This window comes from Pseudomonas sp. HD57-3 (assembly GCF_056113135.1).
Genome location: NZ_CM148568.1, coordinates 3,757,747 through 3,814,728, shown reverse-complemented (window position 1 = coordinate 3,814,728; position 56,982 = coordinate 3,757,747). Strand labels below are relative to the sequence as shown.

The 56,982-nt window shown below is 60.9% G+C and carries 52 protein-coding genes (1 of these 52 only partly in view); 24 read left to right on the top strand and 28 right to left on the bottom strand.

The window, feature by feature from the left end:
* Positions 1-44: 44 nt before the first annotated feature.
* A complete protein-coding gene (gene ahpF, locus AC0R79_RS17020; protein ID WP_474730755.1) occupies positions 45-1,607 on the top strand; it encodes an alkyl hydroperoxide reductase subunit F in 1,563 nt (520 codons plus the stop codon).
* An 82-nt stretch (positions 1,608-1,689) separates the two neighbouring features.
* Here the strand turns inward: ahpF and gloA are convergent, their stop codons facing one another.
* Complete coding sequence (gene gloA / locus AC0R79_RS17015) at positions 1,690-2,211, bottom strand: lactoylglutathione lyase (RefSeq protein WP_065260490.1); 522 nt, start codon at positions 2,209-2,211, stop codon at positions 1,690-1,692.
* A gap of 142 nt (positions 2,212-2,353) precedes the next feature.
* On the opposite strand from gloA, the gene AC0R79_RS17010 reads away from it, so the two are divergent.
* On the top strand, positions 2,354-2,872 hold the full coding sequence (locus AC0R79_RS17010; RefSeq protein ID WP_007958947.1) for a DUF4946 domain-containing protein: 519 nt from the start codon (positions 2,354-2,356) through the stop codon (positions 2,870-2,872).
* 207 nt (positions 2,873-3,079) lie between these two features.
* Here the strand turns inward: AC0R79_RS17010 and AC0R79_RS17005 are convergent, their stop codons facing one another.
* From AC0R79_RS17005 to AC0R79_RS16995, 3 genes are all read right to left on the bottom strand, one after another.
* Positions 3,080-3,445 (bottom strand): histone-like nucleoid-structuring protein, MvaT/MvaU family, encoded by a 366-nt coding sequence (locus AC0R79_RS17005; RefSeq protein WP_011334329.1) that lies wholly within the window; start codon positions 3,443-3,445, stop codon positions 3,080-3,082.
* Between the two features lie 234 nt (positions 3,446-3,679).
* The gene (locus tag AC0R79_RS17000) at positions 3,680-5,215 is read right to left on the bottom strand and encodes an EAL domain-containing protein (RefSeq protein WP_474730750.1); all 1,536 of its coding nucleotides are present in this window, start codon (positions 5,213-5,215) and stop codon (positions 3,680-3,682) included.
* 106 nt (positions 5,216-5,321) lie between these two features.
* Positions 5,322-6,194: a LysR family transcriptional regulator gene (locus AC0R79_RS16995; protein ID WP_474730747.1), complete on the bottom strand. Its 873-nt coding sequence runs from the start codon at positions 6,192-6,194 to the stop codon at positions 5,322-5,324.
* A 77-nt stretch (positions 6,195-6,271) separates the two neighbouring features.
* On the opposite strand from AC0R79_RS16995, the gene AC0R79_RS16990 reads away from it, so the two are divergent.
* On the top strand, positions 6,272-7,219 hold the full coding sequence (locus AC0R79_RS16990) for a DMT family transporter (protein WP_474730744.1): 948 nt from the start codon (positions 6,272-6,274) through the stop codon (positions 7,217-7,219).
* Between the two features lie 246 nt (positions 7,220-7,465).
* Positions 7,466-8,542, top strand: coding sequence for a 4-hydroxyphenylpyruvate dioxygenase (gene hppD / locus AC0R79_RS16985; RefSeq protein ID WP_007958955.1), 1,077 nt, complete (start codon positions 7,466-7,468; stop codon positions 8,540-8,542).
* A gap of 63 nt (positions 8,543-8,605) precedes the next feature.
* Here hppD and rarD read toward each other — a convergent pair whose 3' ends face one another.
* Positions 8,606-9,487, bottom strand: coding sequence for an EamA family transporter RarD (rarD, locus tag AC0R79_RS16980; RefSeq protein WP_258711796.1), 882 nt, complete (start codon positions 9,485-9,487; stop codon positions 8,606-8,608).
* Between the two features lie 139 nt (positions 9,488-9,626).
* Positions 9,627-10,640, bottom strand: coding sequence for an aldo/keto reductase (locus tag AC0R79_RS16975; RefSeq protein WP_129973253.1), 1,014 nt, complete (start codon positions 10,638-10,640; stop codon positions 9,627-9,629).
* A gap of 227 nt (positions 10,641-10,867) precedes the next feature.
* Here AC0R79_RS16975 and AC0R79_RS16970 point away from each other — a divergent pair, with 227 nt between their 5' ends.
* Positions 10,868-12,811, top strand: coding sequence for an Ig-like domain-containing protein (locus AC0R79_RS16970; protein WP_474730740.1), 1,944 nt, complete (start codon positions 10,868-10,870; stop codon positions 12,809-12,811).
* Positions 12,812-12,851: 40 nt separating this feature from the next.
* Here AC0R79_RS16970 and AC0R79_RS16965 read toward each other — a convergent pair whose 3' ends face one another.
* Positions 12,852-13,751: a LysR family transcriptional regulator gene (locus AC0R79_RS16965; RefSeq protein WP_474730738.1), complete on the bottom strand. Its 900-nt coding sequence runs from the start codon at positions 13,749-13,751 to the stop codon at positions 12,852-12,854.
* Positions 13,752-13,848: 97 nt separating this feature from the next.
* Here AC0R79_RS16965 and AC0R79_RS16960 point away from each other — a divergent pair, with 97 nt between their 5' ends.
* Both AC0R79_RS16960 and AC0R79_RS16955 read left to right on the top strand, forming a co-directional pair.
* Positions 13,849-14,211, top strand: a complete 363-nt coding sequence (locus AC0R79_RS16960; protein WP_474730736.1) for a VOC family protein — start codon at positions 13,849-13,851, stop codon at positions 14,209-14,211.
* A 471-nt stretch (positions 14,212-14,682) separates the two neighbouring features.
* Positions 14,683-15,054, top strand: coding sequence for a DUF6124 family protein (locus AC0R79_RS16955; protein WP_102622224.1), 372 nt, complete (start codon positions 14,683-14,685; stop codon positions 15,052-15,054).
* A gap of 163 nt (positions 15,055-15,217) precedes the next feature.
* On the opposite strand, the gene AC0R79_RS16950 is transcribed toward AC0R79_RS16955, so the two are convergent.
* The gene (locus AC0R79_RS16950; RefSeq protein WP_085603380.1) at positions 15,218-16,528 is read right to left on the bottom strand and encodes an MFS transporter; all 1,311 of its coding nucleotides are present in this window, start codon (positions 16,526-16,528) and stop codon (positions 15,218-15,220) included.
* Between the two features lie 171 nt (positions 16,529-16,699).
* Between AC0R79_RS16950 and AC0R79_RS16945 the strand changes: the two genes are divergently transcribed.
* The 4 genes from AC0R79_RS16945 (at position 16,700) to AC0R79_RS16930 (ending at position 22,133) form a co-directional block, all read left to right on the top strand.
* Positions 16,700-17,824 (top strand): sugar diacid recognition domain-containing protein, encoded by a 1,125-nt coding sequence (locus tag AC0R79_RS16945; RefSeq protein WP_474730732.1) that lies wholly within the window; start codon positions 16,700-16,702, stop codon positions 17,822-17,824.
* A 91-nt stretch (positions 17,825-17,915) separates the two neighbouring features.
* A complete protein-coding gene (locus tag AC0R79_RS16940) occupies positions 17,916-19,055 on the top strand; it encodes a glycerate kinase (protein ID WP_474730729.1) in 1,140 nt (379 codons plus the stop codon).
* A 223-nt stretch (positions 19,056-19,278) separates the two neighbouring features.
* Entirely contained in the window at positions 19,279-20,904 is a 1,626-nt protein-coding gene (locus AC0R79_RS16935; RefSeq protein ID WP_474730726.1) for a methyl-accepting chemotaxis protein, read from the top strand.
* 41 nt (positions 20,905-20,945) lie between these two features.
* Positions 20,946-22,133, top strand: a complete 1,188-nt coding sequence (locus tag AC0R79_RS16930; protein ID WP_474730723.1) for a pyridoxal phosphate-dependent aminotransferase — start codon at positions 20,946-20,948, stop codon at positions 22,131-22,133.
* Between the two features lie 125 nt (positions 22,134-22,258).
* Here the strand turns inward: AC0R79_RS16930 and AC0R79_RS16925 are convergent, their stop codons facing one another.
* The 8 genes from AC0R79_RS16925 to AC0R79_RS16890 form a co-directional block, all read right to left on the bottom strand.
* Positions 22,259-23,227, bottom strand: a complete 969-nt coding sequence (locus AC0R79_RS16925; RefSeq protein ID WP_474730719.1) for a 2-hydroxyacid dehydrogenase — start codon at positions 23,225-23,227, stop codon at positions 22,259-22,261.
* 21 nt (positions 23,228-23,248) lie between these two features.
* Positions 23,249-24,547 carry an MFS transporter gene (locus AC0R79_RS16920; protein ID WP_085687082.1) on the bottom strand — a complete coding sequence of 433 codons (1,299 nt, stop codon included), beginning with the start codon at positions 24,545-24,547 and terminating at the stop codon, positions 23,249-23,251.
* A 122-nt stretch (positions 24,548-24,669) separates the two neighbouring features.
* On the bottom strand, positions 24,670-25,635 hold the full coding sequence (locus tag AC0R79_RS16915) for a sugar kinase (protein ID WP_474730717.1): 966 nt from the start codon (positions 25,633-25,635) through the stop codon (positions 24,670-24,672).
* Complete coding sequence (locus tag AC0R79_RS16910) at positions 25,628-26,410, bottom strand: sugar phosphate isomerase/epimerase family protein (RefSeq protein ID WP_474730715.1); 783 nt, start codon at positions 26,408-26,410, stop codon at positions 25,628-25,630. Before AC0R79_RS16910 ends, AC0R79_RS16915 begins: the two co-directional genes overlap by 8 nt.
* Before the next feature lie 64 nt (positions 26,411-26,474).
* Positions 26,475-27,500 (bottom strand): LacI family DNA-binding transcriptional regulator, encoded by a 1,026-nt coding sequence (locus tag AC0R79_RS16905; RefSeq protein WP_474730713.1) that lies wholly within the window; start codon positions 27,498-27,500, stop codon positions 26,475-26,477.
* 158 nt (positions 27,501-27,658) lie between these two features.
* Positions 27,659-28,300, bottom strand: a complete 642-nt coding sequence (locus AC0R79_RS16900) for a DUF1345 domain-containing protein (RefSeq protein ID WP_474730710.1) — start codon at positions 28,298-28,300, stop codon at positions 27,659-27,661.
* A 79-nt stretch (positions 28,301-28,379) separates the two neighbouring features.
* Positions 28,380-31,478 (bottom strand): multidrug efflux RND transporter permease subunit, encoded by a 3,099-nt coding sequence (locus tag AC0R79_RS16895; protein ID WP_375747208.1) that lies wholly within the window; start codon positions 31,476-31,478, stop codon positions 28,380-28,382.
* 15 nt (positions 31,479-31,493) lie between these two features.
* Positions 31,494-32,651, bottom strand: a complete 1,158-nt coding sequence (locus AC0R79_RS16890) for an efflux RND transporter periplasmic adaptor subunit (RefSeq protein WP_127798261.1) — start codon at positions 32,649-32,651, stop codon at positions 31,494-31,496.
* 184 nt (positions 32,652-32,835) lie between these two features.
* Between AC0R79_RS16890 and AC0R79_RS16885 the strand changes: the two genes are divergently transcribed.
* Positions 32,836-33,537, top strand: a complete 702-nt coding sequence (locus AC0R79_RS16885) for a response regulator (RefSeq protein ID WP_007960391.1) — start codon at positions 32,836-32,838, stop codon at positions 33,535-33,537.
* Positions 33,538-33,541: 4 nt separating this feature from the next.
* Complete coding sequence (locus AC0R79_RS16880) at positions 33,542-34,843, top strand: ATP-binding protein (protein ID WP_375747207.1); 1,302 nt, start codon at positions 33,542-33,544, stop codon at positions 34,841-34,843.
* 132 nt (positions 34,844-34,975) lie between these two features.
* On the opposite strand, the gene pncA is transcribed toward AC0R79_RS16880, so the two are convergent.
* From pncA to AC0R79_RS16860, 4 genes are all read right to left on the bottom strand, one after another.
* On the bottom strand, positions 34,976-35,602 hold the full coding sequence (gene pncA / locus AC0R79_RS16875) for a bifunctional nicotinamidase/pyrazinamidase (RefSeq protein ID WP_127798259.1): 627 nt from the start codon (positions 35,600-35,602) through the stop codon (positions 34,976-34,978).
* 50 nt (positions 35,603-35,652) lie between these two features.
* A complete protein-coding gene (locus AC0R79_RS16870; RefSeq protein ID WP_127798258.1) occupies positions 35,653-36,411 on the bottom strand; it encodes an anti-sigma factor family protein in 759 nt (252 codons plus the stop codon).
* A complete protein-coding gene (locus tag AC0R79_RS16865) occupies positions 36,408-36,884 on the bottom strand; it encodes a sigma-70 family RNA polymerase sigma factor (RefSeq protein ID WP_456361588.1) in 477 nt (158 codons plus the stop codon). Before AC0R79_RS16865 ends, AC0R79_RS16870 begins: the two co-directional genes overlap by 4 nt.
* A gap of 71 nt (positions 36,885-36,955) precedes the next feature.
* Positions 36,956-37,489 (bottom strand): tetratricopeptide repeat protein, encoded by a 534-nt coding sequence (locus tag AC0R79_RS16860; RefSeq protein WP_007951256.1) that lies wholly within the window; start codon positions 37,487-37,489, stop codon positions 36,956-36,958.
* 158 nt (positions 37,490-37,647) lie between these two features.
* Here AC0R79_RS16860 and AC0R79_RS16855 point away from each other — a divergent pair, with 158 nt between their 5' ends.
* The 3 genes from AC0R79_RS16855 to nudC all read left to right on the top strand — a co-directional run bounded on the left by AC0R79_RS16855 (position 37,648) and on the right by nudC (position 40,153).
* On the top strand, positions 37,648-38,421 hold the full coding sequence (locus AC0R79_RS16855) for a class I SAM-dependent methyltransferase (RefSeq protein ID WP_474730705.1): 774 nt from the start codon (positions 37,648-37,650) through the stop codon (positions 38,419-38,421).
* A gap of 82 nt (positions 38,422-38,503) precedes the next feature.
* Positions 38,504-39,316: a crotonase/enoyl-CoA hydratase family protein gene (locus tag AC0R79_RS16850; RefSeq protein ID WP_474730702.1), complete on the top strand. Its 813-nt coding sequence runs from the start codon at positions 38,504-38,506 to the stop codon at positions 39,314-39,316.
* 6 nt (positions 39,317-39,322) lie between these two features.
* Positions 39,323-40,153 (top strand): NAD(+) diphosphatase, encoded by an 831-nt coding sequence (gene nudC / locus AC0R79_RS16845; RefSeq protein WP_039768669.1) that lies wholly within the window; start codon positions 39,323-39,325, stop codon positions 40,151-40,153.
* Here nudC and AC0R79_RS16840 read toward each other — a convergent pair.
* On the bottom strand, positions 40,121-40,900 hold the full coding sequence (locus AC0R79_RS16840; RefSeq protein WP_007951261.1) for a TSUP family transporter: 780 nt from the start codon (positions 40,898-40,900) through the stop codon (positions 40,121-40,123). The genes nudC and AC0R79_RS16840 overlap by 33 nt on opposite strands.
* A 258-nt stretch (positions 40,901-41,158) precedes the next feature.
* Between AC0R79_RS16840 and sfnG the strand changes: the two genes are divergently transcribed.
* Entirely contained in the window at positions 41,159-42,253 is a 1,095-nt protein-coding gene (gene sfnG / locus AC0R79_RS16835) for a dimethylsulfone monooxygenase SfnG (protein ID WP_127798254.1), read from the top strand.
* A 42-nt stretch (positions 42,254-42,295) separates the two neighbouring features.
* On the opposite strand, the gene AC0R79_RS16830 is transcribed toward sfnG, so the two are convergent.
* Positions 42,296-42,775, bottom strand: a complete 480-nt coding sequence (locus AC0R79_RS16830) for a nuclear transport factor 2 family protein (protein ID WP_039768666.1) — start codon at positions 42,773-42,775, stop codon at positions 42,296-42,298.
* Positions 42,776-42,828: 53 nt separating this feature from the next.
* Positions 42,829-43,395, bottom strand: coding sequence for a TetR/AcrR family transcriptional regulator (locus AC0R79_RS16825; RefSeq protein WP_007951264.1), 567 nt, complete (start codon positions 43,393-43,395; stop codon positions 42,829-42,831).
* A gap of 287 nt (positions 43,396-43,682) precedes the next feature.
* On the opposite strand from AC0R79_RS16825, the gene pssA reads away from it, so the two are divergent.
* Positions 43,683-45,026: a CDP-diacylglycerol--serine O-phosphatidyltransferase gene (gene pssA, locus AC0R79_RS16820; RefSeq protein ID WP_474730694.1), complete on the top strand. Its 1,344-nt coding sequence runs from the start codon at positions 43,683-43,685 to the stop codon at positions 45,024-45,026.
* A 63-nt stretch (positions 45,027-45,089) separates the two neighbouring features.
* Here pssA and efeO (AC0R79_RS16815) read toward each other — a convergent pair whose 3' ends face one another.
* The 4 genes from efeO (AC0R79_RS16815) to efeU are packed head-to-tail and all read right to left on the bottom strand — an operon-like array spanning position 45,090 to position 49,303.
* On the bottom strand, positions 45,090-45,914 hold the full coding sequence (gene efeO / locus AC0R79_RS16815) for an iron uptake system protein EfeO (RefSeq protein WP_474730691.1): 825 nt from the start codon (positions 45,912-45,914) through the stop codon (positions 45,090-45,092).
* A 25-nt stretch (positions 45,915-45,939) separates the two neighbouring features.
* Entirely contained in the window at positions 45,940-47,238 is a 1,299-nt protein-coding gene (efeB, locus tag AC0R79_RS16810) for an iron uptake transporter deferrochelatase/peroxidase subunit (RefSeq protein ID WP_375747202.1), read from the bottom strand.
* A 17-nt stretch (positions 47,239-47,255) separates the two neighbouring features.
* A complete protein-coding gene (gene efeO / locus AC0R79_RS16805; protein WP_474730688.1) occupies positions 47,256-48,455 on the bottom strand; it encodes an iron uptake system protein EfeO in 1,200 nt (399 codons plus the stop codon).
* Between the two features lie 8 nt (positions 48,456-48,463).
* Positions 48,464-49,303 (bottom strand): iron uptake transporter permease EfeU, encoded by an 840-nt coding sequence (gene efeU / locus AC0R79_RS16800; RefSeq protein WP_474730687.1) that lies wholly within the window; start codon positions 49,301-49,303, stop codon positions 48,464-48,466.
* 179 nt (positions 49,304-49,482) lie between these two features.
* Between efeU and AC0R79_RS16795 the strand changes: the two genes are divergently transcribed.
* From AC0R79_RS16795 to AC0R79_RS16770, 6 genes are all read left to right on the top strand, one after another.
* Positions 49,483-50,499: an AraC family transcriptional regulator gene (locus AC0R79_RS16795; protein ID WP_474730685.1), complete on the top strand. Its 1,017-nt coding sequence runs from the start codon at positions 49,483-49,485 to the stop codon at positions 50,497-50,499.
* Positions 50,500-50,707: 208 nt separating this feature from the next.
* Entirely contained in the window at positions 50,708-52,372 is a 1,665-nt protein-coding gene (locus tag AC0R79_RS16790) for an AMP-binding protein (protein ID WP_134020178.1), read from the top strand.
* 16 nt (positions 52,373-52,388) lie between these two features.
* Positions 52,389-53,150 carry an SDR family NAD(P)-dependent oxidoreductase gene (locus tag AC0R79_RS16785; protein ID WP_474730683.1) on the top strand — a complete coding sequence of 254 codons (762 nt, stop codon included), beginning with the start codon at positions 52,389-52,391 and terminating at the stop codon, positions 53,148-53,150.
* A 12-nt stretch (positions 53,151-53,162) separates the two neighbouring features.
* Positions 53,163-54,353, top strand: a complete 1,191-nt coding sequence (locus AC0R79_RS16780) for an acetyl-CoA C-acyltransferase (RefSeq protein ID WP_085745585.1) — start codon at positions 53,163-53,165, stop codon at positions 54,351-54,353.
* Positions 54,354-54,372: 19 nt separating this feature from the next.
* Positions 54,373-55,500: an acyl-CoA dehydrogenase gene (locus AC0R79_RS16775; protein ID WP_375747197.1), complete on the top strand. Its 1,128-nt coding sequence runs from the start codon at positions 54,373-54,375 to the stop codon at positions 55,498-55,500.
* A 14-nt stretch (positions 55,501-55,514) separates the two neighbouring features.
* The gene (locus tag AC0R79_RS16770) at positions 55,515-56,288 is read left to right on the top strand and encodes an enoyl-CoA hydratase (RefSeq protein ID WP_085603440.1); all 774 of its coding nucleotides are present in this window, start codon (positions 55,515-55,517) and stop codon (positions 56,286-56,288) included.
* A gap of 37 nt (positions 56,289-56,325) precedes the next feature.
* Here AC0R79_RS16770 and AC0R79_RS16765 read toward each other — a convergent pair whose 3' ends face one another.
* Positions 56,326-56,982, bottom strand: partial view of an acyl-CoA dehydrogenase family protein gene (locus AC0R79_RS16765; RefSeq protein ID WP_039768643.1) — the 3' portion only. The gene runs 495 nt beyond the window's last position; 657 of the gene's 1,152 nt are visible here — the last part of the coding sequence; its start codon lies beyond the right edge, outside the window — the gene reads right to left on this strand; it ends in the stop codon at positions 56,326-56,328.

Sequence of the window (56,982 nt, the reverse complement as noted above, 5' to 3'; positions counted from 1 at the left end):
CTCGGGCTTTTTTTCGCCTCAAATAAAGTCAGGAGATCGCCCGTATGTTGGACGCCAATCTTAAAGCCCAGTTGAAATCGTACCTGGAACGGGTCACCCAGCCGATCGAGATCGTTGCTTCACTCGACGACGGTGCGAAATCCCGTGAAATGCTCGACCTGCTGAAAGACGTTGCCAGTCTTTCGCACCAGATTACCTTGATCGACAGCGGCGACGATGCACGCAAACCGTCGTTCTCGATCAACCGCCCGGGTGCCGACATCAGCCTGCGTTTCGCCGGCATCCCGATGGGCCATGAATTCACTTCGCTGGTGCTGGCCCTGCTGCAAGTCGGCGGCCACCCTTCGAAGGCCAGTGTCGAGGTGATCGAACAGATCCGCTCGCTCAAGGGCGATTTCAACTTCGAGACTTACTTCTCGCTGTCTTGCCAGAACTGTCCGGACGTCGTTCAGGCGCTGAACCTGATGGCCGTGCTGAACCCGAACATCCGCCACGTCGCCATCGACGGCGCGCTGTTCCAGGACGAAGTCAACGATCGCAAGATCATGGCCGTGCCGAGCATCTACCTCAACGGCGAAAACTTCGGTCAGGGCCGCATGGGCCTGGAAGAAATCCTCGCCAAACTCGACACCGGCGCCATCGAGCGTCAGGCCGAGAAAATCAGCGCCAAGCAAGCTTTTGATGTGCTGGTGGTCGGCGGTGGCCCGGCCGGTGCTTCGGCGGCGATCTACGCCGCACGTAAAGGCATTCGCACCGGTGTTGCAGCCGAGCGCTTCGGCGGTCAGGTGCTGGACACCATGGCCATCGAGAACTTCATTTCCGTGCAGGAAACCGAAGGCCCGAAACTGGCGACCGCGCTGGAAGAACACGTCAAGCAATACGACGTCGACATCATGAACCTGCAACGCGCCGACAAGTTGATCCCGGGCAAGAATGGCGAGCTGCATGAAGTTCACTTCGCCAGCGGCGCGACCCTCAAGGCCAAGAGCGTGATTCTGGCGACCGGAGCGCGCTGGCGTGAAATGAACGTGCCGGGCGAGCAGGAATACCGCAACAAAGGCGTGGCTTACTGCCCGCACTGTGACGGTCCGCTGTTCAAAGGCAAGCGTGTGGCGGTGATTGGCGGCGGTAACTCCGGCGTCGAAGCGGCTATCGACCTGGCCGGTATCGTCTCCCACGTGACCCTGCTGGAGTTCGACGTTCAGTTGCGCGCCGACGCCGTATTGCAACGCAAGCTGCACAGCCTGCCGAACGTCACCGTGATCACCAGTGCGCTGACCACGGAAGTCACCGGTGACGGTCAAAAGGTCAACGGCCTGCGCTACAAGGATCGCAATACTGACGAACTGCGCACTGTCGAGCTGGAAGGGATCTTCGTGCAGATCGGTCTGCTGCCTAACACCGATTGGCTCAAAGGCACCATCGAGCTGTCGCCGCGTGGCGAGATCATCGTCGACAACCGCGGTGAAACCTCGATCCCCGGCATCTTCGCCGCCGGTGACGTGACCACCGTGCCATACAAGCAGATCGTGATTGCAGTGGGCGAGGGCGCGAAGGCTTCCCTCAGCGCTTTCGATCACTTGATCCGCACTTCGGCTCCGGCGTAAATCCCGGGCCTGAAAAAGAAAAACCCCCATCAGCGATGATGGGGGTTTTTCTTTGCGTGTTGCTTTTTACCCAGGTCCAGCTTTACAGCGGAGCTGGCTGAATGATCTCGACCCAGTAGCCATCCGGATCCTTGATGAACGCCAGGCTCTTCATGCGGCCATCGGTCAGGCGTTTCTGGAAGTCGCAGCCCAACTCTTCAAAGCGCGCGCAGGCAGCGACGATGTCCGGTACCGAAATGCAGATGTGGCCGAAACCGCGCGGGTCGGTGTTGCCGTTGTGGTAGGCGAAGTCTGCGTCGTTTTCGGTGCCGTGGTTGTGGGTCAGTTCCAGTATGCCGGGAATCGACTTCATCCACTCGGTGCGCGCAGCGGCGTCGGCCGGGATCTGCGATTTGTCGACCAGGGCGAGGAAGTACAGGCTGAATTCCGCTTCCGGGAAATCACGCTTCTCTACCAGCGAGAAACCCAATACACGGGTGTAGAAATCCAGCGACTTGGTGATGTCTTTGACGCGCAGCATGGTGTGGTTGAACACGAAGTTGCGGGTTGCGCTGTCCGGGGTGGCGGTGACGCCAGGGAAAGTGTTCAGTTCTTGCAGGCTCATGGGCCCTCCGTAACAAATTGGGGCGAGTGAATGGGCGCAATGATACGCATGCCTGGCAGCATCGCCAAACCGAAAGCGCGGGCTTGCCCTGCGAGCGGGCGGGCCTCAGACTTTACGGCTCAATCCGCGAGTGCCTCTGGTAATGATCCGACCGTTCAAATCGCTGTTCGTTTTCCTGGGTTTTTCCCTGCTTGCTCTGCCGGCCTTTGCCGAGGCACCGAGCATCACCTGGCCGGCCGGTTGGGAAGTCGAGGCGCTGCCCGAAACCTCCCCGGAAGTCTCCCGTCAGCGCGCGGTGAAGACTGACGCCGATGGCAATCAGGTCATGGTGATGGAGTTGACGATGACCCGTGTCGAAAGTGGTCATCAGGTCAACTTGCAAGGCGTGTTGCTGGAAATGCGCAAGTCGGTGCAGAAAGACTTTTTCCAGAGCGGTTATCAGAGTGTCTGCAACAAGGTTCATGCGAGCACGCTGGGATCGCTGACCGCGCTTGAGACCACTTGTACGGTGACTGAAAACGGCCGTCATGTGTTGTCGCAAACATTGGTTGCAGCGGTCGAGGCGGATAAGGCTTACGTACTTTCGTATGCCGGGCAGGCAGAGGTTTATAAGGCGAGCGGTGACGACATAGTGGCTGCGCGAAACAGCTTGAAATTCTAGTCGTCTGTTCGTGGTCGGCCTGATGTTAGATACCGGAACTGATTAAACATAAAGTTAATCTCCGGCTAACGGGGCAACATTCGGAAGCATAGTTTCAGCGCGAGAGCGGTTTGAGAATCAACTTTCCCGCCAAAAAAATCGTTGCATTTGTTAAATATTGTCCAAAAAAAAGCCCTGCATATGCAGGGCTTTCATGTTTGCGAGGGATTAACCGCGCAACCAGGAATCAACGGTAGCTGCACCGTATTGTTCCTTCCAGGCTTTCAGGCCACGATGGTTGCCACCCTTGGTCTCGATCAGCTCGCCGGTGTGCGGGTTCTGATAGACCTTGACCACGCGAGCGCGGCGGGTTTTAGGTGCGGCGGTCGATTGCAGACCGGATTTCGCCGGGTTCGGATCGAGAATGGCGATGATGTCTTTCAGGCCTTTGCCGTAGGTTTTCATCAGCCCCTGGAGCTTTTCTTCGAATTCGATTTCTTTCTTGAGCCCGGCATCGTTCTTCAGCGATTCCAGCTGCTTGAGCTGTTCCTGAAGGGCCTTTTCAGCTGCACGAAATTCAGCGAGTCTGGACAATATCTTTACTCCAATAGTGTGTTTGGCTGATACCAACCGCAAACAAAGCTATAAGCCAAGAGCCTTGAAGCGACTCGGTGATAATGGCTCACCTGCCCATCTTGCAACAGGTAAGAAAAATTGTAGTAGTTAATGCGACAAGAGTAAATCCTGACTTTTTCCTCATGTAACAACAACGCTGTTTTGTATCAATTTGGTGCGGGCTGTCGGCGAGTCAGGATTTATCCCGCCAAGTTAATGATGAGTTAATGCTTCGATGAAGTCTGCAGCCGGCATCGGTTTGCCGAAAAGGTAGCCCTGCAGAAAGTTGACATGATGAGCGGCCAGATAATCACACTGGGCCTGCGTCTCCACACCTTCAGCCACAACGCCCAGATCCAGTTTGGTGGAGAGCTCGATGATGCTGTCCAGAATGTGCCGGGACAGGGCATCTTTATCGATCATGGCCACGAATGTCTGATCGATCTTGAGGAAGTCGACATTGAAAGTCCTCAAGTAGCCAAGGCTTGAATGGCCGGTACCAAAGTCGTCAATCGCGATCTTCACGCCCATTGCACGCAGTTGCGCGAACAGTTGATGGGTAATGTCGGACGGCTCGATCAGCTCGCGTTCGGTCAGTTCCAGAACCAGGCTGATGCTGCCGGGCTGGAACGCTGACAAAAACTCACGGCAATCCTCAATCAGCTCCAGATCGTGGCAGTGGCTGGCGGTGATGTTGATGCCGATGTGGAACGGCGCGGTAAAGGTCGCTGACAGCGGCCCCAGCACGACAGCCGTCTGCTGCATCAGGGCGCGGGTCATCGGCACGATCAACCCGGAGTGTTCGGCGAAGGGAATGAACAGGTCCGGACGCACCAGCCCCTCCTTGGGATGGTTCCAGCGCATCAGCACTTCCGCGCCCGACCAGCGTTTGCTGTCGCCGTGCACCACCGGTTGAAAGTACGGAATGAATTCTCCCGCCTCCAGCGCTCGCAGCATCTCATGGCTGGGCGAGGTGGAGCGCCTCTGCAAGATGTAGCCGATCGCTCCCGATACCGCACCGAAGAACATCAGCAGACTGAACAGCGGCGGGTACTCGTCTTTCATGTAGCGCCAGGTTTCGCCTGCCGGAAACGCGGCGCTGACCGAGAACGCGTAGTGCGACGAGTGCAAGGTACTTTGCGCCACGGGCAACGCGGGCAGGGCGCCCTGATGCACTTTGCCGTCGGCGGAGAGCCAGTTGTTGCCGACTTGCAGCAGCAACAACGTGTGCCGGCCGATCAGGCGCAGGATGTTGCTCAGGTGATAGCCGTCCAGCGTGGTCAGTGCGCCGCCGCGACCCTCGCTCAGGCGATAGACCAGCAGCGCGGTGTCAGGCGTGACCGGGTTGCCGTTCATGAGCCACAACTTGCCCTGGGCGTAGTCGCCCGGATTCACCGCTTCCTTGAAGTCGCCGAACAGCGAACTGCAATAGAGATTGTCGTCCCACACCAGATTGGTCGAGCGCACGAACGGACGGCGGGTGACTTGTTCGCGCAAGGCCAGTTTGACGGTCTCGCAGGTCTGGCCGGCCAAAGGCAACAGTTCGCGGGCGGCCTGGGCGGTGTTGTCGAGCATCAGTTCGAACTGCCGCAAGGCTTCATCGGCGGTGTGTTGCGAACTCTGTTGAAGGGCGCGTCCGGCCTGCATATAAAGAATCACGCTGCCGAGTAGGATCGGCAGCAAGCTGCACAGCAATGTCACGATAATCCGGGTGCTGCGATTGCGGCGGGGCCTGACGGTCAGTGGCATTGGCGCATCCTGTCGCGATGGAGTGGGGCTCTTGATGGCAGGCGAAGCGTGCGCGCAAAGCCCGAGGTCTGAGCCCATGATAGATGGCCAATGACAGCTGCGCCGCTCAACGATAATCCAGCCGAGTTGCCAGCTGAATGAATGCCAGCGTGGCGGGCGTTGCCTGGCGCTGATCCAGCATCGCCAGACCGACTTGCCGGGTGACGGCGGGAGACAGCGGTCGCTTAATGTAGCGAGGGTCGGGATCGAAAGGTAACGAACTTTCAGCCACCACAGTCATCGCATCGCCCCGACTCACGGTGTCGAGGGTGCTGAGCAGCTGCGAGCAGCGAAAACGGATGTTCGGGCTCAACCGCGCTGCGTTGAACAGGCGCGATACCAGCTCCGACGAACCTGCCTCGGTCAGCACGAATGGATCGTTGCATAAATCTTTCAGCGTCACTGATTCGTGAGTCGCCAACGGGTGACCGAGCGGGAGCAGGGCGACCATCTGATCTTCGATCAAGGCAAAGGTGTCGAAGCGCTCCTCGGGCAGCACCACAAAACCGATGTCGATCCGACGCTCTTCCAGCCACTGGATGACCTGCCGATCCGGTCCTTCATCGATGTGCACTTCGATCCCCGGATGCGCCTCGCGATACTGCTGCAGAATCCTGGGCAACAATTTGATCGAGGACGTCGGCCCGAACGAGCCGATGCGCAACGTGCCGCGTTTCATGCCGCGCGCATCCGCGGCCTCCTGGCGCAAGGTGTTGGCCAGCCCGAGCATCGCCCGCGCGCGCAGCAGCAATTGCTCGCCGATGTCGCTCAGTTCCACTTGCGATTGGTGCCGGCGCAGCAGCTCGACGCCCAGTTCCTGTTCCAGAGATTTCAAGGCGTGGGACACCGCCGACTGGGAAATCCCCAGACGATGGGCGGCGAGGGTGAAACCGCGCAGTTCGGCCACCAGCGAGAAGATTTCGAGTTGGGTCAGGGTCATGAGTAAAGACTCATTTTACGATGATGAGGAATCAATCGAATGATACGTCATCCGTCAGTCTCATCGTTGGGAGCGTTATGAGTTGTCATGAACCTGTCCGTCCGGCCGCCTCGGACATGCCCGTCTACCTGAACCTGGCCCTGGTCACCATGATCTGGGGCGGAACGTGGGTGGCCGGGCGGTTTCTGGCCGGTAGCCTGAGCCCGGTCTTTGCCGCCAGCCTTCGGTTTTTGCTGGCCAGTGTGGCGTTGATCGGGGTTCTGCGGCTGGCGCGGATAGCGTTGGTGCGGCCTACGCCCCGGCAATGGCTGCAACTTGCGTTGCTGGGGTTCTTCGGGATTTTCTTCTACAACCTGTGCTTCTTTTACGGGCTGCAATACATCAACGCTTCCCGGGCTTCGTTGATCGTGGCGCTGAATCCGGCGGTAATCGGTCTGGCGTCATGGCTGCTGTTCAAGGAGCGACTGAGTCGATTGAAGGTGATCGGCATCGCAATCTGCATCGGCGGGGCGGGTGTGGTGATCGTCAGTCGCAATCCGCAACTGCTGAGCGAAACGCCGGACGCGTGGATTGGCGACCTGCTGATCCTCGGCTGCGTTTTGAGCTGGGGCGTCTATTCGCTGTTCTCCCGCAGCCTCAACCAGAGCATCGGCCCGGTGCAGACCGTGACCTTTTCGATTCTGCTGGGCACCGTGATGTTGTGGGCGCTGGCCCTGAACCGGGGCGAAGTGGACGTTGCAGCGCTGGCCGCGCTTGGCACGCGCCAATGGCTGAGCCTGGCCTATCTGGGCGTGCTCGGCTCGGCGCTGGCCTACATCGGTTACTACGATGGCATCCGCAAGATCGGCGCCACGCGCTCCGGCGTGTTCATCGCGCTCAACCCGCTGACCGCCGTGCTGGCCGGTGCAATCCTGCTGGGCGAACAGCTGACGCTGGCCATGTGCCTGGGCGGCGTGCTGATTCTGGCGGGCATCTGGCTGTGCAACAAACCCCTTGCACCGGCAGGAAAAAAGCGGATTTTATAGAGAGGGCAGACAACCCTATTTACGCTGTGTAGAATCGGGTTACGCATACAATAATAATCGTCTTCTGGCAGCAGAAGCCTCGCCCGCAAGAGCCTTGGGTCGACAATGAAGATATTCGGGTTTCAACTGATCTACGGTGACTTCCTCGCCCGCAGTGTGCGTGGCATCTCCTGTGCGCCACCCACCGGTCTCAGCATTACTGACAAATAACTCTGGTTAATTGATAAGAATGATGAGGCGCCAACCATGGCAGATTTATACGAAAACCCAATGGGCCTGATGGGCTTCGAGTTCATCGAGTTCGCATCGCCGACTCCTGGCACCCTTGAGCCGATCTTCGAGATCATGGGCTTCACCAAAGTTGCGACCCACCGTTCCAAGAACGTGCACCTGTATCGTCAGGGCGCGATCAACCTGATCCTCAACAACGAACCCCACAGCGTTGCTTCGTACTTCGCGGCCGAACACGGCCCGTCCGTTTGCGGCATGGCGTTCCGGGTCAAGGATTCGCAGAAGGCCTACAACCGCGCACTGGAACTCGGCGCCCAGCCGATCCACATCGAAACCGGTCCGATGGAACTGAACCTGCCGGCGATCAAAGGCATTGGCGGCGCGCCGCTTTACCTGATCGACCGTTTCGGCGAAGGCAGCTCGATCTATGACATCGACTTCGTGTTCCTCGAAGGCGTTGACCGCAACCCGGTCGGTGCCGGCCTGAAGATCATCGACCACCTGACCCACAACGTGTATCGCGGTCGCATGGCCTACTGGGCGAACTTCTACGAGAAGCTGTTCAACTTCCGTGAAATCCGCTACTTCGACATCAAGGGCGAATACACCGGCCTGACCTCGAAAGCGATGACCGCGCCGGACGGCATGATCCGCATCCCGCTCAACGAAGAATCGTCGAAGGGCGCCGGGCAGATCGAAGAGTTCCTGATGCAGTTCAACGGCGAGGGCATCCAGCACGTGGCCTTCCTCACTGATGACCTGGTCAAGACCTGGGATCAGTTGAAGAAGATCGGCATGCGCTTCATGACCGCGCCGCCGGACACCTACTACGAAATGCTCGAAGGCCGCCTGCCGAACCACGGCGAGCCGGTCGATCAACTGCAATCGCGCGGGATCCTGCTCGATGGTGCGTCAGATAAAGAAGACAAGCGTCTGCTGCTGCAGATTTTCTCGGAAACCCTGATGGGCCCGGTATTCTTCGAATTCATCCAGCGCAAGGGCGACGATGGTTTCGGTGAAGGCAACTTCAAGGCTCTGTTCGAATCGATCGAGCGTGACCAGGTGCGTCGTGGCGTGCTCGCTACCGAGTAATCCGCATCAGATGTAAAAAAGCCCGGCCTGCAGAAATGCAGGCCGGGCTTTTTATTGCGCGTCTTACGGGCGCCGTTGGCGCATCAGGTGCTTGAAGCCTTCAAACACCAGCACCACGACCGCGAGCCAGATCGGGATGTAGGTCAGCCATTCACCGGGTTTGATGCTCTCGCCGAGCAACAGCGCCACACCCAGCAGCAGCACCGGCTCAACGTAACTCAACAAACCAAACAGGCTGAATGGCAGCAAACGACTGGCGATGATGTACACCACCAGCGCCGATGCACTGATCAGACCGAGCAACGGAATCAGCCATGTCAGCGCCGGGTACTGATCGAACACGCCGAAACCCTGTTCGCCGCCGCGCACAAACCAGTACGCCACCGGCAGCATCAAAGTCATGTCGACCCACAAACCGCCGAGGTTGTCGGTCTTGAGGTATTTGCGCAGCACGAAATACAACGGGTAACCGACGACTACGACCAGCGTCGCCCAGGAAAACCCGCCGACCTGATACAACTCGTTCAACACACCGAGGCTGGCAAAAAACACCGCGACTTTTTGCAGGTATGACAGGTTTTCGCCATAAGCGATGCGCCCGGTCAGGACCATGGACAACGGCAGCAGGAAGTAACCCAGCGACACATCAAGGCTGTAGCCGTTGAGCGGCGCCCACATGAACAGCCACAACTGCACGCCGAGCAACGCGGACGAAACGATCAGGCCACCGATCAACTTCGGCAGCGCAGGGACCCGGCGCAGCAGCTCCAGCACCCGCCGCCATTCGCCGGACAGCAACATGAACACGGTCATGCAGGGCACGGTCAGCAGCATCCGCCAACCGAAGATTTCCACGCCGCTCAACGGGGTGAGCAGCGAGGTGTAGTAATACATGACGGCGAACAGCGTCGATGCTGTCACCGATAGAGCAATGCCTTTAGACAAACTGTCCTCGCGGGGGTGATGGTGAAACGGGGCGCGCAGGATACGTGGTTTTTGTGGTGAATATTGGCCGAGTGATCAATATTTCCAACATCCGACACAGGTCCCGTGAGAACAGAGACCTGTGTCGAAGCATAGGTGCTTAAGCCTGATGCGGCTTACGGCCCGACACAAAATGACTCACATCATTAAACCCCGGCGTAGACGCATGCCCCGGCGTCACCAGTGAGTCGATAAACGCCTCATCCTCCGCCGTAATCTTCACCGCCTGCGCCTTGGTGTACGCATCCCACTGTTCCTCAGTACGCGGCCCGACAATCGCCGACGTCACCGCGCCGTTGTTCAGCACCCAGGCAATCGCAAACTCGACAATCCCGACCCCACGCTCCTGGGTGTATTGCTGAATCTGCTGGGCAATGCGCAGCGACTCCACCCGCCATTCAGTCTCCAGAATCCGCTTGTCCTGGCGCCCGGCGCGGCTGTTGGCGTCCGGGGTCACGTCCGGTGCGTACTTGCCACTGAGCACGCCACGGGCCAGCGGGCTATAAGGCACCACGCCGAGGCCGTAAGTCTGGGCGGCGGTGATCTGTTCGGTTTCAGCCTGACGGTTGACGATGTTGTACAGCGGCTGGCTGATCACCGGGCGATCGACGCCCAGTTTGTCCGCCACGCGAATCACCTCGGCAATCCGCCAGCCGCGATAGTTCGACAGGCCCCAATAACGGATCTTGCCCTGGCGAATCAGATCGCCAATCGCCGAGATCGTCACCTCCAGCGGGGTGTTGTGGTCTTCGCGGTGCAGGTAATAGATGTCGAGGTAGTCGGTGCCGAGCCGGGTCAGGCTGGCCTCCAGACCATTGAAGATGTGTTTGCGGCTCAGACCGCTGCGATTCGGCACGCCATCCACTGGGCCGAAACCGACCTTGGTCGCCAGTACCCATTCATGCCGATGACGGGCGATGGCCTCGCCGACGATCTCTTCCGAGCGGCCATTGGTGTAAACGTCGGCGGTGTCGATGAAGTTGATGCCCTGATCCCAGGCCTTGTCGATGATACGCAGCGAGTCTTCTGCGCTGGTCTGCTCGCCGAACATCATCGTGCCGAGAGTGAGGGTGGACACCTGCAACCCCGAATGACCCAGTGTGCGATAGCTCATGCCGAAATCCTTTTGTCGGTGGGAAAGCTTCCATCAAATACCAGAAGCGCCCGGCGCGGCAAAGTGAATTTATCCAGCAGAGGCCCCGCAGTCTCCGGCGCAACGCCTACCGTTCATCGCCACTGTCAGATCTGACAGTAGGCAATTCCCCTATGAGTGGCGCCTGATCTGCTCTGACGGTGCGAGCAAAAAATGCCGGCGCCTTTCGTGAAATCAGGAGCGTTCTCATGGCCACTGAACCGATTGATCAAGGGTTAACCTCAGGCGACGAAATCAATCTCTACGCGCCTCGGTTGCCCGACGGCAAGGAAAATGTAGCGGGTGCGGATTATGGTCTTGCCATTCGTTTTTATGACGATAAACCCCAAGGGGCCGCGGTGATTGTTCGAGCCTTGTTGGAGCAGAAACCCAATATGTCGGTGTTCCTGAATCTGAACGGAGTGGCCAAAATCACCAGTGAGCTGACCGAGTCCGAGACGTCTGATACGACGCTGTACATTCCCCACAATCTGCTGCGTTCCGATCAGCTAAATACCCTCAATTACACGGTCCGGCGCCTTGACAGTAGCGAGGAGACTTATGAACCGCCCATTACAATCGCGTACAACGAGATTCCTCCAGGCGAGTATGACGAGAGCCCAGGGGACGGCGAGCATTCCCGGCTTATACCCATTCTGCCTAAACACGTGATTGACGACGGTATCGATGCCGAGATCGCGGAGCAGGGTGTGCAGGCGTACTGCATGTATCCGTATTGTCGGCCAGGTGACGAAATCACGGTGCAATGCAATGAGCATGGTCTTACTCGTGTGGTCCATTCGGATGAAGCCCCCTCTAGACCGACCATTGAGCCGACCATCATCGGGGTGTGGCTCGATAAAGCCTTTTGGGTAGCTGCTGGCGACGGCCTGCATTCCTCCTTGAAATTTACAGTGACGGACGTGCTCACCAATCCGGCAGACCCGAGATCGCCCTGGTCGAAGTCGATCCCTCTGGTGATTGATCTGAAGGGCGCCCGGATGGCTGCTCCCGACATGGCTGAGGACCCGGACGATCCCAATGATGCGCCGGACACCATCGATCGGAACAAACTCGGTACTCGGGATCTGACGGTCCAGGTACATGTTCTCGCACCCGTCTGGAAAATCGACGACACCGTGAGGGTTAAGTACACAGCGACGCCGGGTACCGGAAGCGCGATTGAGCACGAAGTTGAGGTTAAGGTGACCAGGCTTCCGTTTACCCACCGGATGATGATCCCTAACGCCAAGGTGGTTGCCGATAGTGCCGTCAAGGCTTTTTATGAATGCGTTCGTGAAAATGCCGTTATTGCAACTTCAAAAAATGCACGGGCGTGGGTCATTCAGAAGCCCGTGATAACTTTGATGAAGAACTCGTTCAACGTGGAACTGGAGAATGGCGGGACTGTTTCCGACAACAAGGTGGTGTTGTCGGGGTCTGCGCTGGCGGGTGTTGTGTTGCAAGTTTTCAATGCGGGTATATTGAAAGGGGAAGTGACTGTCGGGACGAATTACAAATGGCAGAGCACGTTTATACCAATAGCGGAAGGGCAACACCGTTTTACCGTGGAGGAAAAAACCGGGAATCAATTTAAGTCCGAACCTTGGGATATTAAGCGGTTGGAGTTCAGTATTGATACAACAGTGATGAGGCTGGCCGGGTTTTCGGCGTTGGTGGATGGGTGGGAGAAAACAGGGGAGTATTCGATTGGTAATACCGAAATCCGGAATCCAACCGGAGGTGTTCCACCCTACAGATTTGATCTAGGTACTCCGGGTATTGTATCGGTGATAGACCAAGGAAAAAACATCGGGTTGAAAAATGGCGCGACACCTGTTTATGTTACCGATCAGGAGGGGAAGATTCTGACTTATCTTGCTGTAGTGACTAATAAATACAAACTGCAAATAAGTACTGAGAAATTGCGTGCAGATGACGCAATCATTTGGATGAACTCGTTAGGAGGTAGTACTACTTATAACTTTACTTTTATTGCCGATGTTCGCCGGGTTTATATCCCGATAGTTCCCGAGCATGTCAATGTTTGTGCTCAATATGGGGGGAATTACGTTTATGCTCGACCAGACCTGAGTTTATTTACAAGCCCAGGACGCAACGTTCTTTTCTCGTGGTGCTTGATCCCTATCTAATTTGAACCACCGTTCCTTATCGGACGCTTGGATTCGGATGTCATCGGCTGAGCGCTCGGCAACGCACCCGCAAAAACGCCTGCAGCACTTTGACCCGTTCCGACACCTGCACCCGGTGCGGGCACAACAGATTGAACGGCACACTCTCGCCGTACCAGTCATCAAACAGCGTCACCAGCCGCCCGGCGCGCACGTCTTCGGCGGCGTCGAGCCAGGCCTTGTAGGCGATGCCGTGCCCGGCGAGCGCCCAGCGGCGGGCGACTTCGCCGTCGTCGCTGAAGTAGTCGCCGCGGACTTCGACCTCGACCGTTTCGTCCTCGCGATGGAAGCGCCAGGTGTTGTAAGGCCGGCCATTGCGCAGGTAGAGCAGGGCGCTGTGCTCGCTCAATTCAGCAGGATTTTGCGGTGTGCCGTGACGCTCCAGATACGCAGGGCTGGCACAGGCCACGCGGCGATGCTCAGGCAGAATCGGCAAGGCCACCAGCGTCGAATCACTCGGCACGCCAAAGCGCAGCGCGACATCCACCGTCTCGCGAAACAAATCCGCATGCCGGTCGTTGAGCAGCAATTGCAGCTGAATGTGCGGGTGCTCGCGCTTGAAATCGTCCAGCCACGGCAACAGCACATTGCGCCCGAAGTCCGACGGCGCCGCCAGTTGGAGTACGCCGCTCAGGCCTTCGGTCTGCTGCTTCAGCGCCTGTTCGCCCTCGGCCAGTGTGGCCAATGCCAAGCGCACGCTTTCCAGATAACGCCGGCCTTCTTCGGTCAGGCGCATGCTGCGGGTGGAGCGAGCGAAGAGGCGGATGCCGAGGCGGGTTTCCAGACGTTTAAGTGCGATGCTGGCGGCGGCCGGTGTCAGCTCCAGCGCCCGTGCGGCGGCGGAGATGCTGCCGGAGTCGGCGGTGCGGACGAAGATTTCCAGATCGAGGATCGAGCTCATTAGTAAAAATCCGTTGAAGATCCTTGGCGTTTTGCGGGATTTTTCCGGGATTGGCAAGCGCAGATACTGAAATCCTGAATAACCGCAGGAGACAGACATGACGTGGACATTTGATCATCTTGCTTTCAACACCGCTGACGGTCAGGCGCTGCAGGACGCTTTTGGTGGGTTGTTGGGATTGACGCCGGGGCGCCGGCCGCCGTTTCCGTTTCCCGGGCGGTGGCTGTATCAGGACGGGGAGGCGTTGGTGCATGTGATTGAGCAGCCTTTGTCCGAGGACGCTGCTTTGAGCCACATCGCGTTTCGTACTGATGAAGATGCGGCGGTGGTTTTGAAGCGGGTGCAGGGCAGTGGGTTGTCTTATCAGGTGGCGCAGGTGCCTGAGGATGGGATCTGGCAGATTTTTGTGCAGATGCCGGGTGGGTTGGTGCTGGAGCTGGATGCAAAAACCAGTGTGTGACGCTCGTTCCCATGCTCTGCGTGGGAATGCCTCCACGGACGCTCCGCGTTCGGCTTTGGAAGGGACGCGGAGCGTCCCGGGCTGCATTCCCACGCGGAGCGTGGGAACGATCTGGAGTGGGTGTTTAAGTGCAGTGTTTAAAGGACACTTCCAGACACGCACCCAGGCTACATAACCTTGCGCCGTTGCCTACGACTAAGCCAGAATCCGCCGGCTTGTGCGCTTAAGGGCCGGGTTTTATCGTTGTCCCGTCGCTGAAAAGAACAGCGATCGGGTTTGGTAGCCCGGGTCTTTAAGTGCAGATTGCTCCATTTTTTAGAGTCTTTTTGTCTCTGTTTTATGGTGGTCATTCGCAGGGCACCTTCGGGTGCGCCGTTTCTCCTAAGGCCCGGTCTACCAACCTGCGTCTGGCCACCACCATCGTTTGGTAGCGAGTGTGGTGGCTCCAATAAGCGCCTTAGGAGTTTCACCATGATCAAACCAACACCCAACCCACCCGAAGTCGATTCAACGTCCCCCTACGAAACCCTCGACTCCAAGAAATTCCACGAAGCCGCCGAACGCGCCCTCGATCACTACCTCAATCCGTTCCACCCCAGAAAGCCGCTGCTCAAACCTAACACCCGCTACCTCATCGCTCCCGGTATCCCAAGCGAAGAACTGTTGGCCGACGCCTGCGAAACCCTGACCTCGGCCAAAACCATGGCCAGCGATTTCGCCGGGATGATCGATGCGCCGCAGCGGCACGTCCTGCTGGGGATTGGGCAACTGATCATGCTGGCGGAACTGGCGGTGAATCGGGTGCTGGATAATCTGGAACTGAAGACTGAAACTCCCCTTTAGCTAGATCGTTCCCACGCTCCGCGTGGGAATGCAGCCCGGGACGCTCCGCGTCCCTTCCAGAGCTGGAACGCGGAGCGTCCCTTGAGGCATTCCCACGCAGAACGTGGGAACGATCAAACGAAAAACGGCCCGAAGTGGGCCGTTTTTGTGTGTCTACCAATAATCAGGCCCGCAACGTCCGCGTCATCCGCAACGCCAGCAAACTCCCGCCGACAATCACACCCGCCAGCAGATAAAGTGCCGCATCGGTCGACCCGGTGCTGTCCTTGACCCAACCCACGAGGTAAGGGCTGAGGAACCCGGCCATCTGCCCCATCGAGTTGATCAACGCCAGACCACCCGCCGCAGCACCCGCACTCAGCATGGCAGTCGGCACCGGCCAGAACATCGGCAAACCGGTCAGCGCGCCCATGGTCGCAATGGTCAGGCCGAGAATCGCAATCGCCGGATTCGCCGCGAAGTTCACCGCAATCAGCAGGCCGACAGCGCCCATCAACATCGGCACCACCAAATGCCAGCGACGTTCTTTACGCAAGTCCGCCGAACGGCCAACCACCAGCATGAACACAGCAGCCAGCAGGTAAGGAATCGCACTCAACCAGCCAATCACCAGGTTGTCGCTGAAACCGAGGTTTTTGATGATCGACGGCAGCCAGAAGTTGATCGCGTACACGCCGCTCTGGATGCAGAAGTAGATCAAGCCAAACGCCCAGATTGCCGGGTTCTTGAACACCGCGATCAACGAATCGGAAGTGGTTTTCGGCTTGTTCGCCAGGTCTTCCGCCTGATCGGCTTCCAGCACCGAACGCTCATGCGGGGTCAGCCATTTGGCGTTGGCGAAGTTGTCGCTGAGCAGGAAGTAGGCAAGTGCGCCCAGCACAACAGTCGGAATGCCTTGCAGCAGGAACATCCACTGCCAGCCGGCGAGGCCACCTTGACCTGCGGCGAAGTGATTGAGGATCCAGCCGGAAAACGGGCTGCCGAGCAGGCCGGACACCGGGATCGCCGACATGAACAACGCCATGATCCGGCCACGGCGGAACGTCGGGAACCACTGCGAGAGATAGAGCACAACGCCCGGGAAGAACCCGGCTTCAGCCGCGCCAGTGAACAGGCGCAGGGTGTAGAACTCGGTCGGTGTGGTGACGAACAGCAGGCAGGTCGACAGCGTGCCCCAGGTGATCATCATCAGCGCGATCCAGCGCCGAGGGCCGAATTTGGTCAGGGCCAGGTTGCTCGGTACGCCACACAGCACGTAGCCGATGAAGAAGATACCGGCCCCGAGGCCGTACACGGTTTCGCTGAATTTCAGCGCGTCGAGCATCTGCAGTTTGGCAAATCCAACGTTGACCCGGTCGAGGTAGTTGAACAGGTAGCAGATGAAGATGAAGGGGATCAAACGCAGGGTGATGCGTTTGTAGACGGCATTTTTATCGTCATCGATGGTCTGGGCGGCAGCGGCGCTCTGCGACATGGCGGCTCTCTCTTTATTATGATTTTTTGCGATGCAAAGGGTAACGTTGATCGCCCTGAGAGTCTCGGCCACCTTTGGCCGGATTGTCTTTGTGCCTGAGCACAGGGTTTGTTGCCAGACCCTGTGCGGGTGAACAACCGTCCGCGCCTGTTTTCAAGGATTCCAGCCCTTATGTTCGAACTCGATCACGACCTCGCCCAGGACATCGTCGACCGGGCCATGGCCATTTTGCCGTACAACGTCAACGTCATGGACAGCCAGGGCTTGATCCTGGGCAGTGGCGAGCCGGAGCGGATCAACACTCGTCACGAAGGCGCGCAACTGGTGCTGGCCAACGGGCGGGTGGTGGAGATCGACGCGCAGACCGCCGTGCATTTGAAGGGCGTGCAGCCGGGGATCAATCTGCCGTTGCTGCTCGATCAGCGGTTGATCGGGGTGCTCGGCATCACCGGTGAGCCGGAGCAATTGCGCACTTACGCCGAACTGGTGCGCATGACCGCTGAAATGCTGGTCGGCCAACGCAATCAGCAATCCGAGCAGCAATGGCGGCGGCAGCGTTGCGATGACTTGCTCGCGCTGCTGTTGAGCGAGGCAGGGGATTCACCAAGGCTGGTCGACGAGGCCCAGCAACTCGGACTCAAACCGCAACTGACGCGGGTGCCGTATCTGTTTGAGTTGGGGCTGGAACACGGGCCGGGGCAAACCGTCGAGGCGCTGAGTGCCTGGCTGATTACGCGCTATCCGGACAGCTGGTGCGTGAGTTCCGCGAAGTCTTCGCTGCTGTGGTGCCGGCCGGCGAGTCAGAACGTCGAGCATGATCGTCTGCTGGAAAAGCTCGATGGCCTGGGCTGGAACATCCTGCGCATTGCCGTCGGCGGGCAGGCTGATGGGCTGACCGGGTTGCGCCGTTGCTATCGGCGGGTCGGCGATTTACTCGCCTATGGCCGCGAAGTTCTGCCGCGCTCACGGCTGCTGACCCTCAATCGCTATCGCTTGCCGGTGATGCTCTGGCGCCATCGCAACGACGATGCGCTGGATGAACTGCTCAAACCGTTGCGCAAGGTGATCGCCAAGGACAGCAACGGCCAGTTGCTCGCGACCCTGCGCAGCTGGTGCGATCACGACGGGCAGAGCCAGGCCTGCGCCGATGCCTTGGGGATTCACCGCAACAGCCTGCGTTACCGAATGGAGCGGATTGCCGAGTTGAGCGGGGTCGATCCGCTGAAGCTCGACGGCATGTTGGCGTTGTATCTCGGGGTGCAATTGCTGCCACAGACTGACGATTTGTCGAAATGAACAATAAACGCCTGCGCCACTTGTGCAGCGGACAGGCGTCAACGCGCAAGGCGACTGGCAGCATGAGGGGCATTGGAACTGGAGAATTCGCATGAAAATCGTCATCGCCCCCGATTCGTTCAAGGACAGCCTGAGTGCCCAAGGCGTTGCAGAAGCCATTGCGCTGGGTCTGGCGCAGGTCTGGCCGCAGGCGACGCTGGTCAAATGCCCTATGGCCGACGGTGGCGAAGGGACGGTGGAGTCGATTCTCGCCGCGTGCGAAGGCGAGTTGCGCCGCACCCGTGTGCGCGGCCCGTTGGGCGCAGCAGTTGAAGCGGCGTGGGGCTGGCTGCCGCACAACCACACCGCAATCATCGAAATGGCCGAGGCCAGCGGATTGCAATTGGTGCCGCCGGGGCAGCGTGACGCGTGCATCAGCAGCACCTTCGGCACCGGTGAACTGATTCGCGCCGCGCTGGATGCCGGAGCACAACGCGTGATCCTGGCCATCGGCGGCAGTGCCACCAACGACGGCGGCGCCGGCGCAATGCAGGCGCTGGGCGTGAAACTGCTGGATGCTCAAGGGCAATTGTTGGTGCCGGGCGGATTGGCGCTGGCGCAACTCGCACGTCTGGACCTGAGCGAACTCGACCCACGTCTGGCGCAAGTCCGCTTCGACATCGCCGCCGACGTCAACAATCCGCTGTGCGGCCCCCACGGCGCCTCGGCGATTTTCGGCCCGCAGAAGGGCGCATCACCCGCGCAAGTTCAACAACTGGATCAGGCCCTCGGCCACTTCGCCGAACTCTGCGCGCAAGCGCTGGGCAACGACGTACGCGATGAACCGGGCAGCGGCGCAGCAGGCGGACTGGGTTTTGCCGCCAAGGCCTTTCTCGGCGCACGCTTCCAGGCAGGTGTCGAAGTCGTCGCGGAACTGGTCGGGTTATCCGAGGCAGTAAAGGGCGCCGATCTGGTCATCACCGGCGAAGGACGCTTCGATGCCCAGACCCTGCGAGGCAAAACCCCGTTCGGCGTTGCGCGGATCGCCAAACACCACGACGTTCCCGTGATCGTCATCGCCGGCACCTTGGGCGAGGGTTATCAGGAACTCTACGATCACGGCATCGACGCCGCCTTCGCCGTCACCAGCGGCCCGATGACCCTCGAACAGGCCTGCGCCGAAGCTCCACGTCTATTGCGCGAACGCGCCACCGACATCGCTCGCGTCTGGCGCCTGGCATCCCCGACCTGACCTGTCATCCATCATCTAAAGCTACGGGTGTTTCATCGCTGAAACACCCGCAACACTTTGAAAAATATTTCGTCTTTCCCCGCAATCTTCCTCAAGCCTGGCCGATACAGAAGTCAGGCGCACACAAGACTTCCTAAAACAGTGACGCCGGACTGAAGCCCGCCCCAAGGGCCAGTGATCACGGCATGGACGCTCGTAGTTTCATTCATCCGAGAGTCCTCCTATGTCCTTGCGTAATCTGAATATCGCGCCCCGTGCCTTCCTCGGTTTTGCCTTTATTGCCTTGCTGGTGATCGTGCTCGGCGTGTTCGCCGTCAACCGCATGTCGATCATCCGCCAGGCGTCGCTGGAGATGGAGTCGACGCAGTTGCCGAGCGTCACGCAACTCGCCGTGGTCACGGAAAACGTCCTGCGTCTGCGCATCCTCTCGTTCCGCATTCTGGTCAACCGCGACCCGGCCGGGTTGCAGGAAGCCCAGACCCGCATCGGCGTGCTGGTGGAAAAGGTGCGCGCGGCCCAGGCCAGTTACGCGGCACTGCCGGCCGGTTCGGAAGAGCGCGCGTTGTATCAGACCTTCGCAACGACCCTCGACAACTACCTCCAAGCGCAGAACCAGATGATGGAGCTGTCGCGTCAGGACAAGGTCGATGAGATGCGTACCCTGATCAACACGAAGATCAAGGACGGCACCGACAAAATGGGCGAACAGCTCAACCAACTGATTGCGATCAACTCGGCCGACGCGAAAGCCGCGTCGTCCCAGGCTGGAGACCAGTACAGCGGCGCGATCACCGGGATCATCGTGGTGGCCGTGATTGCTGCGTTGCTGACCGTGCTGCTGGCCTGGCTGCTGACCCGCAGCATCGTCACCCCGCTGAACCGCGCCGTCGCTGCCGCGCAAACCATCGCCAGTGGCAACCTGACAAAAAACATCGAAATCGATGGCAAGGACGAACCGGCGCGCCTGCTTGAAGCCTTGGCCGCGATGCAGACCAACCTGCGCAAGACCATCGAACAGATTGCCGGCTCCGCCACGCAACTGGGCGCCGCCGCCGAAGAACTCAGCGCCGTGACCGAAGAAGCGTCCCGTGGCCTGCAACAGCAGAACGACGAAATCGAACAGGCCGCCACTGCTGTCAACGAAATGACCGCAGCGGTGGAAGAGGTCGCACGCAACGCGGTGTCGACTTCCGAAGCCTCAAACCAGTCGACCCACGCCGCCCGCGAAGGTCGCGATCAAGTGGTGAAAACCGTCGACGCGATCCAGACCATGACCCACGACGTGCAGAACACCGCGCAAATGATCGAAGGCCTGGCGGCTCAGGGCCGGGACATCGGCAAGGTGCTGGACGTGATCCGCGCCATCGCCGAACAGACCAACCTGCTGGCGCTCAACGCCGCCATCGAAGCCGCCCGTGCCGGTGAAGCCGGACGCGGTTTCGCCGTGGTAGCGGACGAAGTTCGCGCCTTGGCCCATCGCACCGCGCAGTCGACTCAGGAAATCGAAAAAATGGTCGCCGGCATCCAGAACGGCACCGGCGAAGCGGTCGAGTCGATGCAGCAAAGCAACCAGCGTACCCAGTCCACCCTGGAAATGGCCCGCGCTGCTGGTGTTGCACTCGAGCAGATCACCCAATCGATTCACCAGATCAACGAGCGCAATCTGGTGATCGCCAGCGCCTCGGAAGAACAGGCACAGGTGTCCCGCGAGGTTGACCGCAACTTGGTCAACATCCGCGACCTGGCCACCCAATCGGCTGCCGGCGCGAATCAAACCAGCGCCGCGACCCACGAACTGTCGCGGCTGGCGGTGGATTTGAATGCGATGGTGGCGCGGTTTGTGATTTGACCTAGGGTGAAGGCTGGAGACCGCGCAATCAGGAGACGTACATGCGCTTTTCAGCCTTGACCCAACGAATCGCCGGGGAGGGAGCAGCGGCCTGGCGTATTCACGACCGAGCGCTGGAGTTACGCGCCGAGGGCATTGATGTGTTGCTGCTGTCCGTGGGTGATCCGGATTTCGATACGCCGCTGCCGATCATCCACGGCGCCATCGACAGCCTGCTGGCCGGCGATACCCATTATTCCGAAGTGCGCGGTCGGCTGGAGCTGCGCAAGCGGATTGCCGAGCGCCATCGGCGCAACAGTGGCCAGGAAGTGGATGCCGAGCATGTGATCGTGCTGCCCGGCGCGCAATGCGCGGTGTATTCGGTGGCGCAATGTCTGCTGGATCCGGGCGATGAGGTGATCGTCGCCGAACCGATGTATGTGACTTATGAAGGTGTGTTCGGTGCCTGCGGCGCAACCGTGGTGCCGGTGCCGGTTCGCCCTGAGAACGGTTTCCGCGTCGACCCGGTGGATGTTGCTGCGCGGATCACTCCGAAGACGCGGGCCATGTTGCTCAACAGTCCCAACAATCCTTCGGGTGCGAGTCTGTCGTTGCTGATCTGGCAAGAGCTGGCGGCGCTGTGCATTCGCCATGACTTGTGGCTGATCAGCGATGAGGTCTACAGCGAATTGTTATACGAAGGCGAGCACGTCAGCCCGGCGAGCCTGCCGGGCATGGCCGAGCGCACTGCGACCATCAACAGCCTGTCCAAATCTCATGCGATGACCGGGTGGCGGATCGGCTGGATGATCGGGCCGAAACCCTTGGCCGAGCATTTGGTAAATCTGTCGCTGAGCATGTTGTTCGGCCTGCCGGATTTTGTGCAGAAAGCGGCGCAGATCGCGCTGGAGAAAGATTTGCCGGAAGTGACGCAGATGCGCGAGGAATACCGGTTGCGTCGGGATCTGGTGTGCGAGCGGTTGCGCGGCTGTCCGGGGTTGTACCCGATCAAACCGGATGGCGGGATGTTCGTGATGGTCGACGTGCGCCAGACCGGGCTCGGCGCGCAGGACTTTGCCGAGCGGTTGCTGGAGGGGTATGGGGTTTCTGTGCTGGCCGGTGAAGCGTTCGGGCCGAGTGCGGCGGGGCATATTCGCATCGGGCTGGTGGTGGATCGGGTGAAGCTGGCGGATGCGTGTTCGCGGATTGCCCTTTGTGCTGCGCAGCTTCTCCAGGTGCGCAGTGCCTGAGGGTTTCCTCCTGATCGTTCCCACGCTCCGCGTGGGAATGCAGCCCGGGACGCTCCGCGTCCCTTCCAGAGCTGGAACGCGGAGCGTCCCTTGAGGCATTCCCACGCAGAGCGTGGGAACGATCATCAGTGGAGAGGACTCACCAGGTTGGCGGGTTTTTCACCGGCCAACGCCGCCAACAGATTTTCCACCGCACACTGCGCCATCGCTTCGCGCGTTTCATGAGTCGCCGAGCCCATGTGCGGAGTCGCCACCACGTTGTTCAGTTGCAACAACGGCGAATCGTGATTTAGCGGTTCGCGCTCAAACACATCCAGCCCCGCCCCGCGAATCCGGTTATGCCGCAAGGTGTCGATCATCGCCGCCTCATCCACAACCTTGCCCCGTGAAATGTTGATGAAGATGCTCTCCGGCCGCATCAACGCAAACTGCTCGGCGCCGATCAGACCTTCAGTCTGCGCCGTCAACGGCAGTGTCAGGCAAATGAAATCCGCCTGCCGCAGCAAATCCTCCAGACTGCGGTATTGCGCATCGAAACGTTCTTCGACCGCCGGTTTGCGCGACTGGCTGTGATAGATCACCGGCATCCCGAACCCGAAATGACCGCGCTGGGCCAGTGCCTCGCCGATCCGCCCCATGCCGATGATGCCCAGCGTCTTGCCATGCACATCGGTGCCGAAATGCGCCGGGCCGATGCTGCGATGCCAGTGGCCGCCGCGCACCAGGTTCGCCAGTTCCACCACCCGCCGGGCGGTGGCCAGGATCAGCGCGAAACCGGTGTCGGCGGTGGTTTCGGTGAGCACGTCCGGGGTGTTGGTCAGCATGACCTTGCGTCGGGTCAGGTAGTCGATGTCGTAGTTATCGACGCCCACCGAGACGCTGGAAATCGCTTCCAGCTTCGGCGCGAGATCGAGCAGCGCAGCGTCCAGTTTCAGGCTCGCGCCGAGCAAGCCGTGAGCGCCGGGCAGGGCGTCGCGCAGTTTCATCAGACCGTCGGCGTCGAGGCTGTCGATCAACGTCACGTCGACCTGTTCTTGCAAACGCGCCATCAAAGAAGGCGACAGTTTCTTGTACAGCACAACCTGCTTTTTCATCGCAGTCATCTCTCTATCAATTCAGGAATGGGCCGGCAGCGGGCGCGGTGCGACACGCTTGGCCGTCACCCGGTCACTCGCGCCGGGCTTGAGAAAAATCGTCAGCACCACCGAGAGCATCAGCGCGCCACTCATCAACAGATACGAAGCGCCGGGCGAACCGGTGGAACTGTTGAGGTAACCGACCAAGTACGAGCCGCCAAAGGAGCCGAGGGCGCCCATGCTGTTGATCAGCGCCATGGCGCCACCGGCAACGTTGGCCGGCAGAATCTCCGGCACGATGGCGAAGAACGGCCCGTACGGCGCGTACATGCAGGCGCCGGCAATCACCAGCAGCGTGTACGACCACCAGAAATGTTCCGCGCCCAAGGCGTAGGAGCCGTAGAACGCGACCGAGGCAATCAGCAGCGGTGGCCAGACGAAGCGTTTGCGCTTTTGCAGTTTGTCCGAGCCCCACGACACCAGCAGCATGCCGATCACCGCCGCCAGATACGGCAACGCCGACAGCCAGCCGGCCTCGATCATGTCCATCTGCGCGCCGGCCTTGAGGATCGACGGCAGCCACAGCACGAAGCCGTAGACACCGATGCTCCAGCAGAAAAATTGCAGCGCCAGAATGATTACCTTCGGCGAACGGAAGGCTTCGGCGTAGTTCTTCACGGCTTTGATGCCGACCTGTTCGGCGGCGAGCGCGCTTTCCAGATCGTGCTTTTCCTGGTCGTTGAGCCACTTGGCCTGGGCCGGACGATCATCGGCCAGCTTCCACCAGATGAATGCCCAGAGCACCGCCGGCAGACCTTCGATGATGAACATCCAGCGCCAGCTGAAATGCTGCACCAGATAGCCTGAAACCACCGACATCCACAGCATCGTTACCGGGTTGCCGAGGATCAGGAAGGTATTGGCCCGCGAGCGTTCGGCGCGGGTGAACCAGTGGCACAGGTACACCAGCATCGCCGGCATCACCGCCGCTTCGACCACGCCGAGCATGAAACGGATGACGATCAGCCAATAGGCGTTGGAGACCACGCCGGTCAAGGTGGCGAGCCCGCCCCAGAGGATCAGGCTGACGAAGATCAGCTTCTTCACGCTGTGCTTCTGCGCGTAGATCGCACCGGGCACCTGGAAGAAAAAGTAGCCGAGGAAGAACAGCGCGCCGAGCAGCGAAGACAGGCCTGGGGTGATCATCAGGTCCTCAGCCATTCCGGACGCAGCAGCGAATCCGTAATTGGCGCGATCCAGGTACGCCAGGCTGTAGGTGATGAACACGATCGGCATGATGTACCACCAGCGGCGGGTGGCGAGGGTTGCGGTTTTCATGGTCTTGCTCCTGAGCTTGTTGTTTTTGTCGCAGCAGGTTCAATTGATTGGTTGTTGCTCGTTCCCACGCTCTGCGTGGGAATGCCTCCGGGGACGCTCCGCGTCCCATGTGACGCAGAGCGTCACGTGCTGCATTCCCACGCAGGAGCGTGGGAACGATCAGCGGTGAGTTCGGATCGGGTCGGCAAACCCTCCATGTCGCCACGGCTCTGCACCGCCCGACTGCCAATCCAGTTGGCGCGTCTGACCGCCTCGGGAAAACTCTGGTGCTCCAGCAGGGCGCTGATCATCCCCACCGCAAACCCATCCCCGGCACCGACCGTATCGACCACGGTTTCGACCGGAACCCCGGCGACAAACCCCTGATCCAGTTGCGTGCGGTAATACGCACCCTGCGGCCCGAGCTTGATCGCCACGGCTTCAGCGCCATGATCGAGATAAAACTCGGCGATATCCGCCGGATCTTCAAACCCGGTTAGCAATCGACCTTCGCTCAACCCCGGCAACACCCAGTGGGCGAGGGCGGCGAGGCGGTTGATCTCGCTAATCATCTCCCGCTCGCTGGCCCACAGGCTCGGACGCAGGTTCGGGTCGAACGAGACGCTGCGACCGGCATTGCGCATGCGGGTCATCAGTTCACGGGACATTTCCCGGGCCGACGCGGACAACGCCGGCGGAATGCCGGTGGCGTGCAGATGCCGGGCGCTTAGCAGCGTCGAGGTGATTGATTGCGGTGACAGATGACTGGCCGCCGAGCCGCGACGGAAGTACTCAACCGTCGGATCGCTGCCGTCATCGTTGCGCGACTTGAGCTGGAAACCGGTCGGGTGCGCGTTGTCGACTTCGACATGGCTGCAATCCAGACCTTCGCGAGCCAGGGTTTCGACGACAAATCGTCCCAGCGAATCAGCCCCGACACGGCTCAGCCAGGCCACCTTGAAACCCAGCCGTGACAATCCGATGGCGACGTTGCTGTCCGCCCCGGCAATCCGTTTGTGAAACTGCTCGACGGAGGCCAGATCACCGCTCTGTTCGGCGACAAACATGGCCATGGTTTCGCCGAACGACAGAATATCGATCTCAGACATGAGCAGGCTCCAGACGGGACTGGCCGAGGCGGGCGAGGGCGGCGACGTGTTCTGTGGTGAGTTGCACCAGATCATCGCCCTGCAACGGGTATTCGGCGGCGCGCATGACCCCTTGGGCCATGTGCCGCAGCAGTTGTTCCCACAGATGCAGGTCAGTGGCGGCGGGCGGCACGGCCACCAGTTTGCCGTCGGCACGACGGGCCACGGCTTTGCAATGCACGTAACCGACATGACGGCCCAACAGTCGGGCAGCGCTGGTGGCGGACTGGTCTTGCCACTGCCAGTTGCCGATGTCGAAGGTCATCTTGATCGGCAGGTTGTGTTGCTCGACGGCGGCGAAGAAGCGCTGGAACGGTTCGATGCGACCGCCGTGCAGGGTCTGATCATTCTCTACCAGCAACTGCACAGGGCTTTGCGCGAGGATCTGCGCGAGCGTCTGCAGATCGTTGTTGTCGGTGAAGAAGCCCAGCGACACTTTCAGCCACTTCGAGCCGAACGCTTCGGCATTTTCCAGCGCGGTGATGAGTTCGGGATTGGGGCGCGACTGACCGGCCAGCCATAGTTCGGTGGGCGAGGAATAGATGCTTTGCAGGCCTTCGGCTTGCGTGGCTGCGGCGAGTTGTTCCGGGACTTCGTTGGTCAGCAACTCTTCGCGCCATTCGATGCGATGGGCGCCGGCAGCGGCCAGCACTTCGATGAACGAAGCCTGACCACGACGGCGAACGAGGTCGGCGCCGTAGCTGGAAAGGCTGATGGAAACGGCAGGTTTATTCATTGTTATCTACCTCTGAAACCGGTTTCATTTTTGTTCAAAAATTTTTGGGTAGTCCCGTAGGGCCTTATTCCGCCTTGCTGCGCGTCGAGCCGCGCTCGATCAGCACCGGTGCAAAATCCAGCGTCCGCGCCGCTTCATCATCCCCACGCAAACGCTTGAGCAAACACTCAAACGCCCGCGCACCAATCTCCTCCGTCGGCTGAGCGAGGGCAGTAACCCCGCTGCCCACCAACGGATACCAGTCCAGATCATCCAGCGCGATCAGCCCGACATCCTCGAACAACCGGCAGCCAATCTCGCGCAAGGCCAGGGTGCAAGCCAGCGCCGCCACGCCGTTGGCGCAGAACAAGGCTTTTGAGCCGTTATCGGTTGTGTTCAAAAAGGTTTGAAGATCGTTCGCAAGACTCGAACCGGTTTCCAGCACCGCGCCACACATGTCTTGGCGCTGACCGATCTGCTGCTGAAAACTGCTGACCCGCTCGATCCGCGAACTGGTGCCGTCATAGGGTTCAGTCACCAGTAGTACATCGCGATAGCCACGCTGCTGAAGATGTTCGAGCGCCATCTCGATGGCCTGCGGGTTGTTCAACCCGACCATATCGCTGTCGAGCCCGTCGACCTTGCGATCCACCAGCACCAGAGGCATTTCCCGCTTCAGCTCATCCAGCTCATCCCGGTGATGACCCAGGGTGTTCACGATCAGCCCTTCGATGTTGTACGAGCGCAACAGCGCCAGGTGCTGACGTTCCTGCTCGTCGTCGCGATCGGTGTTGCACACCACCAGGCTGTAGCCGTGTCGACGGCAGGCGGTTTCCACCCCGTGCATCACGGAAATCGAATAAGGGTTGCGGATATCGGCCACCAGCATGCCGATCAGGCGGGTGCGGCCACGCTTCAGGCCTCGGGCCATTTGATTGGGGCGGTAACCGAGTTCGGCAATCGCCTGCTCGATGCGCTGGGCAATGGCATCGGAGAGCAGGGCGCGGTCGTCGCCAATGAAGCGCGAGACGCTGGCCTTGGACACGCCAGCGTGTTCGGCGACGTCGAGCATGGTCACGCGGCTGCGCTGGGCGGCGGAAAAATCGTTCACGGTCTGAAACCTTATTATTGGATTTGTCAGGTCAGATCGCTGTAACAGGATCTGAAACCGGTTTCAGGAAACACCAGAAGCGATTCAATCGTCAAGTGAATGATCGGGAGAAAATCGTAAGTCGCCGACAAATGGCGCTCGGTTCGGAACCGCTGACTTCAGCCGAACAACCCGGCGGCGATGTTGATCGAGAATCCGAGGATGGCGGTGTTGAACACAAAACCGATCAGCGACTGTGCCAGCACGATCTTGCGTATTTCTCGCGTAGCCACGCCGACATCCGCCGTCTGCACAGCGACGCCGATGGTGAACGAGAAGTACAGAAAGTCCCAATAGTTGGGCGTCGTCAGGCCTTCGGCAAAGCGCAGCGCCGGCTCCTTGCCGTCCCAGGTGTAAAACAGCCGGGCGTAGTGGACGCAGAAAATCACTCCGATCAGCAGCCATGAGCCGATGACCGTCAGTGCGGTAAAACCGTAGTGCATCAATTTGTGGTGGGTATCCAGGTCCTTGCTGCCTGCCAGTTCAAGGGTAATGGTCGCCAGGCTGGCCAGCGCCGCTATACACACCACAAACAACACCAGCCCTGCATTTTCGTCCTCGATGACAGCGATCTGCTTGACGTCCGGTGCCTTGGCCCGGGCGGTGAGCCAGAGCATCAGGGCCAGATAGGTCCAGACCCCGGCGTTCCAGCCGATGAGGATTTTGCTGATAACGGAGTCGGCGGGCGTAAGCAGGCCGACAGCTAGCCCTAAAAGAGCGGCGGCAGACAGGCGAGGGTGGGTGCGGGCGAGGAAGCGCATGGGAACTCGATGGGCCAGGGTGTGCAGACAACCTTAGCCCAGCGCGGCGACCTGTGGCCACCGCGCAGGGAGTGGTCAATCAATCGGGCTTGGCGAACCTGCGCACAAGCTTGATAACCACTACGAAGAACACCGGCACAAAGATCACCGCCAACGTCGCCGTGATCATCCCGCCGATCACCCCGGTACCGATCGCCTGCTGGCTCGCCGAACTTGCGCCCGTGGCAATCGCCAGCGGCACCACGCCCAGAATGAACGCCAGCGAGGTCATGACAATCGGCCGCAACCGCAGACGCGCGGCTTGCAACGTTGCATCAATCAGATCATGCCCTTCGTCATACAGGCTCTTGGCAAACTCGATGATCAGGATCGCGTTCTTCGCCGACAGGCCGATGATGGTGATCAGGCCGACCTTGAAGAAGACGTCGTTGGGCATTCCGCGCAGAGTCACGGCCAGCACCGCACCGAGCACGCCGAGCGGTACAACGAGCAGCACGGAAGTCGGAATCGACCAGCTCTCATACAACGCCGCCAGACACAGGAACACGATCAGCAGCGACAGCCCGAGCAGGATCGGTGCCTGGCTGCCGGACAAACGTTCCTGCAGCGACAGACCGGTCCATTCCTGACCCAGACCTTTCGGTCCTTGTGCCACTAGCCGTTCGATCTCCGCCATGGCTTCGCCGGTACTGTGGCCGGGTTTCGGCTCACCGGAAATCGAGATCGCCGGGTAGCCGTTGTAGCGGGTCAGTTGCGCCGGGCCCTGGGTCCATGTGGCTCGGACGAACGCCGACAGCGGCACCATTTTCCCGGCGTCGTTGCGCACGTGCATTTTCAGCAGGTCATCGACCTGACTGCGGCGATCGCCTTCAGCCTGCACGACAACGCGTTGCATCCGCCCCTGATTGGGGAAGTCGTTGACGTACGAAGAGCCAATGGCGGTGGACAGCACGTTGCCGACGTCGGCGAACGAAACCCCCAGGGCATTGGCCTGCTTGCGATCCACTTCCAGCTGCACTTGCGGTGCTTCGGCCAGCGCGCTTTCACGCACGTTCATCAGGATCGGACTTTTCTCGGCGGCGGCCAGCAACTGGGTGCGCGCCTCCATCAGGGTCGCATGACCGAGGCCGCCGCGATCCTGCAAGCGGAACTCGAAGCCGCTGGATGTGCCCAGACCATCCACCGGCGGCGGCAGCACGGCGAAGGCTACAGCGTCCTTGATCTGGCTGAGGGCGATGTTGGCGCGGTCGGCAATCGAGCTTGCCGAGTCGTCGCTGCCACGCTGCGACCAGTCTTTGAGCGTAGTGAACGCCAGCGCAGCGTTCTGTCCGCTGCCGGAGAAGCTGAAACCGAGAATCACGGTGCTGTCGCCCACACCCGGTTCGCCGGCGTTGTGCGCTTCGATCTGCTCGACGACCTGCACCGTACGGTTCTTGCTCGCGCCGGGCGGCAGTTGAATGTCGGTGATGGTGTAACCCTGATCCTCGACCGGCAGGAACGAGGAGGGCAGGCGCGCAAAGCACAGGCCCAGACCCACCAGCAACACAACGTAGATCAGCAGATAACGACCGGTACGTTTCAGCGCGTAGCCAACCCAGCCCTGATAACGATCAGTCAGTTGCTCGAAGCGGCGGTTGAACCAGCCGAAGAATCCGGTTTTCTCGTGGTGCTCGCCCTTGGCGATCGGCTTGAGCAAGGTTGCGCACAGTGCCGGGGTCAAGGTCAGGGCAAGGAAGGCCGAGAACAGAATCGAAGTGGCCATCGACAGTGAGAACTGCCGGTAAATCACGCCCACCGAACCCTGCATGAACGCCATCGGAATGAACACTGCCACCAGCACCAGCGTGATGCCGATGATCGCGCCGGTGATCTGAGTCATCGCCTTGCGCGTTGCTTCTTTCGGCGACAGGCCTTCGGTGGCCATGATCCGCTCGACGTTCTCCACCACCACGATGGCGTCGTCCACCAGGATGCCGATGGCCAGCACCATGCCGAACATGGTCAGTACGTTGATCGAAAACCCCAGCGCAAGCATGGTCGCGAAGGTGCCCATCAGCGCCACCGGCACCACCAGCGTCGGGATCAGGGTGTAGCGGATGTTCTGCAGGAACAGGAACATCACCGCAAATACCAGCAGCATCGCCTCGCCGAGGGTGTAGACCACTTTGGTGATCGAGACCTTCACGAACGGCGAAGTGTCGTAGGGGATCTTGTATTCCACGCCCGCCGGGAAGTAGCGCGACAGTTCATCCATCTTCGCCCGGATCAAAGTGGCGGTGCTGAGGGCGTTGGCGCCCGGCGCCAGTTGCACGCCGACGGCGGTGGACGGCTTGCCGTTCAGACGGGTGCCAAACTGGTATTCCTGGCTGCCGATCTCGACCCGCGCCACATCCTTGATGCGCACGGTGGAACCGTCCGGGTTGGCCTTGAGCACGATGTCGGCGAACTCTTCCGGCGTCGACAGTTGTCCCTTGACCAGAATCGTCGCGGTGATTTCCTGAGTGCTCGGGTTCGGCAGATCGCCGATGCTGCCCGCCGAGACCTGGGCGTTCTGCGCGACGATGGCGGCATTGACGTCGGCCGGCGTCAGGTTGAAACCGATCAGCTTCTGCGGATCGACCCAGATCCGCATCGCCCGTTCGGCGCCATACAGCTGGGCCTTGCCGACGCCGTCGATGCGTTTGATCTCGTTCATCACGTTGCGCGCCAGGTAATCGCTGAGCGCCACGTCGTCGAGTTTGCCGTCGCTGGAGGTGAGGGTGATCAGCAGCAGGAAACCGGCGGAGACTTTCTCCACCTGCAAGCCTTGCTGGTTGACCGCTTGCGGCAGACGCGACTCGACCACTTTGAGGCGGTTTTGCACATCGACCTGCGCCAGTTCCGGGTTGGTACCCGGCTGGAAAGTGGCTTTGATCGTCGCGCTGCCGAGGCTGCTCTGCGATTCGAAATACAGCAGGTGATCGGCGCCGTTGAGCTCTTCTTCGATCAGGCTGACCACGCTCTCGTCGACGGTCTGCGCCGAGGCGCCCGGGTACACGGCATAGATTTCGATCTGCGGCGGCGCGACGTCGGGGTATTGCGCCACCGGCAATTGCGGGATGGCCAGCGCACCGGCCAACAGGATGAACAACGCGACGACCCAGGCGAACACCGGGCGGTCGATAAAGAACTGCGGCATAGAAAAGCGTCCTGCTTACTGACCAGAGGTCTGGGCAAGTGGAAGAGGGGTGTCGTCGATCTGCACCACTTCGCCCGGACGGGCGTGTTGCAGGCCTTCGATGACAATGCGGTCGCCGGCCTTCAGGCCGCCGGTGACGATCCAGCGGTCGTTCTGCACCGCGCCCAGTTGCACTGGCTGTTGGGCGACGCGCATCTGATCGTCGACGGTCAGGACTTGCGCCACACCGGCGCTGTCACGCTGCACCGCACGTTGCGGCACGGTCAGGCCGTGTTGAATCACGCCTTGTTCCAGACGCACGCGAACGTAGCTGCCGGGCAGCAGATCGAGATCCGGGTTGGGAAACTCGCTGCGCAGGATGATCTGGCCGGTGCCCGGATCGACAGTGATGTCGCTGAACAGCAGTTTGCCCGGCAACGGATAGAGGCTGCCGTCGTCCTGGATCAGCGTGGCCTTGACCTGATCTTGGCCGACCTGCTGCAACTGACCGGAGCGGAAGGCCCGGCGCAGCTCATTGAGTTCGCGGGTCGACTGGGTGAGATCGGCGTGGATCGGGTTCAGTTGCTGAATCAGCGCCATGGGCGTGGTTTCGTTCTGGCCGACCAGCGCACCTTCAGTCACCAGGGCGCGACCGACGCGGCCGGAAATCGGCGCGGTGACGGTGGCGTAACCGAGGTTCAGCTTCGCGCGCTCGACGGCAGCCTTGTTGGCGGCGACGTCGGCGGCGGTCTGCCGGGCATTGGCGCGAGCGTTGTCGTAGTCCTGAGCGCTGATGGCCTTGTCATCGATCAACTGGGCGTAGCGCTGTTCCTGCAGTTTTGCCTGGAACGCGTTGGCCTCGGCCTTGCGCAGGGCGGCTTCGGCGCTATCGAGGTCAGCCTTGAATGGCGCCGGGTCGATGCGGAACAGCACGTCACCCTTTTTCACGTCGCTGCCTTCGCGGAAGGTGCGTTGCAGCACGACGCCGGCCACTCGGGCGCGGACTTCGGCAATGCGCGGCGCGGCAACCCGCCCGCTGAGTTCGCTGCTGATCGACAGGGGGCGCGCCTCAAGGGTTTCGATCCGCACGGTGGCCGGCGGCGCCTGTTCCTCGGCGTTCGAGGATTTATCACAGGCACTCAGCGTCAACGCCAATGCGATCAGGCCGAGCCCGGCCAGCAGATTCTTCGACATGTAAAACCCCCAATATTGATCTGCGCATCCTACGGACAGTCGCCGAGGGTAGCGGTGAAGCTTTGTAGGCGCTGTGTGAAATTGTGTAAGGGTTTTGCTCAGGGACGAGTGAGGGCGTATATCCTTTAGCCCTTGAAATTTATTGCGACACAGCAGTCGCCACCGCCTGTTCTGGATCACCTCAATGCCCAACATTCTTCTGGTCGAAGACGACACCGCCCTCGCCGAACTGATCTCCAGTTACCTCGAACGCAACGGTTACTCCGTCAGCGTGATCGGCCGTGGCGACCATGTGCGCGAACGGGCGCGGCTCAATCCGCCGGACCTGGTGATTCTCGACCTGATGCTGCCGGGCCTCGATGGCTTGCAGGTCTGTCGCCTGTTGCGCGCCGATTCGGCAACGCTGCCGATCCTGATGCTCACCGCCCGCGATGACAGCCACGATCAGGTGCTGGGCCTGGAAATGGGCGCCGACGATTACGTCACCAAACCCTGTGAGCCGCGCGTCCTGCTGGCGCGGGTCCGTACTTTATTGCGCCGCAGCAGCCTCGGCGAACCGATGACCGCCAATGACCGGATCCTGATGGGCAACCTGTGCATCGACCTGTCGGAGCGTACGGTGACCTGGCGCGAGCAACCGGTGGAGCTGTCCAGCGGCGAATACAACCTGCTGGTGGTGCTGGCCCGTCATGCCGGTGAAGTGCTGAGCCGCGATCAGATCCTGCAACGTCTACGCGGCATCGAGTTCAACGGCACCGACCGTTCGGTGGACGTGGCGATTTCCAAACTGCGACGCAAGTTCGACGACCACGCGGGCGAAGCCCGCAAGATCAAGACCGTGTGGGGCAAGGGGTATCTGTTCAGCCGTTCCGAGTGGGAATGCTGATTCGATGTTCAGAATCCTGTTTCGCCTCTATCTGGTGACGATCGTTTCCTACAGCGCGGCGATCTATCTGGTGCCGGATCTGGTGGTGATGGCGTTCAAACAGCGATTCGTCACCTACAACCTCGACTATTCCCGTGGCCTGCAATCGCTGATCACCAAGCAGTTTCGCGCGGTGCCGCAGGATCAGTGGCCGGCGCTCGCGGCATCGATGGACAAGGATTTCCAGCCGCTGCACATCGTCCTTGCCCGTATTGACGACCCGGACTTCACCGCCATCGAGCAGGAACGTCTGCGGCGCGGCGAAAACATGGTGCGGGTGGGCGACTGGGGCTGGCGCACGCTGGCGGTCACGCCGCTGAACGACGAAATGGCGGTGCAGATGGTGGTGCCGCCGGATCCGATGGACGTGAACCTGTTGTACTGGAGCATCAACGTGCTGATCGGCGCGAGTCTGCTGGCGTGCCTGTTGCTCTGGTTTCGTCCGCACTGGCGCGATCTGGAACGCCTCAAGGGCACGGCCGAACGTTTCGGCAAGGGCCATTTGAGCGAACGCACGCAGATTGGCCCGAGCTCGAACATCGGCAGCCTGGCCAACGTGTTCGACACCATGGCCGGCGATATCGAAAACCTGCTCAACCAGCAGCGCGATCTGCTCAACGCCGTGTCCCACGAACTGCGCACGCCGCTGACCCGCCTGGACTTCGGCCTCGCGCTGGCGCTGTCCGATGACTTGCCGCAAGCCAGCCGCGAACGCCTGCAAGGGCTGGTCGCGCATATTCGCGAACTGGATGAGTTGGTGCTGGAACTGCTGTCCTACAGCCGTTTGCAGAATCCGGCGAAATTGCCGGAGCAGGTCGAAGTGTCGCTGGACGAGTTCATCGACAGCATACTGGGCAGCGTCGACGAAGAACTGGAATCCCCGGAAATCGTCATCGACGTGCTGCTGCACAACCAGCTGGAACGCTTCTCCCTCGACCCGCGCCTGACTGCGCGCGCGATTCAGAACTTGTTGCGCAACGCCATGCGCTACTGCGAAAAACGCATTCAGATCGGTGTGCAGGTTTGTCCGAAGGGCTGCGAGATCTGGGTGGATGACGACGGGATCGGCATTCCGGAGGACGAGCGGGAGCGGATTTTCGAGCCGTTCTATCGACTGGACCGGAGTCGCGATCGGGCGACCGGCGGGTTTGGCCTGGGGCTGGCGATCAGCCGGCGGGCGCTGGAAGCGCAGGGCGGGACGTTGACGGTGGAGGGTTCGCCGTTGGGTGGGGCGCGGTTCAGGCTCTGGCTGCCAACCCCCGTTTAGCGCCCCTGATCGTTGATGATCGTTCCCACGCTCCGCGTGGGAATGCATACCGTGACGCTCCGCGTCACAGTGGACGCAGAGCGTCCATGGCGGCATTCCCACGCAGAGCGTGGGAACGATCAGTGCTCTGGATTAGATGATCTCAGTCGACTGGATCAATCCAACCCCGGCCACCTGCATTCGCTCGACCGCCGTCGCCAGCGATCCATTCAAATCAATCGCCCGACACGCATCCAGCACCACAAACGCATTGAACCCCGCCGCCCGCGCGTCCAGCGCGGAGAACATCACGCAGAAATCCAGCGCCAGCCCGACCATGTACACCGTGTCGATCCCGCGTTCCTTCAGATAACCCGCCAGACCCGTGGTCGTGACGCGATCCGCTTCCAGAAACGCCGAATAGCTGTCGATGTCCGGGTTGCAGCCCTTGCGGATGACCAACTGCGCGTGGGGCAGATCGAGCCCCGAGTGAAACTCGGCACCGCGTGAACCCTGAATGCAGTGATCCGGCCACAGCGTCTGCTCGCCATACGGCAGTTGAATCACGTCATAAGGCTGACGGCCGGGATGGCTGGATGCAAACGAGGCATGCCCCGCCGGATGCCAGTCCTGGGCAATGACCACTTGCTTGAACTGCCCGGCGAGCCGGTTGATCAGCGGAACGATCAGGTCACCTTCTGGCACGGCCAACTGGCCACCGGGAATGAAGTCGTTCTGCACGTCGATGACCAGCAGGGCTGTGCGTGGCGAAATCGGCATAAATCCATCCTTCTTGGAAAATCACCCGAGCAGCATAGTGACAAAATTCTTTAAACGTTCAGCCGGGTCTTAAACATTTTCGCCATGTCTTCCAGCTCAGAAGCCGGGTGATGACCGATCAGCATCCAGGCGTGCTCACGCTCGGTCCAGTACACCACGTTCATCCCGTGCCGGCGTTCATGGGCCAGCGGCTGGCTGCCGCTGTTGGTGCGCGTGACGCACAGCGCCAGCGGGCCGTGGGTGGCGTCGAGCCAGGTCATCTGGGCGATGGGCACGCCGTCATATTCGAGCAATTGCGCGCGTTTGAACTGCGCGCCGGGCAGTTTCAGTTTCGCCGGCGACAGGCTCACGCCGAGCCGCGTATCGACGGTTTGCAGCTGCGCCAGTTGCGAGGCCTCGTCGGTAGGTAAATGCTCAAGTGTCTGCGACACATACAGCGCCATGTATTCGCCCACCAGTTCGCGCCAGTTGTGCGAATGCTGTGTTTGCCAAGCCAGAAACAAGCGGTCCGCCGCGACAGCCGCGAGTGCGACGCCCGCCGCCGCCGCGCCGATGAACCAGCGCCGGCTGAAACCGGGCTTCTGCGGTGACGGCGCGGCATCGAGCCGGGCCTGCAAGCGATCAAGCGGCGCCTGATGCGCCAGTTCGTCGTAGGCAGCCTTGAACGGCAGGTTGCTGCGGCTCAGCCATTGCACCCGCAAACTCAGCAGCGGATCGTCGGCGATGAGGCTGTCGAGTTGGCTGCGCTGTTCGCGGTCCAGTTCATCGTCCAGATACGCCACCAGTTGCTCGTCGGAAGGCGCATTCATTGCCGGTCTCCTGCGGGGCTGTTCGGTACCGCTTGCAGCGGCGGGTATTCGGCCAGTTTCAGGCGCGCGGCGGCCAGCCGGCTCATGACCGTGCCGATCGGCACTTGCAGGATCTCGGCGACTTCGCGGTAGGACAGGCCTTCGACGTAAGCGAGATATACCGTTTCGCGCTGGGTTTCCGGCAACGCATCGACCCGGCGGATCACCTGCGCTGCCATCACATGAGTCTGCGCGGCGTATTCGCCATCGAAGGTCAGCTGGCTGTCGGCATCCGCCACACCCTGGCCCTGGCGCACCCGGCGGGCGCGCACTTCGTTGAGCCAGATCGAATGCAGAATGCTCAGCAGCCAGCGATCCATGCGCGTGCCGGCCACGTACTGGCCCGAACGCTCGAGCGCCCGTACGCAGGTGGCTTGCACCAGATCCTCGGCCACGTGCCGATTGCGCGACAGCAGCAAGCCATAGCGCCACAGGCGCGCGAGGTGTTGCCCGAGTTCGGCTCTGAAGGCCTGATCGCTGAAAATGTTCGCCTCCGCGTGTCGTGTCAGGTTTTCGATGAATCGTTGATTGCTTCGGCCAGGTCCCGGTATTCCTCGCAGGTCGTGCCGCAGATCTTCTGGATGTGCTGCAACTGTTCCTGCGCCAGATCGACGCGGCCCTTGATCACATAGGCTTCGCCCAGGTACTCGCGGACTTGCGCGTACTGCGGATCAAGCTTGACCGATTGCAGGTAATAACCGATGCCTTCGTCGGTGCGCCCCAGTTTTCGTGTGGCGTAACCGCGATAGTTGAGGGCCTTGGCGGTGTTCGGTTGCTCCAGCGTGTCGAGCAGGGCCAGGGCTTCTTCGTAACGACCGGCCTTGGCCAGACGGTAGGCGTAATCGGTCCGGTCGGCGTCGGGCACCAGATGGCTGGTCTGCATCACGCACTTCTGCGTTTTGGTGTCGAACACCTGGCCTTTGGGACAGTTGGGTTTCTGCACCGGCGCCTCTTCATCGCCATTGGCGAAGGCGAGGGGGCTCGCGAAAACGGCGGCCACCAGCAACGGGGCGGCGAACATAACGGAACGGATAGTCATGGGCAAGGCTCCACAGGGGGTCATGTTTCACTTTGAACACCGCAGGGTGAAAATTTATTCATTGCTTTGTCAGGCTTTGTTAAAGGAAAGCCCTTTTTCCGGCGCTATGCTCGTCAGCATTCGTTGTCGATCTGCAGTTCTACCATGGGAGTTTGGCCATGAAAGATCAGGTTCACCACTCGGCCGCCAGCGGCTACAAGACCGCCGCCGACACCTACGTCAAAGGCCGGCCCGACTATCCGCCGGCCGTCAGCGAATGGCTGACGGGCACACTGGGTCTCGATGGCCACAAGACCGTTATCGACCTCGGCGCCGGCACCGGCAAGTTCACCGGACGGCTGGTGGCGACCGGCGCCCAGGTAATCGCCGTGGAACCGGTGGCGCAGATGCTGGAAAAACTGTCACTGGCCTGGCCGCAGGTGCTGGCCGTCAGCGGTACGGCGACGGATTTGCCGCTGCCCGATGCCTCGGTGGATGCGGTGGTGTGCGCGCAGGCCTTTCACTGGTTTGCCAGCATCGAAGCGCTGGATGAAATCGCCCGGGTGCTCAAACCGGACGGCAAGTTGGGCCTGATCTGGAACCTGCGTGACACCCGGATCGACTGGGTGCCCAAGCTGGACGCCATCGTCAATGCGCTGGAAGGCGACACGCCGCGCTTCTACACCGGCGAATGGCGCAAGGCCTTTCCCCATCCGGCGTTCGGGCCGTTGCAGGCTCAACACTTTCAGCATGGCCACACCGGCTCGCCGGAAGATGTGATTTTCAACCGGGTGCGCTCCACCAGTTTCATTGCCGCGTTGAGTGACCAGCAGCGCGCAAGGATCGACGAACAGATTGCTGAACTGATTGCCAGCGAGCCGCAACTGCGGGGCAGGGAGGTGGTGACGGTGCCATACGAGACCGCCGCCTTCGTCGCGGTGAAGAACGGCTAGAGTCCCGCATTTGGCCGAACCGCCGTGCTGATGCCTTGTTATAGTTCGGGCCTCATTTTCAGCCCGGTAAAGGATTTCTGCCATGACTCAATACACCGCCTTCAGCGTCGAACTGGCCGGCAACATCGCCCATGTGCAGATCAATCGTCCGGAAAAGATCAACTCGATGAACGCCGCGTTCTGGAGTGAAATCGTCGAGGTGTTCCAGTGGATCGACGACACCGACGAAGTGCGGGTGGTGGTGCTCAGCGGCGCCGGCAAACACTTCTCCTCGGGCATCGACCTGATGATGCTGGCCGGCGTGGCCAATGAACTGGGCAAGGACGTCGGCCGCAATGCGCGCTTGCTGCGCAAAAAGATCCTGACCCTGCAAGCCTCGTTCAATGCGGTCGACAATTGCCGTAAACCGGTACTCGCGGCGATCCAGGGTTACTGCCTGGGCGGCGCCATCGACCTGATCGCCGCCTGCGACATGCGCTATGCCGCCGAAGACGCGCAATTCTCGATCAAGGAAATCGATATCGGCATGGCGGCCGACGTTGGCACCCTGCAACGGTTGCCACGGATCATCGGTGACGGCATGCTGCGTGAGCTGGCTTACACCGGTCGCACCTTTGGCGCCGAAGAAGCGCGCAGCATCGGCCTGGTCAATCGCGTCTACAGCGACAAGGACGGCCTGATCGAAGGTGTGATGGACATTGCCCGGGACATCGCCGGCAAGTCGCCGATTGCGGTCACCGGCACCAAGGAAATGATCAGCTACATGCGTGACCATCGCATTGACGACGGTCTCGAGTACGTTGCCACCTGGAACGCCGCCATGTTGCAATCCAACGATTTGCGCGTGGCCATGGCCGCCCATATGAGCAAACAGAAACCCGAATTTCTGGATTGAGAAACCATGACATCTCGCTGGACCACTGCAGTACTGGACACCGATCAACCCGGCGGCTGGGCCGTGGCGCGCAGCCCCGAGGGTTTCCTGTTCGATGACAACGGCGCGCTGTTCCCCCGGGAATGGCTCAAGCGTCAGGACTTGTCGATCCTTGCCGAGCACGGTATCGGTCATCTCGATGGCGAACCGGTGTATCTGCTGGAACTGCGCAGCACCAGCGAGGTGCCGGGTTGCAACTGGAAAGGCCTGCGGGCGTTCATGCTCGACGGCGATCACACGATCTACAAAGTGCTGGGCTATGCCGCGCAAATCGGGACGTGGGCGCGCGAACATCGGTTCTGCGGCAATTGCGGTCAGGCCATGACCCAGGTGCCACGGGAGCGGGCGATGTATTGCCAGCCCTGTGACCTGCGCAGTTATCCGCGGATTTCGCCGAGCATGATCGTGCTGGTGACCCGTGGCGATGAAGTGCTGCTGGCGCGCTCACCGCGTTTCGTCACCGGGGTCTACAGCACGCTGGCCGGGTTTGCCGAACCGGGTGAGTCGGCCGAGGATTGCCTGATTCGCGAAGTGCGCGAAGAAGTGCAGATCGAGGTGAAGAACATTCAGTACATGGGCAGCCAGTGCTGGCCGTTCCCGCACTCGATGATGCTCGGCTTCCATGCCGAATACGCCGGTGGCGAGATTGTCTGCCAGGAAGACGAGATCGAAGACGCCCAGTGGTTCAACGTGCACGATCTGCCGCCGTTGCCGGCGTCCAAATCGATTGCCCGTTACCTGATCGACGTCTACGTGGCGCGGCGCTTAGGCCACGCTGAACCAGTGCTGCCAGGCTAGACGCACGGTCAACCCCAGCACCACGGTAATGAAAACCGGACGAATGAACTTGGCGCCGCCGCTGATCGCGGTGCGCGCCCCGAAGAAGGCGCCGACCATCACCGACAGGCCCATGCTCAGGCCGATGATCCAGTCCACCTGCCCGGAAAACACGAACACCGACAGCGCCGCAATGTTGCTGACGAAGTTCATGCTGCGCGCCACGCCACTGGCCTTGACCAGATCGATCGGGTAGAGCAACAAGCTGCTGACGGTCCAGAACGCGCCAGTGCCGGGGCCGGCCACGCCGTCGTAGAAACCGAGGCTGAAGCCTTGGGTCGATTGCCACTTCTTCTTGATCGGTGCGTCGCTGTCCAGCGGCGCTTTCGGCGTGCCGCCAAACAACAGGTACAGGCCGCAGGCGAACACAATCACCGGCAACATCTTGTTCAGCCATTCGGCCGGCAGATAGTGGGCGACGACGGCGCCGGTCAGCGCACCGACCAGGGTGCCGACGATGGCGTGCATCCACTGCCGTGGGTGAAACAGCTTGCGCCGGTAGAAGGTGAAACTGGCGGTGGCCGAACCGAAGGTCGAACTCAACTTGTTGGTGCCGAGCACCAAGTGCGGCGGCAGGCCGGCGGTGAGCAACGCAGGCGTGGTCAACAGACCGCCACCGCCGGCGATGGCGTCGATGAATCCGGCAATGAAAGCGACAAGGGCCAGAACGGCCAGGGTAGTGAGGTCAACGCTGAGTTCGAAAGGCATGGAATCGGCTTATTTCGGCAGGGCGCAGAACAGGGCTGCGGGGAGGGTGGTCATGTTACTCATTTCCGAATGTTGCGGCGACCCATAAGACTCGACCACCGACGGCTCAACTGTTGCCCACCCAACACGCACCCAACAAATCACCCTCCCACCATGCATTCCTATTACCTGAAACCCCAATAAAACCGGGTCTCCCGCCGCTGGCACGCTTGCTGCTCTGGCTCACTCATCTTCATCAATTGTCCCGAGGACACGCCAATGAGTCAGCAAGCCGTGAAATTTGCCTACTGGGTGCCGAACGTCAGCGGTGGGCTGGTGGTCAGCAAGATCGAGCAACGCACCGATTGGGGCATCGACTACAACCGCAAACTGGCGCAATTGGCCGAGGCGGCGGGTTTCGAATACGCCCTGACGCAAATCCGCTTCACCGCCGGTTACGGCGCCGAGTTCCAGCATGAATCGGTTGCCTTCAGCCACGCGCTGCTCGCCGCCACCAGCAAACTCAAAGTCATCGCCGCCATTCTGCCTGGGCCGTGGCAACCGGCGCTGGCGGCCAAACAGTTGGCGACCATCGATCAACTCACCAACGGCCGGATTGCGGTGAACATCGTCAGCGGCTGGTTCAAGGGCGAATTCCAGGCGATTGGCGAGCATTGGCTGGAGCACGACGAGCGCTATCGTCGTTCGGAGGAGTTCATTCGCTCATTGCGAGGGATCTGGAGTCAGGACAATTTCACCTTCCGTGGCGATTTCTATCGCTTCGACAATTACAGCCTCAAACCGAAACCGCTGGGCCGCCCGGAAATCTTTCAAGGCGGTAGCTCTCGTGCCGCGCGGGACATGGCGGCGCGGGTATCGGACTGGTATTTCACCAACGGCAACAGCGTCGAGGGCATCAAGGCGCAGGTCGACGATATTCGCGCCAAAGCGGCGGCGAACCAGCATTCGGTGAAGGTCGGGGTGAATGCGTTTGTCATCGCCCGGGATACCGAGGAAGAAGCCAAAGCGGTGCTGGCGCAGATCATCGATCAGGCGGACCCGGAAGCGGTGAATGCGTTCGGTGATGCGGCGAAGCAGGCGGGCAGGGCGTCGCCGGAAGGTGAGGGTAACTGGGCCAAATCGACCTTTGAAGATCTGGTGCAGTACAACGACGGCTTCAAGACCAACCTGATCGGCACGCCGCAGCAGATTGCCGAGCGCATCGTCGCGTTGAAAGCGGTGGGGGTTGATCTGGTATTGGCGGGGTTCCTGCATTTTCAGGAAGAGGTGGAGTATTTCGGTCAGCGGGTGTTGCCGCTGGTGCGGGAACTGGAAGCCAAAGCGCAATCGGCCCGGACTGCCGAAGTCGCCTGAAAATCCCTCCTGCACACTGTGCAGGAGGGATCGGCTACTTAATTACAGACCCAGCTCGGACAACCCCGGATGATCATCCGGGCGTCGGCCCAGCGGCCAGTGGAACTTGCGTTCGCTTTCCTTGATCGGCATGTCGTTGATGCAGGCGTAACGCTGGAACATCAGGCCGTTGTCGTCGAATTCCCAGTTTTCGTTGCCGTAGGAACGGAACCAGTTGCCCGAGTCGTCGTGCCATTCGTAGGCGTAGCGCACGGCGATGCGGGTGTCGGAGTAGGCCCAGAGTTCTTTGATCAGGCGGTAATCCAGTTCCTTGGCCCATTTGCGGGTCAGGAAACCCTTGGCTTCTTCGCGGTTGTTGGCGAATTCGGCACGGTTGCGCCATTTGGTGTCCAGGGTGTAGGCCAGCGACACGCGCTCCGGGTCGCGGGAGTTCCAGCCATCCTCGGCCAGACGAACTTTTTCAATGGCCGATTCACGGTTGAACGGTGGCAATGGCGGACGAACTTCGGCTGCAGTAGACATGTTTGTCTCCCGATCTATTAACAGTTAAACAACTTGTCAGGCTTATTAAGGCGTTACAGGTCCAATAACTTTCGCGCCATGCATTGCGCATTATCGGCGGCACTGTGATCACCCATCACAAGCGCTACGGTAATGGCGCCGTCAATCAGGATCAGCAGCTGTTTGGCCAACAGTTGCGGGTCCTCGGCTCCATGTTCGGTACACAGCTCGCACAGGTAGTCGAGCAGTTTCTGTTTGTGGTCTTTGGCGACCAGTCGGACCGGGTCCTCGGGATCGCCGGTCTCACCGCTGGTGTTGATGAAGGCGCAGCCCCGGAAACCTTCCGAGGCGAACCAGCCCTTGAGCACGGTAAACAGGTTGAGCAGACGATCAGCCGGGGTTTCGGCCTGATCGACGGCGCTTCTGTACCAGTGCATCCAGCGCACGTCGCGGCGTTGCAGGGCGGCGACGGTCAACTCCTCCTTGTTGGCGAAGTAGCGGTAGATGCTCTTTCTGGAAACACCGGCGGTTTTCACCAGAAGATCCATGCCGGTGGCCGCGATGCCACTTTTGTAGATCAACTTTTCGGTGACATCCAGAATGATGTCTCGGGTCGTGTCGTTGCTTGTGATTTCGTTCATGTGGCGAACAGTAGAACGATCGTTCTCCTTGGTCAAGCAGTTATTTTCTGATCGCTCTCGCGTTCTACTTGATCGTTCCCACGCTCTGCGTGGGAATGCCTCAAGGGACGCTCTGCGTTCCAGCTCTGGAAGGGGCGCGGAGCGTCCCGGGCTGCATTCCCACGCAGAGCGTGGGAACGATCATTCAAGAGCGCGGGAACGGTCAGTCATTACAGACACTCACAAGACCCGAAGGAGTTGATGGTGTAAGCTCTCGGGTTCTTCGGATTCGACCCATTGCGAGCCCTATGCCGTTGCTTTTCAAACGCTCTCTGCTGCCCAAACTGCGCAGCTTTCCGCTGACCGCCGAGGCCGTGACGATCCTGCCCGGCGCCGCCGATTTCCGCCGTTGCCTGCTGGAGAAAATCGCCCAGGCGACCCAGCGCATCTACCTCGTTGCGCTTTATTTGCAAAACGATGAAGCCGGCCAGGAAATCCTCGATGCCTTGCACGCCGCCAAACTCAAGCGTCCCGGACTTGAAATCGCGGTGGTCGTCGACTGGCTGCGGGCCCAGCGTGGCTTGATCGGCGCCGGCAAACAGCCGGGCAACTCGGCGTGGTATCAGGAAATGACCCGCACCCACCAGAGCGTGGTGCCGGTCTACGGCGTGCCGGTGCAGACCCGCGAGCTGTTCGGCGTGCTGCACCTCAAAGGCTTCGTGATCGACGATTGCGTGGTCTACAGCGGTGCGAGCCTGAACAACGTCTATCTGCACAAATTCGACAAGTACCGTTTCGACCGTTATCACGTGCTGCAAAGCCGCGAACTGGCGGACTCGATGCACCATCTGGTCAAGCACGGTCTGATCGAATCGAAGGCGGTGCATCGCCTCGACCTGCCGAACCTGCCGACCACCCGCAGCCTGCGCAACGACATTGGCGACCTGCGCAGTCGTCTCAAATATGCGGCGTACGACACCAGTGCCGGCAGCACGGCGCATACCGGCCTGTCGGTCAGTCCGTTGCTCGGTGTGGGCAAGAACAACCCGCTGAACCGGGTGATTCTGGAGCTGATCGCCAGCGCCCAGAAGCAACTGACCATCTGCACGCCGTATTTCAATCTGCCGCTCGGCGTGATCCGCGAGATCAACCGTGCGCTGGCGCGCGGTGTGAAGATCGACATCGTGGTCGGCGACAAGACGGCCAACGATTTCTACATTCCACCGACCGAGCCGTTCAAGGTGATCGCCGCGCTGCCGTATCTCTACGAGATCAGCCTGCGCCGTTTCGCCAAGCGGCATCAGCGCAACATCGACAGCGGCCAGTTGAACCTGCATCTGTGGCGTGAAGGCGACAACAGCTATCACCTCAAGGGGATGTGGATCGACCAGCGCTATACGCTGCTGACCGGCAACAACCTCAATCCTCGGGCGTTCCGTCTCGATCTGGAAAACGCCTTGCTGATCGATGACCCGAAAGGCGAGTGGCTGGAACCGCGCCGCGTGGAGCTGGAAAATATCTTCGTTCACACCACGCGGATCGCACGCTTCCAGGACCTGGAAGCCTTGCCGGATTACCCGGCGGGCGTGGCCAAGTTCCTCAAGCGCGTGAGCCGGGTGCGGGTCGAGCGGTTGCTCTATCGCATTCTCTAAAACCGGCCCACAAAAAATCCCCCGAATGCAGCACGCGTCCGGGGGATTTTTGTATGCGCGGACTCAGTTCAGACCGAGTTTGCCACGCAATGTGGAAAGATCTTCAGCCAGGGTATTGACCGGGCCGACCAGCGCCTTGCGGTCGTTGTCCTTCACCTTGTCGTAAGTCTCGAAGCCACCGTCCTTGGTCTTGTACTTGGCCAGGATCTTGTCCACGGTGGCGAAGTTCTTGTCGACTTTGGCGACGAAGGCCTTGTCCTGTTTCTCGATCTGCGGACGGAACAGGTCGACGATTTTCTTCGCGCCGTCGATGTTGCCCTGGAAGTCGTACAGGTCGGTGTGGCTGTAACGGTCTTCTTCACCGGAGATCTTGGTTGCGGCGACTTCTTCGAGCAGCGCAGCGGCGCCGCCGACGACTTTCTCAGGCGGGAAGGTCAGGCCGGCGACGCGGGTCTGCAGGTCTTTCACGTCTTTGTTCAGGCCGTCCGCCAGAGCGTCGAGATCCTTGGTGCTCTTTTCCGAGAACAGCGAGTATTCGATGCGATGGAAACCGGTGAAGTCTTCGGCTTTCACCCCTTGCTCGTGGTCGTCGACCCGGGAGTCGATGGACGCGTCGAGGTCACTGAACAGCTCGGCGATCGGCTCGATCGACTCGTAATAAACGCGGGTCGGCGCGTAGAGCTTCTGCGCGGTGGCCAGGTCGCCTTTTTTTACCGCGTCGGTGAACTGCTGGTTGTGGCTGGCCAGTTCATCCAGTTGTTCGGTGACGTAGATCTTGTAGTCCGACACCGGCCCCACCAGATCCAGAGGCGCGGTCGCGGCGAACGCCGACAGCGGGGTGTTGAGCAAACCAAGGGTCAGCAATAACGCGAGTGGCGTCTTTTTCATGGGGCGGCTCCTGATATGACTGTTGTTATGCAGTTGTTTTGGGTTGTGTGGCAGCCAGCAGCGAGCGACCGATGAAGTCCTTGTCGCCCGTGACACCCGGCAGGGTGAAGAAGTAACCGCCGCCGACCGGCTTGAGGTATTCCTCCAGCGGTTCGCCATTGAGGCGGGTCTGCACGGTGATGAAGCCTTTTTCCAGGTCGGCCTGGTAACAGATGAACAGCAGGCCCATGTCGAGCTGGCCGTTCTTGTTCACGCCGTTGGAATAGTTGAACGGACGGCGCAGGATCAGGTTGGCCTGGCTTGCGGCGGTGCGCGGGTTGGCCAGGCGGATGTGCGCGTCGAGCTTGGTCAGCTTGCCTTCCGGGTCCTTGCTGTAATCCGGGACTTCGGTTTCATGGCTGGCGCCCATCGGCGCGCCGGTGGTTTTCACTCGGCCAATGATGCTTTCCTGTTCCTGCAAGGGCGTGCGGTCCCAGCGTTCGACGAAGTTGCGGATGATCCGCACTGCCTGATAACTGCCGTGGGCCGCCCAGGCCGGTTCGTCGCTGCCCGGTTGCACCCAGACGATGCGGTCCATGGCTTTGCCGTCGTTGGAATCCGGGTTGGCCGAACCGTCACGGAAACCCAGGAAGTTACGCGCCGATTGCGCCGGTACGCCGGGCTTGGCCGGGGCTTGCGGCGGCACGCTGCCTTCCTGTTTCCAGCGCACCAGCAGCAAGTCCGGCAGGTTCTTCACGATGTCGCGCAGGGCGTGGATGTTGGTGTCGGCGGTGTTGGAACAGAACTGCAGGCTCAAGTCGCCGTGGCAGCAATCGGCTTCCAGCGCATCGTTGGGAAAACCGACCATGCGGATCAGGCGCTTGGGTTTGGCGGACGCGAGGCCGAAGCGCTCGTCGAATAATGATTCGCCCACCGACACGGTGATGGTCAGGTTGTCCGGCGTCACCACCGGGCCGAGGATCCCGGAATCCGGCGGCGGCAACTTCGGATCGATCTGCGCCACCGGGCCGCCCTTCATCAGGAACGCGATGCGCTCGTTGAGGGTGCGGAACAGGCGTTCGAGGTCTTCACGGTCGCTGGCCAGCACATCGAACGACACCAGCATGCCGGCCGCCGGGCGCGGGGTGACGATGCCGCTCTGGTGTACGCCGTGAAAGTCGTGATGATCCTGGGTCTTGTCGCTGCTCGGTGCTTCGGTGACTTGCGCAGGCGCGGCGGCCATCGCCGGGCAGCTCAAAGCCGTGCCGGCCAGTGCGACACCGGCGGCGCCCATGCCCATCAATACGCGGCGACGTTGCAGGTTGAAGTGTTCGGAATCGTTCATCGGTATTCGTCTTCTGCTTACAGGCCGGAGAGGCCGAGGGCGGGATCAATGGCGTCGAGGGCGTCGGCCAGGGCCTTGGCCTTGTCGGCGATCTGCTTGCGTTGCTCACCGTTGACGGTGTCGTAACTGGCGTAGCCGTCCTTGACCTTGAAGCCGTTCAGCGTGGTATCGAAATCAGCCAGCGCGCCGTCGATTTTCGGCAGCAGGTCGGCGGCGGATTTGCTCAGCAGCGGGCGCAGCAGTTCGACGACTTTGTGCGCGGTTTCCTGATTGGCTGCGAAGCCGTTCAGATCGCTGTGGCTGTAGCGTTCCTCTTCGCCGCTGGCGGCGCGCACGTCGGCGAGGGTGTTGAGATTGCGCACGACGATTTCCACCAGTTGCTCCGGCGGCAGCGACTGGGCCAGCAGCTGTTGTTTCAGCGTGGTGACGTTGTCGAGCAAGCCTTGGGCAATCGGTGTCAGCCCATCGAGGTTGCGTTGCTGGAACAGCGCGTATTCGAGGCGATGGAAACCGACGAAGGCCGGATCCTGCTCGCGTTTTTCGAAGTAATCGGCGCGGGCGTTGATGCTGTTGTCCAGCTCGGCCAAGCGTTGTGCGGCGGGGGCCAGACGCTGGTACGCGGCACGGGCCGGCAAATACGACGCCTGGGCCTGGGCCAGATCGCCGCTGTCGATGGCTTGATTCAGCGCCGTCACGGCTTTGATCAGCGCGCTGCCCTGGCTGGCCAGATAGACGCGGAACTCAGACAGCGGCCCGACGAAGGCAACCATCGACGGCTTGGCCTTGGCGGCGGCATCGGAGGCGGCGGTTGGCGTCACGTGCAGGGTGCCGCGCGGATTGCTCAGCAGGCCGCAGGTGATGACGTAATCGCCGGGTTGCAGGTTGGCGTTGATCACCTGGCTCAGGCCCGGGGCGATGTTCTCGCGTTCTTCGATCACCAGCACGCCGTCGAGGATTTCCCATTCCACCGCTCGGTCGGAGCGGTTGACGATGCGGAAACTGGCGCGACCGGCCGGGACGGTGAGGGCGTTCGGCTCGCAACTGTGCGGATGGATGTTCACCACCACTTCGTCGCGGTTGTGCTGACGTTTGGCGGCGGCCATTTTCGAGGCGTAGTAGAACAGGCCACCGGCGGCGATCATCACGATCACCGAACCGGCCACCGCCCAGCGCAAGGCGCGGGGAGGCGAGGCCTGAGGAGTATTAGGCTTTGACATGAAGGCCCTTATTGGCTGGAAACGGAAGACGATTGGGCAGCGGGCTTGGGTGCCGGCATGAAGAACATCACCAGCGCCACCAGCAGATAAATCAGGTATGCGCCGAGGGTGCTGACGGTCGGTGCATCCTGATAACCGAACATGCCGGCCAGCACCGAGCCCAGCGGGCCATCCATCGGCAGCGTCGCGCTGAAGTCGAAGAGCACGGTTTGCAGGTGATTCCACACTCCGGCCTCATGCAGGGCTTGCACCGAGTTGGCGAGAATCCCGGCGGCGACCACGAGGATGAACAGCCCGGTCCAGCGGAAGAACGCCGACAGGTTCAAACGCATGCTGCCGCTGTAGATCAGGAAGCCGACGACAATCGCCAGGATCAGGCCGAGCAGGGCGCCGATCGGCGCGGCCGGGCCTTCGCTCTGCTGGAACACAGCGAGCAGGAAGAACACGGTTTCCAGACCTTCCCGGGCCACGGCGAAAAACACCATGGCGATCAGCGCGATGACCTGATGTTTCGAAGACGTCAGCGCATGATCGAGGGAGGCTTGCAGCGAATGCTTGATCGAACGCGCCACCTTGCGCATCCAGAACACCATTGAGCTGAGAATCCCCACGGCCACCAGCCCGACCACGCCTTCGAACAGTTCCTGCTGCTTTTGCGGGAATTCGGCGCTGACCAGTTCCAGGCCGCCGCCAACCAGCAAGGCCAGCGCAGCGGCGAGAAACACCCCGATCCATACCGCCGGCATCCACTGCCCACGGCCGGTCTGTTGCAGGTAGCTGGCGATGATGCCAACGATCAGCGCGGCTTCGATGCCTTCGCGCAACATGATCAAAAAGGGAACGAGCATTCGACGATCACTGTGTAACGAAATGAGGTTACAAGTTGTAACATAATGAAAGTCATTCTCACATGGCATCCATTGACATTTACCTGAACCTCAGCTGAACGAGTCTGAACATCCACGCCGCCCAGCCAGCTGCGCTAAGATGCCCGCCACTCGAACAACAACAGGATTGCGCGCGTTCCATGTCGGAAAAAGACACCATCGCCATTCAACTGGTGCGCGAAGCACTGCTGCAAAGTTGTGCCCCGGGCGTGGCCACGGAAGAAGTCTTGAGCAAGGTCGGGATCGATCCGGCGCTGCTGCCCACCGATGACGCGCGCGTGCCGGCCAGCCAGTACGCGCGGTTATGGCGCCTGTTGGCCCGGCGCGGCGATGACGAGTTCTTTGGCATGGACCCGCGCAAGCTGAAATCCGGCAGCCTAGAATTCCTCTGCCGCAGCGCGATGGCCCAGCCGAACCTGGCTGCGGGGCTGAGCACCGGTTTGAATTTCCTGTCGCTGATGCTCGAACGAATGCCGGCGCAACTGGTGCATCAGCAGAGTCTGGCGGAAATCGTGCTGCTGGAAGACGACCCGGAACCGCGCCGCGCCTTCACCTATTTCACTTACTGGATGATCGTCCACGGCGTGGCGTGCTGGCTGGCGGGGCGGCGGATACCGATCCTGGCGATCGAACTGCGCTGCCCGGCGCCGGATTTCTGCGATGACTATCGGGTGATGTTCTCCGAGAACCTGCGCTTCGACCGGCCGCGTACGCGGATGATCTTCGCCGCCGACGTGCTGGATCTGCCGATCAAGCGCAGCGCCGAAGAGTTGAAACGCTTCCTCGCCCATGCCCCGGCCAACATTCTGGTGAAATACCGCGACCCGGAAAGCCTTGCGAGCCGGATCAAGCAGGATCTGCGGCAGCTGCCCGCCGAACAGTGGCCGGAAACCGATGCGTTGGCCCAACAGTTGTGCATGTCGGCTTCGACCCTGCGTCGGCGTCTGGCGGAAGAAGGGCAGACTTATCAGGGGTTGAAGGACAGCGTGCGCAAGGAGCTGGCGATCACCTGGCTGGCTGAGCCTTCGATCAGTTTTGCCGAGATCGCCACACGCCTGGGGTTTGCCGATGCGAGTTCGTTCTACAAGGCGTTTCGCAAGTGGTCGGGGACCAATCCCGGGCACTATCGCAGCCTGATCCTCAACGAAGCGTCCTGACCCACCACTGACATCCCCGACACCCGCTGACCCAACGCCAACTCTCGTTCCCACGCGGAGCGTGGGAACGATCAGTTGCAACCGGATTCTTGGCCAAACCAGTCATCCACTTTGAGGGCTTTGACCATTGCCGCCGCCGGCGTGCGGCGCGAGTATTCCTCTGTTGTTTACGGTTCCCCAACCTAATAAGAACAGAGGGATTCTGGCAATGCGCGATTACTTGTCTGCCACCGCACAGTTTGATTATCAGCACACCGTGGACGCCGCACTCAGCGGCACGCTCGAGGCGCTCAACGCCTGCGTCGAATGTTGTGACCGCCACGCGCTGCCGGGGCGCATCGCGCTGTTCTGGGAGGGCCGCGACGGCGCCAGTGCGACGTACACCTTCAGCGACCTGCAGGACAAAGCCGCGCGTTTCGCCAATTTCCTTCTCGCCCAGGGCGTGCAGAAGGGCGACAAGGTCGCCGGCCTGCTGCCGCGCAATATCGAATTGCTGATCACCGTGTTCGCCACCTGGCGCATCGGCGCGGTGTATCAACCGCTGTTTACCGCGTTTGGCCCCAAAGCCCTCGAACATCGCCTGAACAGCTCCGGCGCCAAAGTCGTGGTGACCGACGCCGCCAACCGGCCGAAACTCAGCGAGGTCGCCGATTGCCCGACGCTGGTCACCGTCGGCGGTCCGAAAGGCCAGGGCATCGTCCGTGGCGATTTCAGTTTCTGGGCCGAGCTGCCCAACCATTCCAATGTCTGCGAACCGGTGATGCTGACCGGCGAAGACCCGTTCCTGCTGATGTTCACCTCGGGCACCACCGGCCCGTCGAAAGCGCTGTCGGTGCCGCTCAAGGCTGTCGTGGCGTTCCAGAGCTACACCCGCGACGCCGTGGATCTGCGCCCGGAAGATGCGTTCTGGAACGTCGCCGATCCGGGCTGGGCCTACGGCATCTATTTCGGTGTCACCGGCCCGTTGTCGATGGGCCACCCGATCACGTTCTACGATGGCCCGTTCACCCTCGAAAGCACCTGCCGGGTGATCAACAAATACGGGATCACCAACCTCACCGGTTCGCCGACGGCGTATCGCCTGCTGATTGCCGGCGGCGATGAGTTCGCCAAATCGATCAAGGGCAAGCTGCGCATCGTCAGCAGCGCTGGCGAGCCGTTGAACCCGGAAGTGATCCGCTGGTTCGCCGACAACCTCGGCGTGGTCATTCACGACCATTACGGCCAGACCGAACTGGGCATGGTCCTGTGCAACCACCACGGCCTCGAACACCCGATCCACCTCGGCGCTGCCGGTTTTGCCTCGCCGGGCCATCGCATCGTGGTGCTCGACGAGCAGAACAACGAACTCGGCGTCGGCCAGCCCGGCATCCTCGCCATCGACCGCACCCAGTCGCCGATGTGCTGGTTCGCCGGTTACCAAGGCGCGCCAACCAAGGCCTTCGTCGGCAATTACTACCTGAGCGGCGACACCGTGGAGTGGAACCCGGACGGCAGCATCAGCTTCGTCGGCCGCAGCGATGATGTGATCACCACTTCCGGCTATCGCGTCGGCCCGTTCGACGTGGAGAGCGCACTGATCGAACACCCGGCCGTAGTCGAGGCAGCGGTGGTCGGCAAGCCCGATCCGGAGCGCACCGAACTGGTCAAAGCCTTCGTCGTGCTCAATCCGCAATACCGCGCGGAACCTGCGCTGGCCGAAGAGCTGCGCCAACACGTGCGCAAGCGTCTGGCCGCGCATTCGTACCCCCGTGAAATCGAATTTGTCAGCGAGTTGCCGAAAACCCCGAGCGGCAAATTGCAGCGCTTTATCTTGCGCAACCAGGAAATCGCCAAGGCTCAAGAGGCCGCGGCGCACAACGTTTCAGCTTGAATCCAAGGAAACTGTCATGCAGATCGAGAACAAGGTTTTTATCGTCACCGGCGGCGCATCCGGCCTGGGTGCGGCCACCGCTGAATTGCTGGTGAGCGCCGGCGCCAAAGTGATGCTGGTGGACATGAACGCCGACGCCGTCGCCGCCCAGGCCCAGCGCCTCGGTGCGCAAAGTGTCGTGGCCGACATAAGCAACGAAGCCGCCGCCGAAGCCGCCGTGCAGGCGACCATTAAAGCCTTCGGCAGTCTCAATGGTCTGGTGAACTGCGCCGGCATCGTTCGCGGCGAGAAAATCCTCGGCAAGAACGGCCCGCACGCCTTGTCCAGCTTTGCGCAGGTGATCAACGTCAACCTGATCGGCAGCTTCAACATGCTGCGTCTGGCAGCGGCGGCGATTGCCGAAAGCGAAGCCAACGCCGACGGCGAACGCGGTGTGATCATCAACACTGCCTCCGTTGCGGCGTTCGACGGCCAGATCGGCCAGGCGGCGTACTCTGCATCCAAAGGCGCGATCGCCAGCCTGACCCTGCCTGCCGCCCGTGAACTGGCGCGCTTCGGCATCCGCGTGATGACCATTGCCCCGGGCATCTTCGAAACCCCGATGATGGCCGGCATGACCCCGGAAGTGCGCGACTCGCTGGCCGCCGGCGTACCGTTCCCGCCGCGCCTGGGCAAACCGGCCGAGTACGCCGCGCTGGTGCGGCATATCATTGAAAACAGCATGCTCAACGGCGAGGTGATCCGTCTCGACGGTGCCTTGCGCATGGCCGCCAAGTAAGGAGGATTTCCCATGACCATCTCCAACGATCCGATTGTCATCGTCAGCGCCGTCCGCACCCCGATGGGCGGTTTCCAGGGCGAACTGAAAAGCCTGACCGCGCCGCAACTCGGTGCGGCGGCGATCAAGGCTGCGGTCGAACGTGCCGGTGTGGCCGCCGATGCGGTCGATGAGGTGCTGTTCGGCTGCGTACTGCCAGCCGGTCTCGGCCAGGCGCCTGCGCGTCAGGCCGCACTGGGCGCCGGGCTGGACAAATCCACCCGCTGCACCACGGTCAACAAGATGTGCGGCTCGGGCATGGAAACCACGATTCTGGCCCACGACATGCTGCTGGCCGGCAGCGCCGATGTGGTGATCGCCGGCGGCATGGAAAGCATGTCCAACGCGCCGTATCTGCTGGATCGCGCCCGTGCCGGTTACCGCATGGGCCACGGCCGGGTGCTGGATTCGATGTTCCTCGACGGCCTCGAAGACGCCTACGACAAGGGCCGCCTGATGGGCACCTTCGCCGAGGATTGCGCTGAAACCAACGACTTCAGCCGCGAGGCTCAGGACGCTTTCGCCATCGCCTCGACCACCCGCGCCCAGCAGGCGATCAAGGACGGCAGCTTCAAGGCCGAGATCGTTCCGCTGACCGTGACCGTTGGCAAAGAACAGGTGGTGATCAGCAACGACGAGCAGCCACCAAAAGCCAAACTGGACAAGATCGCTTCGCTGAAACCGGCGTTCCGCGAGGGCGGCACCGTGACCGCAGCCAACTCCAGCTCGATCTCCGACGGCGCCGCCGCACTGGTGCTGATGCGTCAGTCGCAAGCGCAGAAACAGGGTCTGAAACCGCTGGCGGTGATTCACGGCCACGCCGCCTTCGCTGACACCCCGGGCCTGTTCCCGGTGGCACCGATTGGCGCGATCAAGAAGCTGATGAAGAAAACCGGCTGGTCGCTGGATCAGGTCGATCTGTTCGAAGTCAACGAAGCCTTCGCCGTGGTCGGCATGGCGGCGATGACCCACCTGGAAATCCCTCACGACAAGCTCAACATCCACGGCGGCGCCTGCGCCCTCGGCCATCCGATCGGTGCCTCCGGCGCGCGTATTCTGGTGACCTTGCTCTCGGCCCTGCGCCAGAAAGGCCTGAAACGCGGCGTCGCGGCGATCTGCATCGGCGGCGGTGAAGCCACGGCGATGGCCGTCGAGTGCGTCTGAACCGATTTAAGGATTTGCCATGATTCCCAATGACGACCAGCAACAAATCCGCGACATGGCCCGGCAATTTGCCGAGGAACGGCTCAAGCCGTTCGCCGCCGAGTGGGATCGCGAGCACCGTTTCCCGAAAGAAGCCATCGGCGAAATGGCCGAACTGGGCTTCTTCGGCATGCTGGTGCCGGAGCAGTGGGGCGGTTGCGACACCGGTTACCTGGCCTACGCCATGGCCCTGGAAGAAATCGCCGCCGGCGACGGCGCTTGCTCGACCATCATGAGCGTGCACAACTCGGTGGGTTGCGTGCCAATCCTCAAGTTCGGCAACGACGACCAGCGCGAGCGCTTCCTCAAACCGCTGGCCAGCGGCGAGATGCTCGGTGCCTTCGCGCTGACTGAACCCCAGGCCGGTTCCGACGCCAGCAGCCTGAAAACCCGCGCGCGGCTGGAAGGCGATCATTACGTGCTCAACGGCTGCAAACAGTTCATCACCTCCGGGCAGAACGCCGGGATCGTGATCGTATTTGCCGTCACCGACCCGAGCGCCGGCAAACGCGGGATCAGCGCCTTCATCGTGCCGACCGATTCGCCGGGATATAAAGTCGCCCGCATCGAAGACAAACTCGGCCAGCACGCTTCGGACACCTGCCAGATTCTGTTCGAAGACGTGAAAGTGCCAGTGGCCAACCGGTTGGGCGAGGAGGGCGAGGGCTACAAGATCGCCCTGGCCAACCTTGAAGGCGGCCGTGTCGGTATCGCTTCGCAATCGGTGGGCATGGCCCGCGCCGCGTTCGAAGCGGCACGCGATTACGCCCGTGAACGTGACACCTTTGGCAAACCGATCATCGAGCATCAGGCCGTGGCGTTCCGCCTGGCGGACATGGCCACCCAGATCGCCGTGGCACGGCAAATGGTGCATTACGCCGCCGCCCTGCGTGACAGCGGTCAGCCGGCGCTGGTCGAGGCATCGATGGCCAAACTGTTCGCCTCGGAAATGGCCGAAAAGGTCTGTTCGATGGCGTTGCAAACCCTTGGCGGTTACGGTTACCTCAACGACTTCCCGCTGGAGCGCATCTACCGCGACGTGCGGGTCTGCCAGATCTACGAAGGCACCAGCGACATTCAGCGCATGGTCATTTCGCGCAATCTTTGAGAAGGAATCTGCACATGAGTTACGAAACGATTTTGCTGGAAACCCATGGCCGCGTCGGCCTGATCACCCTCAATCGCCCGCAGGCGCTGAACGCCCTCAACGCGCAACTGGTCAGCGAAGTGAACCGCGCGCTCGATGGTTTTGAAGCCGACGCGAACATTGGCTGCATCGTCATCACCGGTTCGACCAAAGCCTTCGCCGCCGGCGCCGACATCAAGGAAATGGCTGATCTGACCTACCCGCAGATCTACATGGACGACCTGTTCAGCGACAGCGACCGCGTGGCCAACCGCCGCAAGCCGATCATCGCGGCGGTCAACGGTTTTGCCCTGGGTGGCGGCTGTGAACTGGCGTTGATGTGCGACTTCATCCTGGCCGGTGACAACGCCAAATTCGGCCAGCCGGAAATCAACCTCGGCGTGCTGCCGGGCATGGGCGGCACCCAGCGTCTGACCCGCGCCGTGGGCAAGGCCAAGGCCATGGAAATGTGCCTGAGCGGGCGTTTGATCGACGCGGTGGAAGCCGAACGCTGCGGCATCGTTGCGCGAATCGTGCCGAGTGCCGAGTTGCTGGATGAAGCGCTGAAAGTCGCTGCAGTGATCGCCAGCAAATCGCTGCCGATTGCGATGATGGTCAAGGAGAGCGTCAACCGCGCGTTCGAAGTGAACCTGACCGAAGGCGTGCGCTTCGAGCGCCGGGTGTTCCATGCGGCGTTTGCGACGCAGGATCAGAAGGAAGGGATGGCGGCGTTTGTGGCGAAGCGGCCTGCCGAGTTCCAGGGCAAGTAATAGCGTTCGCCCCCACGCATTGCGTGGGGGCGATCAGTCAGAGCTGATAGTTCTTCAACTCCCGAGCAATCACCATCCGCTGTATCTCGCTCGACCCCTCATAAATCTGGGTAATCCGCGCATCCCGGTAGTACTTCTCAACCGGATAATCCTCCAGATACCCATACCCGCCATGAATCTGAATCGCTGACGAACACACCTTCTCGGCCATTTCCGAAGCAAACAGCTTGGCCTGCGACGCCTCCGACAGACACGGTTTGCCCGCCGTGCGCAGCCGCGCCGCGTGCAGGATCATCAAGCGCGCCGCGTTGATCTGCATCTGCATGTCCGCCAGCAGGTTGGCGATGCTCTGGTGCTCGACGATGGCCTTGCCGAACTGCACCCGATCTCGGGCATAACCCAGCGCCGCTTCGAACGCCGCGCGGGCGATGCCCAATGCTTGCGCCGCAATGCCGATACGTCCGCCTTCAAGGTTGGAGAGGGCAATCGCCAGGCCTTTACCGCGCTCACCCAACAGATTCGCTTCAGGAATGCTGCAATTGTTCAGCGTCACCGCGCAGGTATCGGAAGCGCGGATGCCCATCTTGTGTTCGGTCCGGTCAACGATGAATCCCGGCGTATCAGTCGGCACCAGAAACGCCGAGATTCCGCGCTTGCCCAGGTCCGGATCGGTCACCGCAAACACGATCGCCAG

Excerpts from the sequence above, each read along its gene's own strand:
- ahpF (WP_474730755.1), top strand. The coding sequence starts at position 45 with ATGTTGGACGCCAATCTTAAAGCCCAGTTGAAATCGTACCTGGAACGG.
- gloA (WP_065260490.1), bottom strand. The coding sequence starts at position 2,211 with ATGAGCCTGCAAGAACTGAACACTTTCCCTGGCGTCACCGCCACCCCG.
- AC0R79_RS17010 (WP_007958947.1), top strand. The coding sequence starts at position 2,354 with ATGATCCGACCGTTCAAATCGCTGTTCGTTTTCCTGGGTTTTTCCCTG.
- AC0R79_RS17000 (WP_474730750.1), bottom strand. The coding sequence starts at position 5,215 with ATGCCACTGACCGTCAGGCCCCGCCGCAATCGCAGCACCCGGATTATC.
- AC0R79_RS16995 (WP_474730747.1), bottom strand. The coding sequence starts at position 6,194 with ATGACCCTGACCCAACTCGAAATCTTCTCGCTGGTGGCCGAACTGCGC.
- AC0R79_RS16990 (WP_474730744.1), top strand. The coding sequence starts at position 6,272 with ATGAGTTGTCATGAACCTGTCCGTCCGGCCGCCTCGGACATGCCCGTC.
- hppD (WP_007958955.1), top strand. The coding sequence starts at position 7,466 with ATGGCAGATTTATACGAAAACCCAATGGGCCTGATGGGCTTCGAGTTC.
- AC0R79_RS16975 (WP_129973253.1), bottom strand. The coding sequence starts at position 10,640 with ATGAGCTATCGCACACTGGGTCATTCGGGGTTGCAGGTGTCCACCCTC.
- AC0R79_RS16970 (WP_474730740.1), top strand. The coding sequence starts at position 10,868 with ATGGCCACTGAACCGATTGATCAAGGGTTAACCTCAGGCGACGAAATC.
- AC0R79_RS16965 (WP_474730738.1), bottom strand. The coding sequence starts at position 13,751 with ATGAGCTCGATCCTCGATCTGGAAATCTTCGTCCGCACCGCCGACTCC.
- AC0R79_RS16960 (WP_474730736.1), top strand. The coding sequence starts at position 13,849 with ATGACGTGGACATTTGATCATCTTGCTTTCAACACCGCTGACGGTCAG.
- AC0R79_RS16955 (WP_102622224.1), top strand. The coding sequence starts at position 14,683 with ATGATCAAACCAACACCCAACCCACCCGAAGTCGATTCAACGTCCCCC.
- AC0R79_RS16950 (WP_085603380.1), bottom strand. The coding sequence starts at position 16,528 with ATGTCGCAGAGCGCCGCTGCCGCCCAGACCATCGATGACGATAAAAAT.
- AC0R79_RS16945 (WP_474730732.1), top strand. The coding sequence starts at position 16,700 with ATGTTCGAACTCGATCACGACCTCGCCCAGGACATCGTCGACCGGGCC.
- AC0R79_RS16940 (WP_474730729.1), top strand. The coding sequence starts at position 17,916 with ATGAAAATCGTCATCGCCCCCGATTCGTTCAAGGACAGCCTGAGTGCC.
- AC0R79_RS16935 (WP_474730726.1), top strand. The coding sequence starts at position 19,279 with ATGTCCTTGCGTAATCTGAATATCGCGCCCCGTGCCTTCCTCGGTTTT.
- AC0R79_RS16930 (WP_474730723.1), top strand. The coding sequence starts at position 20,946 with ATGCGCTTTTCAGCCTTGACCCAACGAATCGCCGGGGAGGGAGCAGCG.
- AC0R79_RS16925 (WP_474730719.1), bottom strand. The coding sequence starts at position 23,227 with ATGAAAAAGCAGGTTGTGCTGTACAAGAAACTGTCGCCTTCTTTGATG.
- AC0R79_RS16920 (WP_085687082.1), bottom strand. The coding sequence starts at position 24,547 with ATGAAAACCGCAACCCTCGCCACCCGCCGCTGGTGGTACATCATGCCG.
- AC0R79_RS16915 (WP_474730717.1), bottom strand. The coding sequence starts at position 25,635 with ATGTCTGAGATCGATATTCTGTCGTTCGGCGAAACCATGGCCATGTTT.
- AC0R79_RS16910 (WP_474730715.1), bottom strand. The coding sequence starts at position 26,410 with ATGAATAAACCTGCCGTTTCCATCAGCCTTTCCAGCTACGGCGCCGAC.
- AC0R79_RS16900 (WP_474730710.1), bottom strand. The coding sequence starts at position 28,300 with ATGCGCTTCCTCGCCCGCACCCACCCTCGCCTGTCTGCCGCCGCTCTT.
- AC0R79_RS16895 (WP_375747208.1), bottom strand. The coding sequence starts at position 31,478 with ATGCCGCAGTTCTTTATCGACCGCCCGGTGTTCGCCTGGGTCGTCGCG.
- AC0R79_RS16890 (WP_127798261.1), bottom strand. The coding sequence starts at position 32,651 with ATGTCGAAGAATCTGCTGGCCGGGCTCGGCCTGATCGCATTGGCGTTG.
- AC0R79_RS16885 (WP_007960391.1), top strand. The coding sequence starts at position 32,836 with ATGCCCAACATTCTTCTGGTCGAAGACGACACCGCCCTCGCCGAACTG.
- AC0R79_RS16880 (WP_375747207.1), top strand. The coding sequence starts at position 33,542 with ATGTTCAGAATCCTGTTTCGCCTCTATCTGGTGACGATCGTTTCCTAC.
- pncA (WP_127798259.1), bottom strand. The coding sequence starts at position 35,602 with ATGCCGATTTCGCCACGCACAGCCCTGCTGGTCATCGACGTGCAGAAC.
- AC0R79_RS16870 (WP_127798258.1), bottom strand. The coding sequence starts at position 36,411 with ATGAATGCGCCTTCCGACGAGCAACTGGTGGCGTATCTGGACGATGAA.
- AC0R79_RS16860 (WP_007951256.1), bottom strand. The coding sequence starts at position 37,489 with ATGACTATCCGTTCCGTTATGTTCGCCGCCCCGTTGCTGGTGGCCGCC.
- AC0R79_RS16855 (WP_474730705.1), top strand. The coding sequence starts at position 37,648 with ATGAAAGATCAGGTTCACCACTCGGCCGCCAGCGGCTACAAGACCGCC.
- AC0R79_RS16850 (WP_474730702.1), top strand. The coding sequence starts at position 38,504 with ATGACTCAATACACCGCCTTCAGCGTCGAACTGGCCGGCAACATCGCC.
- nudC (WP_039768669.1), top strand. The coding sequence starts at position 39,323 with ATGACATCTCGCTGGACCACTGCAGTACTGGACACCGATCAACCCGGC.
- AC0R79_RS16840 (WP_007951261.1), bottom strand. The coding sequence starts at position 40,900 with ATGCCTTTCGAACTCAGCGTTGACCTCACTACCCTGGCCGTTCTGGCC.
- sfnG (WP_127798254.1), top strand. The coding sequence starts at position 41,159 with ATGAGTCAGCAAGCCGTGAAATTTGCCTACTGGGTGCCGAACGTCAGC.
- AC0R79_RS16830 (WP_039768666.1), bottom strand. The coding sequence starts at position 42,775 with ATGTCTACTGCAGCCGAAGTTCGTCCGCCATTGCCACCGTTCAACCGT.
- AC0R79_RS16825 (WP_007951264.1), bottom strand. The coding sequence starts at position 43,395 with ATGAACGAAATCACAAGCAACGACACGACCCGAGACATCATTCTGGAT.
- pssA (WP_474730694.1), top strand. The coding sequence starts at position 43,683 with ATGCCGTTGCTTTTCAAACGCTCTCTGCTGCCCAAACTGCGCAGCTTT.
- efeO (WP_474730691.1), bottom strand. The coding sequence starts at position 45,914 with ATGAAAAAGACGCCACTCGCGTTATTGCTGACCCTTGGTTTGCTCAAC.
- efeB (WP_375747202.1), bottom strand. The coding sequence starts at position 47,238 with ATGAACGATTCCGAACACTTCAACCTGCAACGTCGCCGCGTATTGATG.
- efeO (WP_474730688.1), bottom strand. The coding sequence starts at position 48,455 with ATGTCAAAGCCTAATACTCCTCAGGCCTCGCCTCCCCGCGCCTTGCGC.
- efeU (WP_474730687.1), bottom strand. The coding sequence starts at position 49,303 with ATGCTCGTTCCCTTTTTGATCATGTTGCGCGAAGGCATCGAAGCCGCG.
- AC0R79_RS16795 (WP_474730685.1), top strand. The coding sequence starts at position 49,483 with ATGTCGGAAAAAGACACCATCGCCATTCAACTGGTGCGCGAAGCACTG.
- AC0R79_RS16790 (WP_134020178.1), top strand. The coding sequence starts at position 50,708 with ATGCGCGATTACTTGTCTGCCACCGCACAGTTTGATTATCAGCACACC.
- AC0R79_RS16785 (WP_474730683.1), top strand. The coding sequence starts at position 52,389 with ATGCAGATCGAGAACAAGGTTTTTATCGTCACCGGCGGCGCATCCGGC.
- AC0R79_RS16780 (WP_085745585.1), top strand. The coding sequence starts at position 53,163 with ATGACCATCTCCAACGATCCGATTGTCATCGTCAGCGCCGTCCGCACC.
- AC0R79_RS16775 (WP_375747197.1), top strand. The coding sequence starts at position 54,373 with ATGATTCCCAATGACGACCAGCAACAAATCCGCGACATGGCCCGGCAA.
- AC0R79_RS16770 (WP_085603440.1), top strand. The coding sequence starts at position 55,515 with ATGAGTTACGAAACGATTTTGCTGGAAACCCATGGCCGCGTCGGCCTG.